Origin of the sequence: Salinimicrobium sp. WS361, from assembly GCF_050750585.1 — a bacterium.
Classification (GTDB): Bacteria; Bacteroidota; Bacteroidia; order Flavobacteriales; family Flavobacteriaceae; genus Salinimicrobium.
Window position 1 is genome coordinate 1 of the sequence record NZ_JBOJLM010000012.1, and the last position, 57671, is coordinate 57671.

The 57671-nt window shown below is 41.0% G+C and carries 53 protein-coding genes and 6 tRNA genes (1 of these 59 running past the window's edge); 8 read left to right on the forward strand and 51 right to left on the reverse strand.

The genetic code is table 11. The features are described from left to right. Positions 1-12 precede the first annotated feature (12 nt). The 4 genes from ACQ93I_RS12345 to ACQ93I_RS12360 form a co-directional block, all read right to left on the reverse strand. Positions 13-2280: an aconitate hydratase gene (locus tag ACQ93I_RS12345; protein ID WP_431698774.1), complete on the reverse strand. Its 2268-nt coding sequence runs from the start codon at positions 2278-2280 to the stop codon at positions 13-15. 449 nt (positions 2281-2729) lie between these two features. Then, positions 2730-3683 (reverse strand): AAA family ATPase, encoded by a 954-nt coding sequence (locus ACQ93I_RS12350; RefSeq protein ID WP_431698841.1) that lies wholly within the window; start codon positions 3681-3683, stop codon positions 2730-2732. Positions 3684-3701: 18 nt separating this feature from the next. Continuing rightward, on the reverse strand, positions 3702-5150 hold the full coding sequence (locus ACQ93I_RS12355; protein WP_431698775.1) for a peptidylprolyl isomerase: 1449 nt from the start codon (positions 5148-5150) through the stop codon (positions 3702-3704). Further along, positions 5113-5973 carry a peptidyl-prolyl cis-trans isomerase gene (locus tag ACQ93I_RS12360; RefSeq protein WP_431698776.1) on the reverse strand — a complete coding sequence of 287 codons (861 nt, stop codon included), beginning with the start codon at positions 5971-5973 and terminating at the stop codon, positions 5113-5115. Before ACQ93I_RS12360 ends, ACQ93I_RS12355 begins: the two co-directional genes overlap by 38 nt. Positions 5974-6117: 144 nt before the next feature. Here ACQ93I_RS12360 and ACQ93I_RS12365 point away from each other — a divergent pair, with 144 nt between their 5' ends. Together ACQ93I_RS12365 and ACQ93I_RS12370 are read left to right on the forward strand one after the other, a co-directional pair. Next, positions 6118-6363 (forward strand): hypothetical protein, encoded by a 246-nt coding sequence (locus ACQ93I_RS12365; protein ID WP_266069967.1) that lies wholly within the window; start codon positions 6118-6120, stop codon positions 6361-6363. 72 nt (positions 6364-6435) lie between these two features. Further along, a complete protein-coding gene (locus tag ACQ93I_RS12370) occupies positions 6436-6945 on the forward strand; it encodes an OmpH family outer membrane protein (RefSeq protein WP_431698777.1) in 510 nt (169 codons plus the stop codon). 179 nt (positions 6946-7124) lie between these two features. Here the strand turns inward: ACQ93I_RS12370 and guaB are convergent, their stop codons facing one another. The 5 genes from guaB to ACQ93I_RS12395 form a co-directional block, all read right to left on the reverse strand. Continuing rightward, entirely contained in the window at positions 7125-8597 is a 1473-nt protein-coding gene (guaB, locus tag ACQ93I_RS12375; protein WP_431698778.1) for an IMP dehydrogenase, read from the reverse strand. Between the two features lie 76 nt (positions 8598-8673). Continuing rightward, positions 8674-10560, reverse strand: a complete 1887-nt coding sequence (locus tag ACQ93I_RS12380) for a tetratricopeptide repeat-containing sensor histidine kinase (RefSeq protein WP_431698779.1) — start codon at positions 10558-10560, stop codon at positions 8674-8676. Positions 10561-10612: 52 nt separating this feature from the next. Continuing rightward, positions 10613-11476 carry a hydroxymethylglutaryl-CoA lyase gene (locus ACQ93I_RS12385; protein WP_431698780.1) on the reverse strand — a complete coding sequence of 288 codons (864 nt, stop codon included), beginning with the start codon at positions 11474-11476 and terminating at the stop codon, positions 10613-10615. A gap of 213 nt (positions 11477-11689) precedes the next feature. Continuing rightward, positions 11690-12307, reverse strand: a complete 618-nt coding sequence (locus tag ACQ93I_RS12390) for a LysE family translocator (protein WP_431698781.1) — start codon at positions 12305-12307, stop codon at positions 11690-11692. Next, positions 12307-13326, reverse strand: coding sequence for a quinone-dependent dihydroorotate dehydrogenase (locus ACQ93I_RS12395; RefSeq protein WP_431698782.1), 1020 nt, complete (start codon positions 13324-13326; stop codon positions 12307-12309). The genes ACQ93I_RS12390 and ACQ93I_RS12395 overlap by 1 nt, the downstream gene beginning before the upstream one ends. Positions 13327-13436: 110 nt before the next feature. Here ACQ93I_RS12395 and pepT point away from each other — a divergent pair, with 110 nt between their 5' ends. Continuing rightward, on the forward strand, positions 13437-14678 hold the full coding sequence (gene pepT, locus ACQ93I_RS12400) for a peptidase T (protein WP_431698783.1): 1242 nt from the start codon (positions 13437-13439) through the stop codon (positions 14676-14678). A 358-nt stretch (positions 14679-15036) separates the two neighbouring features. Here the strand turns inward: pepT and ACQ93I_RS12405 are convergent. The 4 genes from ACQ93I_RS12405 to idi all read right to left on the reverse strand — a co-directional run bounded on the left by ACQ93I_RS12405 (position 15037) and on the right by idi (position 16382). Beyond that, positions 15037-15110 (reverse strand) — tRNA-Thr (locus ACQ93I_RS12405). Between the two features lie 10 nt (positions 15111-15120). Further along, entirely contained in the window at positions 15121-15387 is a 267-nt protein-coding gene (locus tag ACQ93I_RS12410) for a hypothetical protein (RefSeq protein ID WP_431698784.1), read from the reverse strand. 69 nt (positions 15388-15456) lie between these two features. Beyond that, the gene (locus ACQ93I_RS12415; RefSeq protein ID WP_431698785.1) at positions 15457-15867 is read right to left on the reverse strand and encodes a 6-carboxytetrahydropterin synthase; all 411 of its coding nucleotides are present in this window, start codon (positions 15865-15867) and stop codon (positions 15457-15459) included. After that, entirely contained in the window at positions 15864-16382 is a 519-nt protein-coding gene (idi, locus tag ACQ93I_RS12420) for an isopentenyl-diphosphate Delta-isomerase (protein ID WP_431698786.1), read from the reverse strand. Before idi ends, ACQ93I_RS12415 begins: the two co-directional genes overlap by 4 nt. A gap of 140 nt (positions 16383-16522) precedes the next feature. Between idi and ACQ93I_RS12425 the strand changes: the two genes are divergently transcribed. Beyond that, the gene (locus ACQ93I_RS12425; RefSeq protein WP_431698787.1) at positions 16523-18109 is read left to right on the forward strand and encodes a peptide chain release factor 3; all 1587 of its coding nucleotides are present in this window, start codon (positions 16523-16525) and stop codon (positions 18107-18109) included. A gap of 87 nt (positions 18110-18196) precedes the next feature. On the opposite strand, the gene ACQ93I_RS12430 is transcribed toward ACQ93I_RS12425, so the two are convergent. The 31 genes from ACQ93I_RS12430 to ACQ93I_RS12580 form a co-directional block, all read right to left on the reverse strand. Then, entirely contained in the window at positions 18197-18577 is a 381-nt protein-coding gene (locus ACQ93I_RS12430) for a hypothetical protein (RefSeq protein WP_431698788.1), read from the reverse strand. A gap of 41 nt (positions 18578-18618) precedes the next feature. Beyond that, positions 18619-18978, reverse strand: coding sequence for a hypothetical protein (locus tag ACQ93I_RS12435; protein WP_431698789.1), 360 nt, complete (start codon positions 18976-18978; stop codon positions 18619-18621). 223 nt (positions 18979-19201) lie between these two features. After that, positions 19202-19747, reverse strand: coding sequence for a carboxypeptidase-like regulatory domain-containing protein (locus ACQ93I_RS12440; RefSeq protein WP_431698790.1), 546 nt, complete (start codon positions 19745-19747; stop codon positions 19202-19204). Further along, positions 19744-20070 carry a DUF962 domain-containing protein gene (locus ACQ93I_RS12445; RefSeq protein ID WP_266069949.1) on the reverse strand — a complete coding sequence of 109 codons (327 nt, stop codon included), beginning with the start codon at positions 20068-20070 and terminating at the stop codon, positions 19744-19746. The genes ACQ93I_RS12440 and ACQ93I_RS12445 overlap by 4 nt, the downstream gene beginning before the upstream one ends. Positions 20071-20158: 88 nt before the next feature. Next, entirely contained in the window at positions 20159-21067 is a 909-nt protein-coding gene (locus ACQ93I_RS12450; RefSeq protein ID WP_431698791.1) for a hypothetical protein, read from the reverse strand. A 517-nt stretch (positions 21068-21584) separates the two neighbouring features. Continuing rightward, positions 21585-21911, reverse strand: coding sequence for a DUF3467 domain-containing protein (locus ACQ93I_RS12455; protein WP_266069946.1), 327 nt, complete (start codon positions 21909-21911; stop codon positions 21585-21587). A gap of 115 nt (positions 21912-22026) precedes the next feature. Further along, positions 22027-26328, reverse strand: coding sequence for a DNA-directed RNA polymerase subunit beta' (gene rpoC / locus ACQ93I_RS12460; protein WP_266069944.1), 4302 nt, complete (start codon positions 26326-26328; stop codon positions 22027-22029). Positions 26329-26416: 88 nt separating this feature from the next. Then, positions 26417-30229 carry a DNA-directed RNA polymerase subunit beta gene (rpoB, locus tag ACQ93I_RS12465; protein WP_431698792.1) on the reverse strand — a complete coding sequence of 1271 codons (3813 nt, stop codon included), beginning with the start codon at positions 30227-30229 and terminating at the stop codon, positions 26417-26419. Positions 30230-30361: 132 nt separating this feature from the next. After that, positions 30362-30739, reverse strand: coding sequence for a 50S ribosomal protein L7/L12 (rplL, locus tag ACQ93I_RS12470; protein ID WP_431698793.1), 378 nt, complete (start codon positions 30737-30739; stop codon positions 30362-30364). Positions 30740-30797: 58 nt separating this feature from the next. Then, positions 30798-31319 (reverse strand): 50S ribosomal protein L10, encoded by a 522-nt coding sequence (gene rplJ, locus ACQ93I_RS12475; protein ID WP_266069941.1) that lies wholly within the window; start codon positions 31317-31319, stop codon positions 30798-30800. 12 nt (positions 31320-31331) lie between these two features. Next, a complete protein-coding gene (rplA, locus tag ACQ93I_RS12480; protein ID WP_266069940.1) occupies positions 31332-32030 on the reverse strand; it encodes a 50S ribosomal protein L1 in 699 nt (232 codons plus the stop codon). An 18-nt stretch (positions 32031-32048) separates the two neighbouring features. Then, positions 32049-32486 (reverse strand): 50S ribosomal protein L11, encoded by a 438-nt coding sequence (gene rplK, locus ACQ93I_RS12485; protein ID WP_266069938.1) that lies wholly within the window; start codon positions 32484-32486, stop codon positions 32049-32051. Between the two features lie 76 nt (positions 32487-32562). Continuing rightward, complete coding sequence (gene nusG, locus ACQ93I_RS12490) at positions 32563-33114, reverse strand: transcription termination/antitermination protein NusG (protein ID WP_029035716.1); 552 nt, start codon at positions 33112-33114, stop codon at positions 32563-32565. 11 nt (positions 33115-33125) lie between these two features. Continuing rightward, positions 33126-33323, reverse strand: a complete 198-nt coding sequence (secE, locus tag ACQ93I_RS12495) for a preprotein translocase subunit SecE (RefSeq protein ID WP_266069936.1) — start codon at positions 33321-33323, stop codon at positions 33126-33128. A gap of 139 nt (positions 33324-33462) precedes the next feature. Next, a tRNA-Trp gene (locus ACQ93I_RS12500) sits at positions 33463-33535 on the reverse strand. 57 nt (positions 33536-33592) lie between these two features. Further along, a complete protein-coding gene (gene tuf, locus ACQ93I_RS12505) occupies positions 33593-34780 on the reverse strand; it encodes an elongation factor Tu (protein ID WP_266069935.1) in 1188 nt (395 codons plus the stop codon). A 58-nt stretch (positions 34781-34838) separates the two neighbouring features. Continuing rightward, positions 34839-34910: transfer RNA gene (locus tag ACQ93I_RS12510), tRNA-Thr, on the reverse strand. Positions 34911-35173: 263 nt separating this feature from the next. Next, positions 35174-35249 (reverse strand) — tRNA-Gly (locus ACQ93I_RS12515). Between the two features lie 76 nt (positions 35250-35325). After that, a tRNA-Tyr gene (locus ACQ93I_RS12520) sits at positions 35326-35408 on the reverse strand. Between the two features lie 149 nt (positions 35409-35557). Then, positions 35558-35631: transfer RNA gene (locus tag ACQ93I_RS12525), tRNA-Thr, on the reverse strand. A 97-nt stretch (positions 35632-35728) separates the two neighbouring features. Next, on the reverse strand, positions 35729-36034 hold the full coding sequence (gene hpf, locus ACQ93I_RS12530) for a ribosome hibernation-promoting factor, HPF/YfiA family (protein WP_266069934.1): 306 nt from the start codon (positions 36032-36034) through the stop codon (positions 35729-35731). 29 nt (positions 36035-36063) lie between these two features. Further along, positions 36064-36969: a tyrosine-type recombinase/integrase gene (locus ACQ93I_RS12535; RefSeq protein ID WP_431698794.1), complete on the reverse strand. Its 906-nt coding sequence runs from the start codon at positions 36967-36969 to the stop codon at positions 36064-36066. 88 nt (positions 36970-37057) lie between these two features. Continuing rightward, positions 37058-37252: a 30S ribosomal protein S21 gene (gene rpsU, locus ACQ93I_RS12540; protein WP_266069931.1), complete on the reverse strand. Its 195-nt coding sequence runs from the start codon at positions 37250-37252 to the stop codon at positions 37058-37060. A gap of 269 nt (positions 37253-37521) precedes the next feature. Beyond that, on the reverse strand, positions 37522-38256 hold the full coding sequence (locus ACQ93I_RS12545) for an IS3 family transposase (RefSeq protein WP_431698795.1): 735 nt from the start codon (positions 38254-38256) through the stop codon (positions 37522-37524). Between the two features lie 104 nt (positions 38257-38360). Beyond that, positions 38361-38774, reverse strand: a complete 414-nt coding sequence (locus tag ACQ93I_RS12550; RefSeq protein ID WP_431698796.1) for a transposase — start codon at positions 38772-38774, stop codon at positions 38361-38363. Positions 38775-38859: 85 nt separating this feature from the next. Then, entirely contained in the window at positions 38860-40029 is a 1170-nt protein-coding gene (locus tag ACQ93I_RS12555) for an acyl-CoA dehydrogenase family protein (RefSeq protein ID WP_431698797.1), read from the reverse strand. A gap of 57 nt (positions 40030-40086) precedes the next feature. Continuing rightward, positions 40087-40965, reverse strand: a complete 879-nt coding sequence (locus tag ACQ93I_RS12560; RefSeq protein ID WP_431698798.1) for a ComEA family DNA-binding protein — start codon at positions 40963-40965, stop codon at positions 40087-40089. Between the two features lie 15 nt (positions 40966-40980). After that, positions 40981-43068: an amino acid carrier protein gene (locus tag ACQ93I_RS12565; protein WP_431698799.1), complete on the reverse strand. Its 2088-nt coding sequence runs from the start codon at positions 43066-43068 to the stop codon at positions 40981-40983. Between the two features lie 136 nt (positions 43069-43204). Next, the gene (locus ACQ93I_RS12570; RefSeq protein ID WP_266069923.1) at positions 43205-43435 is read right to left on the reverse strand and encodes a PspC domain-containing protein; all 231 of its coding nucleotides are present in this window, start codon (positions 43433-43435) and stop codon (positions 43205-43207) included. Positions 43436-43447: 12 nt separating this feature from the next. After that, positions 43448-44737: a DUF2851 family protein gene (locus ACQ93I_RS12575; RefSeq protein WP_431698800.1), complete on the reverse strand. Its 1290-nt coding sequence runs from the start codon at positions 44735-44737 to the stop codon at positions 43448-43450. Positions 44738-44815: 78 nt separating this feature from the next. Beyond that, entirely contained in the window at positions 44816-45514 is a 699-nt protein-coding gene (locus ACQ93I_RS12580; RefSeq protein ID WP_431698801.1) for a GDSL-type esterase/lipase family protein, read from the reverse strand. A gap of 197 nt (positions 45515-45711) precedes the next feature. Here ACQ93I_RS12580 and ACQ93I_RS12585 point away from each other — a divergent pair, with 197 nt between their 5' ends. Next, entirely contained in the window at positions 45712-45888 is a 177-nt protein-coding gene (locus ACQ93I_RS12585) for a hypothetical protein (protein ID WP_431698802.1), read from the forward strand. A 452-nt stretch (positions 45889-46340) separates the two neighbouring features. Here the strand turns inward: ACQ93I_RS12585 and ACQ93I_RS12590 are convergent, their stop codons facing one another. After that, entirely contained in the window at positions 46341-47321 is a 981-nt protein-coding gene (locus ACQ93I_RS12590) for a PLP-dependent cysteine synthase family protein (protein WP_431698803.1), read from the reverse strand. Between the two features lie 93 nt (positions 47322-47414). Continuing rightward, on the reverse strand, positions 47415-48650 hold the full coding sequence (locus ACQ93I_RS12595) for an ABC transporter permease (RefSeq protein ID WP_431698804.1): 1236 nt from the start codon (positions 48648-48650) through the stop codon (positions 47415-47417). A gap of 8 nt (positions 48651-48658) precedes the next feature. On the opposite strand from ACQ93I_RS12595, the gene ACQ93I_RS12600 reads away from it, so the two are divergent. Next, complete coding sequence (locus ACQ93I_RS12600) at positions 48659-49888, forward strand: exo-beta-N-acetylmuramidase NamZ family protein (RefSeq protein WP_431698805.1); 1230 nt, start codon at positions 48659-48661, stop codon at positions 49886-49888. Positions 49889-50559: 671 nt separating this feature from the next. On the opposite strand, the gene ACQ93I_RS12605 is transcribed toward ACQ93I_RS12600, so the two are convergent. After that, positions 50560-50931 (reverse strand): four helix bundle protein, encoded by a 372-nt coding sequence (locus ACQ93I_RS12605; RefSeq protein ID WP_431698806.1) that lies wholly within the window; start codon positions 50929-50931, stop codon positions 50560-50562. A 117-nt stretch (positions 50932-51048) separates the two neighbouring features. Further along, positions 51049-51540, reverse strand: a complete 492-nt coding sequence (locus ACQ93I_RS12610) for a YkgJ family cysteine cluster protein (protein WP_431698807.1) — start codon at positions 51538-51540, stop codon at positions 51049-51051. Positions 51541-51566: 26 nt separating this feature from the next. On the opposite strand from ACQ93I_RS12610, the gene ACQ93I_RS12615 reads away from it, so the two are divergent. After that, positions 51567-52298 carry a class I SAM-dependent methyltransferase gene (locus ACQ93I_RS12615; protein WP_431698808.1) on the forward strand — a complete coding sequence of 244 codons (732 nt, stop codon included), beginning with the start codon at positions 51567-51569 and terminating at the stop codon, positions 52296-52298. 1 nt (position 52299) lies between these two features. After that, the gene (locus ACQ93I_RS12620; protein ID WP_431698809.1) at positions 52300-53067 is read left to right on the forward strand and encodes a hypothetical protein; all 768 of its coding nucleotides are present in this window, start codon (positions 52300-52302) and stop codon (positions 53065-53067) included. A gap of 213 nt (positions 53068-53280) precedes the next feature. Here the strand turns inward: ACQ93I_RS12620 and ACQ93I_RS12625 are convergent, their stop codons facing one another. The 3 genes from ACQ93I_RS12625 to ACQ93I_RS12635 all read right to left on the reverse strand — a co-directional run. Further along, the gene (locus tag ACQ93I_RS12625) at positions 53281-54918 is read right to left on the reverse strand and encodes an amidohydrolase (RefSeq protein ID WP_431698810.1); all 1638 of its coding nucleotides are present in this window, start codon (positions 54916-54918) and stop codon (positions 53281-53283) included. 76 nt (positions 54919-54994) lie between these two features. Further along, a complete protein-coding gene (locus ACQ93I_RS12630; RefSeq protein WP_266069897.1) occupies positions 54995-56128 on the reverse strand; it encodes a hypothetical protein in 1134 nt (377 codons plus the stop codon). Positions 56129-56341: 213 nt separating this feature from the next. Further along, positions 56342-57671, reverse strand: partial view of a TonB-dependent receptor gene (locus ACQ93I_RS12635; protein ID WP_431698811.1) — the 3' portion only. 404 nt of this gene lie beyond the right edge of the window; 1330 of the gene's 1734 nt are visible here — the last part of the coding sequence; its start codon lies off the right edge, out of view; the stop codon is at positions 56342-56344.

Genomic DNA, 57671 nt, shown 5'->3' on the forward strand with positions numbered 1-57671 from the left:
TAAAAGCTTTTTCTAAGCAGCGTTCTGCTTCTTTATAAGGTTAAGAGCAGAACCTTCCTTGTACCACTCAATTTGAGGTAGGTTATAGGTGTGATTTGCCTTAATAGTATCCTTAGAGCCATCTGCATGCACAACTTCTATTGTAAGCTGCTTATCTGGCGCAAAACCTTCAAGATCGATAAAGTTGAAAGTGTCATCTTCCTGGATTAGATCGTAATCACTTTCATTAGCAAAAGTAATTCCTAACATACCCTGCTTTTTCAAATTGGTCTCGTGAATTCGGGCAAAAGATTTCACCAACACTACTTTAACACCAAGATGTCTTGGCTCCATAGCAGCATGTTCTCTGGAAGAACCTTCGCCATAATTGTGGTCTCCAACTACCACTGTAGGTATTCCCGCAGCTTTGTACTTTCGTTGGGTTGCAGGCACACCATCATATTCACCGGTAATCTGGTTCTTTACGAAGTTGGTTTTCATATTGAAGGCGTTCACAGCACCAATTAGACAGTTGTTTGATATATTGTCAAGGTGACCTCTAAAGCGCAACCATGGTCCCGCCATAGAGATATGGTCTGTAGTACATTTTCCGTGAGCTTTAATAAGAAGTTTTGCTCCCGTTAAATTTTTACCGTCCCAAGGCTGGAATGGATCAAGTAACTGTAACCTTTCAGAGTTAGGATTAACTTTAACCTCTACACTAGAACCATCTTCGGTAGGAGCAAGATATCCAGGATCTTCAACATCAAAGCCTTTTGGAGGCAATTCAAGACCTGTTGGCTCATCAAGTTTCACATATTTCCCATCTTCATTAAGAAGCGTATCTCTGGAAGGATCAAAATCCAATCTTCCTGAAATTGCAATTGCAGCCACCATTTCAGGCGATCCTACAAATGCGTGGGTATTAGGGTTACCATCTGCCCTTTTTGAGAAGTTTCGGTTAAACGAATGTACAATAGTATTTTTCTCTTCACCTTTACGGTCACTTCTATCCCACTGTCCAATACATGGCCCACAGGCATTAGTAAAAATAGTGGCATCAAGATCTTCAAAAATTTGTAACAAACCATCTCTTTCGGCAGTAAAACGAATCTGTTCAGATCCAGGGTTAATACCAAAATCAGATTTAGCTTTTATTTTTTTATCTACTGCTTGTTTGGCAATAGAAGCAGCCCGTGTAAGATCTTCATAAGAAGAGTTGGTACATGAACCTATCAAGCCCCAGTCTACATTAATTGGCCAGTCATGTTCTTTGGCTTTTTCAGCCATTTCTGAAATTGGCGTAGCAAGATCTGGTGTGAAAGGTCCATTTAAATGAGGCTTAAGTTCAGAAAGATTGATTTCAATCACTTCATCAAAATACTGCTCGGGGCTAGCGTAAACTTCAGGATCACCGGTAAGGTGTTCTTTCACTTCATTGGCAGCATCTGCAACATCGGCACGATTTGTTGCACGAAGGTACCTCGCCATAGATTCATCATAGCCAAAGGTAGAAGTGGTTGCTCCAACCTCAGCTCCCATGTTACAAATAGTTCCTTTTCCGGTAGCCGACATTGATTCGGCACCTTCTCCAAAATACTCGATGATCGCTCCAGTACCACCTTTAACGGTAAGTATTCCAGCTACTTTTAAGATCACATCTTTTGATGAAGTCCATCCAGAAAGCTTACCTGTTAGCTTAACTCCAATTAGCTTTGGAAATTTTAGCTCCCATGCCATTCCTGCCATCACATCTACAGCATCTGCACCACCAACACCTATAGCAACCATTCCAAGACCACCGGCATTAACCGTATGGGAATCGGTACCAATCATCATTCCTCCAGGGAAAGCGTAATTCTCCAGTACTACCTGGTGAATAATTCCCGCTCCCGGTTTCCAGAATCCAATCCCATATTTATTCGAAACAGATTCAAGAAAGTCAAAAACCTCATCACTTGATTTTTTTGCGCTAGGTAAATCAAACTGAGCTCCAAGTTTTGCCTGGATCAGGTGATCACAATGTACTGTAGTAGGAACGGCTACGTTCTTCTTCCCAGCCTGCATAAATTGCAGCAAAGCCATTTGAGCAGTTGCATCCTGGCAGGCAATCCTGTCTGGCGCAAACTCTACATAATCTTTACCTCGTGTAAATTTTTGAGTCGGTTTTTCATTCCACAAGTGGGAATAAAGGATCTTTTCTGAAAGGGTTAAAGGTTTACCAACAGCCTCACGTGCGGCATTAACGCGCTCGCCCATCTGGCTGTAAACCTTCTTGATCATATCAATATCGTATGCCATATCTTGAATTTATTAATATTCTGAAGTGTTGCAAAATTACAAATTCCTGCCCGATTTAAAAAATTATAACCAAACCTGAAAATTACCTGAAGATAATTTATCAGTTCATGAAAAAACTATATATAAAAATAAGCTAATGCTATAAAATTAGCATAAAAACAAGAATATGGTAAATATGAAGCTTTATTTTATCCTTTCTGAAAAATAAGTAGCCTCCAGCCTGTAAATTTTTCAGCTAAAACAAGTGCACAACAACACTATTCAATAACAAGAGAGACAGTCTTTTGAAGCTGTGTCTGGATAGTATAAATGGAAGATTATTAATAATTCAGCAAACAGTGCTCCTGAAGATAACAGGGAGGAGAACCAATTAACTAAAATAATTTGTGCACTATATTTCGGAAGTAAACATAATGCACACTAAGAAGTTTTATCAGCCTTAAAAAATCTTAGAGCAGACTCTTGATAATATGTTCTTCCGAAATTCCTTCGGCTTCGGCTTTGTAATTTTTAATCACCCTATGTCTAAGAATTCCAAAGGCCACTGCCTGCACATCTTCAATATCGGGTGAAAATTTCCCTCTTACCGCTGCATTAGCTTTGGCTCCTAAAATGAGATTTTGAGAAGCTCTTGGTCCGGCGCCCCAGTCTACATACTCCTTTACAAGAGGAGTAGCTCTATCTCCTGCGGGTCGGGTTTTCCCCACAAGGTCTACCGCATACTCCACGACATTATCGGCCACAGGTATGCGTCGAATCAGGTGCTGAAAATCGACAATTTCACGAGCGGTAAATAGAGGATTTATTTCTTTTACCTCATCTGATGTCGTATTCTTCACTACCTCGATTTCCTCTTCAAAGGAGGGATATTCCAGTTTGATGGCAAACATAAACCTATCAAGCTGCGCCTCGGGTAGTGGATAGGTACCCTCCTGCTCAATAGGATTTTGGGTTGCGAGCACAAAATAGGGCAAGTCTAATTTATAGTGTTGACCGGCCACGGTTACCGACCGCTCCTGCATGGCTTCCAGTAAAGCTGCCTGGGTTTTAGGCGGAGTTCTGTTGATCTCGTCAGCAAGAATGATATTACCAAAAACAGGGCCTTTTATAAATTTAAAATGCCGGTTCTCATCTAATATCTCCGAGCCCAGAATATCACTCGGCATAAGATCTGGAGTAAACTGAATTCTTTTAAAATTAAGCCCAAGGGCCTGGGCTATGGTATCAACCATCAGGGTCTTGGCAAGACCCGGAACTCCAATAAGCAGGGAATGACCTCCCGAAAAAACAGATAAAAGGATCTGGTCTATTACTTGTTGCTGACCAACAATTCTTTTGGCGATTTCCTGCCTCAATTGCTGATGCCGTTTAACCAGATTTTCTACCGCTTCTACATCTGTCATGCCTGCCAAAAATATCGTTTATTTCTTAAGCCAGTTGCTGGAATATTCGCAATCTCTATACTCCCCATTTACCTTAACATAGGTCTCCTTGATCTTCTCTGCCTGCCATTTTTCAATAGCTTCAAGCTGCTTATCCCTAAGAGCAAGTTCTTTGATCTTGTTAAAGTCCTGGGCGTAGTCTGCCTTATGTTCTTTATACCTGTTAGTAACAGTAATTAATTTATAAAAAGGTCTTCCGGTATTGTCCTGATCTGTGATAATGTTCGAAACCTCTCCCTTCTCAAGATTGACAACCTGCTCATATAGCAACGGATCGATTTTAGTAAGTTCAAATCTTGTATCTCCAGTTGTGGGGTTCAATAATTTCCCTCCGCTTTCACGAGTTTCTTTTTCATCTGAAACTTCTTTGGCAGCATCGGCAAATGAAATTTCATCATTACTGATCCTTTCTCTTACATTTTCTATTTCGTCAAAAGCTTTTTGCTTGGTTTCTTCGGTAACATCAGGAATTAAAAGGATGTGACGCACATCTACCTGCTGCCCACGAATTTTGTCAACCATAAGAATGTGATAACCAAATTCAGTCTTAAAGGGTTTGCTCACCTCCCCTTCCTGAAGGGAAAATGCAGCATCTTTAAATTCTTTTACAAAAGGATCCTGACGGGTAAGCGTAATTTTTCCTCCCGAAGATCTCGAACCTGGATCCTGAGAATACAAAACCGCTTTTGTAGCAAAGCTGGCTCCATTCTCCAGTACATCTGCACGCATTTCATTCAATCGTGCTATATTTTCATCTTTTTCTTCCTGCGGAATTTCCGGTTTTACTACGATCTGTGCAATTTCCACCTCATCCCCAAATACAGGACGCTCGTCTTCAGGAATCTCTGTAAAGAATGCCCTCACCTCTTCAGGAGTGATCTCTACGGCATCAACAATTTTCCGCTGCATTTCAGAAGCAAGCCTGTTCTGCTTGTTAATTTCAAAAAGTTCAGCTCTAAAGTCAGCTTCACTATCCTTTTTATAGAACTCGAGTACTTTTTCAAGAGAACCTACCTGTTGGGTCATATAAGCTAACTGCTGATCAATATTGGCATTGATCTCGGCATCAGAAACTATGATACTGTCCTGTATGGCGTGGTGAGCGTAAAGCTTGTTCTCCATTAACCTTCCTGCAAGGTTACAGTTGGTCACATCTTGAGTAGAAACGCCCTGGCTTTGAAGCTCAAGGTACATCTTATCAATATCACTTTCAAGCACCACAAAATCACCAATTACTGCTGCTACACCATCTACCTTAAAACGGCCACTCCTGTCCTGTATTTTTTGCTGTATTTCCGTTTCAATACCAATTGCGGTACTGTCGGTAACTACTACTTCCTGCGCATGAACATTGCTCCCGCCCATGATAAAGGATAATAGGCCCAGTGATTTAATTATAGATCTCAAATTCGTCATTTTTAATAGCATCTTGTGTAATGTCTTTTTCTAATTTTTTAATGAGATCCAGCTTTCTTTTATTAAGCAGGATCTGCTTTATGCCCGGCAAGGAATACTCCAGGGGCGCCTGTTCATTGCGCAACTTAACATCCTCAACAGAGACCAAATATACTCCTAATGAGTCTTCAAGCTGCATAAAATTTTTGTTTTTTAAGAATTCAGGATTGTCCTGAGGCGTTAAAGGCCGAATTTTATCGTAAACCTGTTTTGTTTTAACCCAAACAGAATCATTGAGCGAATATGAATTGAACTGAATGGCCATATCCAGCAATGCCTGCCTGTCTTCCTGGTTAAACCTGATAAACCGTTTTTTAATAGTTTCAAAGTCCTTGTTGTTCTTGGTAATATTGATATACCTCACCTTCACAAGGTTCTCATTAAGAAAAAAATTCTCTCCATTTTCTTCGTAATAAGCTTCGGCTGCCTCTCTTGAAATACTGGTATCGAGTTCGCGGGCCACAATAGCATCTGTATAGGCTTTAGCATAAAGTTCGTTCTTGTAGTTCTGCACCAGGCGATCAAACTCTGCCTGCTGTTCACTACTCAAATTAACCCGTGCCCTGTCAAGCAGTAATTTTTGAGTAGCCCAGCGGGTAATGAAGTTATTTACCAAAAGCGTACTGTCTTCAGGAGAAGTGTTGGCCGAAATCAAAGTGGCGACATCATCCCTGTATAGATATGCATCATTTACGCGTGCAATGACCTCTTTCTCTTCAGGTTCATTAAGCAAGTTGCAGCTTCCGGTTAAAAAGCCCAAAAAAAGTAAGAAGAAAAGTCCTTTTTTGACAGTCAAATTAATCTTAAATATTATGAGTTTGCAAAAATACGAATTCCAAACAGTATACCAACCTACAGATAAAACGAAAGAATTTCACAAAAATTTTACTTTTGGCGTGGCTTTCGCTATGCTAAAGTCAAAGAAGCCAAATTTCATCACATGTCTAAAGAACGCAAACTAAAACTTATCTGGGATTTTCGTGGTCCTGATTCCGAAATTACCGCAAAACATCACGCTCATCACTTACAGGAATTCTTTAATAACAACGCTTTATCAATAAATATTTTAGGTAGCGAAAAATTATCTGAAACCCATGCCATTGCTTTTTTGGTAGTGACTAACGATGAAATGCCCGCGGTTCGTGACGCTCTAAAACCTCATCGCGGACAGCTTTATGAAGATTAATAAAAAAATATTTTCTTAAAATCTTCATAAATGCCTCTGCTCCTTTATATTTGCGAAAATCAAAACAAAATCATGAAAAAATATCTTTTAGTTTTAAGCTTTACCTTCCTTAGCCTTACAGCCTTTGCACAGTCAAAAATAGGAACCATAGATGCCGATTATATCCTGAACCAATTGCCTGAAATGACCCAGGTCAATGAAGGACTCAAAACCTATAATGAAGACCTTCAAAAAGAACTTGAATCAAACGTCACTAAATACGAAATACTGGTAAAGGACTACCAGGCAAACAGCTCCACTTTTTCTGAAGAAGACAAAAAAACAAAGGAATCAGAGATTATGGGTCTTGAAAATGACATTAAAGGTTTTCGTCAAAAAGCCAGCCTAATGATGCAGATGAAGAGAAATGAACTTACCAAGGCACTTTATGAGAAGATCAATGCCGCCATGCTACAGGTGATCCAGGAAGAGAATTACACCCAGATCTTCCATGCCGGCGGAAATAGCCTGGCCTATTCTGCTGAAGAATTTGATATAACCGTGAAAGTTCTTGATAAATTAGGAATTGTAGTGAAAGAATAAATTCAGTAGTCAGTGGTTCAGCAGTCAGAAGTGCAGGCTAATGACTGAAGGTCAACCACTGCAATCATTGACATAGCTAAAAAAAAGGAGGGTCTCAAAAATGGCATTTTTGAGACCCTCCTTTTTTTTTTGGGCTTTGCCACTATCTAACTCTTAACTACAAACTCCTGAACTATGAACTATCTGCTGTAGTTAGGTGATTCTTTTGTGATGGTCACATTATGAGGATGGCTTTCATTTATTCCTGAAGCTGTTATCTTCACAAACTTCGCCGATTCCTGCAAAGTAGCAACATCTTTTGCGCCGCAATAACCCATTCCGGCACGCAGGCCTCCTATAAACTGGTGGATACTTTCATATAGATCCCCTTTATAAGGAACGCGTCCTACAATACCTTCCGGCACCAGTTTTTTAATATCATCTTCCACATCCTGAAAATATCGATCTTTAGAGCCTTGTTTCATAGCTTCTACAGATCCCATTCCGCGGTAAGACTTGAATTTTCTTCCTTCGTAGATAATTGTTTCTCCCGGCGATTCTTTTGTACCTGCCAAAAGTGAGCCCAGCATCACGCAATCGGCTCCGGCAGCAATAGCTTTTGGAATATCTCCTGTATAGCGAATTCCTCCATCGGCAATTACAGGAACGCCGCTGCCTTTAATGGCTGCTGCAACTTCCAGTACGGCCGAGAATTGTGGAAAACCTACCCCGGCAACCACTCTTGTAGTACATATTGATCCTGGACCAATTCCTACTTTTACTGCATCGGCACCGGCTTCTACAAGATATTTTGCAGCCTCGGCAGTAGCAATATTTCCAACCACTACTTCCAGATCAGGAAATCTTCTTTTCACCTCCTTAAGTACTGTCACCACTCCTTTAGTGTGCCCATGGGCCGTGTCTATAACAATAGCATCCACTCCTGCTTTCACCAAAGCTTCGGCTCTTTCAACTGCATCACCGGTAACGCCAATGGCAGCGGCTACGCGCAGCCTTCCGTAGGAATCTTTATTTGCAATAGGTTTTTGAGTAAGCTTTGTAATATCCCTGAATGTAATAAGTCCAACAAGTTTATCTTCAGAATTTACAACGGGCAGTTTTTCAATCTTGTTCTGCTGCAGTATCACTTCAGCATCTTCAAGGGAAGTGCCTTCGGCTACAGTAACCAGATTCTCGGAAGTCATCACTTCCGAAATTGGCCTGTTATTATTTTTTTCAAAGCGCAAATCGCGATTTGTCACTATTCCAAGCAGTTTTCCATCCTCATCAACAATGGGAATACCGCCAATACTATGCTCACGCATATTTTCTTTAGCGTCTTTCACCTTTGCTGTAATTGGGAGGGTGATAGGATCAATGATCATCCCACTTTCTGCCCGCTTCACTTTTCGCACCTTGAGCGCCTGTTCTTCGGCGGTCATGTTTTTGTGCAAAACACCAATTCCTCCTTCACGTGCAATGGCAATAGCCATACGTGATTCGGTCACAGTATCCATAGCTGCGGAAACAATAGGCACATTGAGGCCAATGTTGCGGGTAAACTTAGATTGAATATTAACTTCGCGGGGAAGGATTTCTGAAAAGGCAGGGACTAAGAGTACGTCATCGTAGGTGAGTCCTTCGCCCAAGATCCTGGAGGTGTGTGCGATCATGGCAATTAAGATTTAATTGCGTGCAAATATACATTCTTTTCACCAGAAGAGAGCATTATATTTGATTAATTCATTTTCAGGCTTTCCGGAAAGCTACAATGAACTCTGCTCCCTTACCGGGATGATTTTTGATATCCAGTGTAGCTTCATTAATTCCAAGAAAATGCTTGACCAGCATAAGGCCAATTCCGGTACCTGTTTCCATACTCGTACCAATTTCTGAGATCATACGGTTATTAAATTTTTTGATCTCATTAATTTTCTCCTGTGATATTCCCTCTCCCCCGTCAAGTATGCTCATAAGCACAGTTTCTTCCTGCTCTTCAAAGCTGATGTTTATTTCTTTTCCCTCGCGGGTAAACTTTATGGCGTTTGACAATAAGTTGTGCAGAATTACACAAATATGACCGCGATCTACCATTACAGGGGGCAGGTCTTCAACTTGCTGCTGAATGAATTTGATGTTTTTACGTTTGGCAATGAGATAATAGGCCTTTATAATTTTTGCCGCCTTTTGCGGAAGGTCAACTTTTTCTATGTTCACTTTACTACCCTCCAGCTGTGAGTTGGCCCAATGCAGAAGGTTTTGCAACATTGAAGAAGTACCTGAAACCTGCACCAGCATTTCATCTAATAGAGATGCCTGCTCTTCTGGTGTAAAATCACCCGACTTAATAAGCCCCAGCAATTGCTCGAGAGAAGCCAATGGAGAACGCAGATCATGGGAAAGGATTGAAAAAAGCCGGTTTTTCGCCTCGTTCATTTCTGAAAGATCTTCATTTTGCTTAGAGATAAGACGATTTTGTTCAGAAATGGTCTGATTCTTATTCTGAAGTTGCGTAGTAAATTGCTCTTTTTGCCGAATGTTCTTTCTATATAAAATTGCCAGCACCAGCAACAATGAAACCGCAAGCACCAAAATCGCAAGAAAGATCCTGTTGGTAAAAAGCTGCTTCTCTACCGCTTCCTTTTCTGACTGCAGCTTTAGATTCTCTCCTTCTTTGCTCTCCAATTGCAGTAAATTTATGGCCCGCAGTTTATTTTGATTGTAGAGCGAATCACGGTATTGTTGATTTAATGACAAATACTCAAAGGCCTCAGCAGTCTTCCCCTGGCTTTGGTAAACACTTGATAAGATCCCGGTATTCCTTTCCAGGTCCCAAATAGATTGAAGGTCCCTGGCAAAAACAAGTGCTTTTTGACCCATCTCTTCTGCCAGCTCATACTTTTCCTGTGCAGCGTAAACCTGGGCCAGTCCTGCATAAGTAAAAGATTTTTCCCAGTTATTAGGTTCGGTTTGATGGTTGAGTACCTTAAAATAAAATTCTATGGCCTTGTCGTAATTCCCACGGAAAAACTTGATTTGGGCAATTCGGTTTAATGCGAGGTGTTCTACATCTACACGTCCTGCCTTTCGTGAAAGTTCCAGTGCCATTTGAAGGTTACCCAGCGCTTTTTCATATTCCTTTACTTCAATTTGTGAGATGGCAATATTGAGATAGGCAGGATTTGCTCTGGCAGGATCACCCGATTTATTATAAGCATCAATGGCCTCATTAAAAAGATTGATTGCTGCTCTATTCCTGTCAATTCCCTGCTGAATTAACCCCTGCCCCACCAGGCTTTTTGCCACGGAGAGTTGATTTCCGGTTGCCTGATAGATCTCTAAGGCCTCCAGATAATACTGAAGAGAAAGGTCGTAGCTCCCTTTTACATAATAGGCATAGCCATAAGCATAGGCCACATCTGCCCTATCTTCAGGGTCATTGGATGCTGTAGCCAGAGCATCTGCTTTCTCAAGGATTTTTAACGCTGTTGAAAAATCATTGTTAAGCATAGAAAACCCTTTGTCTACATAAAATGCAACAGAATCCTGTTCCTGTTGCCACTCAACATAAACTGAAGAATAAGCACTCGGAAAAAATAAAAGGGCAACAAAAAAACAGATATAATTACGCTTCAAAAATGGCATTTTAGAGTGCAATTATAGATATAAATTTTGAAACACCACTCTTCTAATGATAAGTTGAAAATATTTTTGTTGCTTCATTATGAGATGATTCAAAGCTCATCATCTTAACATTGGTATCATCTTTTTTAGAAGTGAAGTAAGACAGTAATTTTTCTGTAGGCATGTTTCCTGTAAGCTCGTCTTTTGCCATTGGGCAGCCACCAAATCCCTGTATCGCACCATCAAATCTTTTGCAACCCGATTTATAAGCCGCATCTACCTTCTCAAACCATTTTGCCGGGGTGGTATGAAGGTGTGCTCCAAATTCTATTTTTGGATACTTCGGAATTAAATTTGAATACAGATAAGTGATAATATCGGGAGTAGAACTACCAATAGTGTCTGAGAGCGAGAGGATCTTTACACCCATTCCGGAGAGTTTTTCTGTCCACTCCCCCACAATCTCGACATCCCACGGATCTCCGTAAGGGTTTCCAAATCCCATAGACAGGTATGCCACCACTTCTTTACCCGAAGCATCGGCGATATTGAGGATCTCATGCAGGGTTTCGACAGATTCGGCTATGGTCTTATGGGTATTTCGCATCTGGAAGTTTTCAGAAATCGAAAAAGGATAGCCTAAATAGTCTATTTCAGGATGTTGAGAAGCATCCTGGGCACCCCGTGTATTCGCAACGATGGCCAGCAGCTTACTTTGTGTTCTCGAAAGATCGAGTTTAGATAAAACTTCGGCAGTATCGGCCATTTGAGGAATCGCTTTTGGAGAAACAAAACTTCCGAAGTCAATAGTGTCGAATCCGCAGCGCAACAAAGACTGAATGTACTGAACTTTCTTTTCTGTAGGAATGAAATTTTTAATTCCCTGCATAGCGTCTCGCGGACATTCAATAATTTTTAATTTCCCCATGAGTCAAATATAGAATTTAGTATTGAGATATGAGAATTGAGATTCTGAAGTAGGAAGTAGAAGTTTTTCGCCCTAAACTTGTTCCAGGTCTTATTTTGATGTTTACCCCGGCACCGATTACAAATCTGCGCCATCTTATTACAAAGAAGCTAAGGGTTTACTGCTAAAGGCTAATAGCTTCTTATCAGCACTAACTACTTAATAATCTTTACTCTATACTAATACAAACACACCAATCCCAACAAAAACCACCACCTGCACCCATTTAAAAATTTGGCCTGAAGCAGGGTGCTTTTGAAGATAGACAGAAATTTTTCCTGCCAAAATCGCGACGGCAGCGAAGATGAGGAAAGCCTGAAACATGAATAGAAACCCGAGAACATAGAACTGGTAAACAGTATTGCCTTGTGGATCCCAAAGGAATCCCGGGAAAAAGGCGAGGAAAAAAATGGCAACTTTCGGATTTAAAACATTCATTAAAAATCCCCTTTTGAAGAGGGAAGTAAATTCCTTCTTTTGTTTGGCAGCTGGAGCTTTAACGTTTATTGTCGAATCGCTTTTGTAGACCTTCCAGGCCAGGTAGAACAAATATGCCGCTCCCAAAAGCCTGATCATTAAAAATAAATTTTCGGACTGCTTTATTATTGCTGAAATCCCAAAAGCAACCAGGCTGGTGTGAATGATAATTCCGCTTATCAGGCCTAGGGCAGTAACAATCCCGTGTTTTTTCCCATTGGTCATTCCCTGGACCAATACATAAATAATATCCGGACCGGGAGAAAGGGTGAGCAGCACGGCAGCTGCAAGAAAAGCTATGAGTTCACCCGCCACTAGGAACGTGCTAGAATTGCCTGGTTGATCTTCTTCACTAACTGCGGCCCCTCATAGATAAAGCCGGTATAAAGCTGCACCAAAGCGGCCCCTGCCTCAAGTTTTTCAATAGCATCTTCGGGAGACATGATGCCTCCTACTCCAATAATTGGAAATGCTTTATTGCTTTTTTCTGAAAGAAAGCGAATAACCTCTGTTGCACGTTTTGTTAGGGGCTTTCCACTTAGCCCGCCGGTTTCATCTTTGTCTGATGAAGTGAGGTCTTCGCGGGAAATGGTGGTGTTGGTGGCTATAACTCCTGCAATTCCGGTTTCTTTTATAATATCTATGATATCGAGGAGCTGGGAATCGGTAAGATCGGGTGCTATTTTAAGCAGGATTGGTTTCTGCACCGGGCGCTTTAAATTTTCCTGTTGCAGGGTGTTGAGTAACTTAGTTAGCGGTTCCTTATCCTGCAGCTCCCTTAAATTTGGAGTGTTTGGTGAACTTACATTGATCACGAAATAATCTACCTGCTCAAAAAGGGCATAAAAGCAGATCAAATAATCATCAACAGCTTTTTCATTGGCCGTGACTTTATTTTTACCAATATTTCCGCCAATAAGAACTCCACTATTTTTTTTCAGTCTTTCTACCGCTTCTGTCACCCCTCCATTATTAAAGCCCATCCTGTTGATAATGGCTTTGTCTTCTTTTAGCCTGAAAAGCCTTTTTTTCTCATTTCCCGGTTGAGGTTTTGGCGTTAAGGTTCCTATTTCAATAAATCCGAAGCCAAAATTAGAAAGTTCTTTATACAGCTTTGCATCTTTATCAAACCCGGCGGCCAAACCTACAGGATTAGGAAATTTAATTCCGAAGACTTCCCGCTCCAGCTTTTTATCTTCAACTACAAATTGTTTTCGAACAAGTTTTTGGCTTACGGGAAGAAGAAACAATTTCCGAAGAGCAGAAAAGGTGAAATAATGCACCTTCTCCGGATCAATATTGAAAAGCAGGGGCCGGATTATCTTTTGATACATGAAGTGGGTTTTGCACAAAATTAACACAAAGCTGCATAAAAAAGTATGAAAATAGAAAAGGTTTTGAACCTACTTTTTATATCGCTACTTTTGGGAAAACTACCTTAAAAATGACTAATAAGCAGCAAATCATTGACCGCTTTTTAAGCTATGTCAAGATAGATACTCAAAGTGACGAAACAAGTGAATCAACTCCCAGCACAGAGAAACAGTGGGATTTAGCCAATAAATTAAAGGCCGAATTAGAGACCATGGGCATGCAGGAGGTGAGCATAGATGAACATGCCTATGTAATGGCAACTTTACCTTCAAATGTAGAACATGATGTACCGGTAATAGGTTTTGTAGCTCATTTTGATACCACGCCCGACTTTTCGGGAACCAATGTTAATCCGCAGATCATCGAAAATTATGACGGAAAAAATATTATACTGAACAAGGAAAAAAACATCGTTCTATCACCCGAATATTTTGATGACCTCTTACAATACGAAGGACAAACCATCATTACTACCGATGGTACCACCCTACTGGGCGCCGATGACAAAGCCGGAATTACAGAGATCATGGAAGCCATGAAGTATCTTATTGAACATCCTGAAATTCCACATGGGAAGATCCGGGTTTGTTTTACGCCCGATGAAGAAATTGGTCGCGGTGCACACAAATTTGATGTGGAGAAATTTGGGGCAGAATGGGCGTATACTATGGACGGTAGCCAGGTTGGTGAACTGGAATACGAAAATTTCAATGCAGCCGGTGCCGTTGTGAAGGTAAGCGGAAAAAGCGTGCACCCGGGTTATGCCAAGGATAAAATGATAAACAGCATGTATATTGCTATGGATTTTATTAACTCCCTGCCACGCCTTGAGACTCCTGAACATACTGAAGACAGACAGGGCTTTTTTCACCTCAACGCAATTGAAGGCGATGTGGAAGAAACCACGCTTCATTACATTATTCGCGACCATGACCGGGAGCATTTTGAAGCCCGTAAGGAAATGATCAAAGATCTTGCGGCAGAGATATGCAGCCAATATGAAAGAGATTGTGTGACTGTAGAAGTAAAAGACCAGTACTACAACATGAGAGAGAAAGTAGAACCGGTGATGCATATTGTTGATATTGCCGAGGCTGCAATGAAAAAAGCAGATGTCACGCCAATCATCAAACCAATTCGTGGTGGTACCGATGGAGCTCAACTTAGCTTTAAAGGCCTTCCCTGCCCTAATATCTTTGCCGGTGGCCATAATTTCCACGGAAAATATGAATATGTGCCGGTAGAAAGTATGCAGAAAGCGGTGGAAGTAATTGTACAAATAGCCGAACTTACAGCTGAAAAGTATAAGTAAAAGTCGGGATAAATTACAAATCCGCGCTAGCCGTAATAAGACCTCACAGGTTTCAAAAACCTGTGAGGTCTTCATTTAAAACCTGGTGAGTAATTGCAGCTCATTAATATACTACCCAATGGCAGTACTTGAAGAAAGTATTAAATTGGATGCACCCGGCCTATACAGTGAATGGCAAAGAAAGCAGTTTCAAAAGCTACATTTCACAATCACTCTTATAAATCACCTCCCAAAAAGTCAACTTAATGCAGCTTTTCTATCCTCACAAATAAAAAACTTCTTTCGCGCAGGAGTTTATCGTCCCTCACATAATTTCATAAAAAAACCTCTCAAAAAATTGAGAGGTTTTTTTATCAAGAGCCGATGGAGGGACTCGAACCCACGACCTGCTGATTACAAATCAGCTGCTCTAGCCAGCTGAGCTACATCGGCGAATGCTTTACTATAAAGCGTTTATCTTTTCGACAAGGACTTTGGCTTTAACCTCAAATTCCTTCTCTATTCCTCTAAAATGTTGTTTTTTATTTTCAACATCTTTTTGGTTCATCTTTCCTATCAATTCGTCAAAATCTGATATTGCCTCATCGACAACTTTTTCAGATTTAGAAGGATCTTCATCAGGGTGGGTAATCTGGTGCAGATAAGCCGCCTCAATGATGTCTCCAAAGACGTAATTCATATCTCTCTTTAATGTTCTTCTATTCGCCATCTTTCGCGTAATTTTTCAGGTGCGAATTTACACTATTTCTCAATTCAAAAAACAGTTTTTTACAAAAAATTATTCTCCTTTGTAAGTAACGTAATTCCTGGGGGTTTCATATAAGGTCACTTCAAGGTCAAGATGTGGCTTCAGCTCTAATCGCAGCTTATGCCATATCACAATAGCAATATTTTCGGCAGTGGGATTTAAGTCTTTGAATTCGGGAACTTCGACGTTGAGGTTCTTATGATCAAAAGGCACTTCGATCTTCTCATAGATCAATTCTTTCAAATTCTTGAGATCCATAACAAAACCTGTTCCCTGATTGATCTCTCCCGTAACAGCCACCACCAATTCATAATTGTGACCGTGATAGTGCGGATTGCTGCACTTACCAAAGACACGGCGGTTCTTCTCATCATCCCAGTCTTTTCTATGCAGCCTGTGCGCCGCATTAAAATGCGCCTTCCTGTTTACCGTTACTCTCATTGCTGGATGTGCTTGTAGTATTTATCAAAAATAATTTTAAACCAGGCCGTATAAATTTCGGGGTTGTCTTTCATATCCTTCTTCAAATCTTCAAGGGACACCCATTTGTAGGCATGTGCTTCTTCAGGATTTAAATTTGGTTCCTCGTTATAATACCCCACGAGAATATGATCAAATTCATGTTCGGTAAGACCATTGTCAAAAGGGGCTTTGTAAATAAAAGAAACAGTGTCTTTTAATTCTGTCGAAAACCCCATCTCTTCCTGTAAACGCCGCTTTCCTGCTTCAATATTACTTTCTCCTTCTCTCTGGTGGCTGCAACAGGTATTGGTCCAAAGGCCGGGAGAATGATATTTACCCAATGCCCGCTGCTGTATCATGAGCTCGTTCTTGTTATTAAAGACAAAGACCGAAAATGCCCTATGCAGCAAAGCTTTTTCATGAGCTTCCATCTTTGGCATGAGCCCAATTTGCTCATCTTTTTCATTCACCAGGATCACTTGTTCTTCTTTCATTGCAAAATTTGAGCTTCAAATGTACAAAATCAGTCGGGAAATCCATTTTTTTCAGACTTCAGAAAAGAAGTAAAACGAGTGAAGGCGTATAGCATTAATTTCACGATCAAATAATTATCTTTGCAGCCTTAAATACAAGTATGAAGTTTTCAGAAGAGATCAAGAGAAGAAGGACCTTTGGGATCATTTCCCACCCCGATGCCGGTAAAACCACATTAACCGAAAAGCTACTGCTATTTGGTGGAGCCATTCAGGAGGCGGGAGCGGTAAAATCGAACAAAATTAAAAAAGGGGCAACCAGTGACTTCATGGAAATTGAGCGGCAAAGAGGGATCTCGGTAGCCACTTCTGTACTTGCTTTTGAATATGAGGGAACCAAGATCAACATTCTAGACACCCCGGGACACAAGGATTTTGCTGAAGATACTTTTCGCACCCTTACTGCCGTAGACAGCGTAATTGTTGTTATTGACGTTGCAAAAGGGGTTGAGGAACAAACTGAAAAACTGGTGGAGGTTTGCCGTATGCGCAACATTCCTATGATCGTGTTCATCAATAAACTTGACCGGGAAGGAAAAGATGCTTTTGAACTGCTCGATGAGATTGAGCAAAAACTTAACCTTACCGTTACTCCACTTAGTTTCCCGATTGGGATGGGTTATGATTTTAAAGGAATTTACAACATCTGGGAACAGAACGTAAACCTGTTTACGGGCGACCCAAGAAGGGATATTGAAGAAACCGTGGAGATTTCGGACCTGGAATCTAACGAACTTGATAAACTTATTGGCGAAAAAGCTGCCGGTACTTTAAGAGAAGAACTTGAACTGGTGCACGGGGTTTATCCCGAATTTGATAAAGAGGCCTATTTAGCCGGAAACCTGCAACCTGTATTTTTCGGTTCTGCCCTAAATAACTTCGGAGTGCGGGAGTTGCTGGATTGTTTCATCACTATCGCGCCTCCTCCAAGGCCGAAAGACAGCGATATCCGGAAAGTGAATCCTTCCGAAGATCATTTTACGGGCTTTGTATTTAAGATCCACGCCAACATGGATCCAAAACACCGGGACAGGCTGGCTTTTATTAAGATCGTTTCAGGAAAGTTTGAGAGAAATACTCCTTACCTGCACGTAAGGCACAATAAAAAGCTGAAATTCTCAAGCCCCAATGCCTTTTTTGCTGAAAGAAAAGAGATCGTAGATGTTTCGTATCCCGGAGATATTGTGGGTCTTCACGACACTGGTAACTTTAAAATTGGAGATACCTTAACTGAAGGGGAAGAACTGCGATATAAAGGAATTCCAAGCTTTTCGCCAGAACATTTCCGCTATATCAATAATGCCGATCCTATGAAATCAAAACAGCTGGAAAAAGGAATTGACCAGCTTATGGATGAAGGTGTGGCACAGTTATTCACGCTCGAACTCAACGGCCGTAAGGTTATTGGAACTGTTGGGGCACTGCAGTTTGAGGTGATTCAATACCGCCTTGAACACGAATACGGCGCCAAGTGTACCTACGAAAACCTAAACGTTCACAAGGCCTGCTGGGTAGAACCAAACGATCCGAAAAGTGAAGAATTTAAGGATTTTAAGAGAGTAAAATCTAAATTCCTGGCTATTGATAAGAGGGGCCAACTGGTGTTCCTGGCAGATTCTGCTTTCTCACTACAAATGGCGCAGCAAAAATATCCTAATATAAAATTCCACTTTACTTCGGAATTTTAAGGTAGTATTGAGAATTGAGTCTAAAAAAACCTTCCAAAAATGATATTTTTGGAAGGTTTTTATTTTTTTACAGTCTCTCAATAAGAATTACAATCGCTCCTTCACAAATTGAGGTGCTTTTGACTGAAAGAGTTCTACAAGTTCAAGACGTTTGGTTTCAGACAAAAGCCGGTAGTAATTCCCATCTTCGGCGCAGTAATGCACAAAATCCCGAATTCTGTTTTCCGGAATGGAAAGATCTTCAAAAAAGGAAGTTGGAAGGGCTGCTACTCCCACATCTACCGCTTGACCACGATCTTCATTGGCTGCAGCTTTTTGAAGCATTGCAGTTTTGCCATTCAAGCGATTTATTATTCCGTCGAGACTTACGTTGAGATTGCCGGGAGGATTATATTTTGAAGTGGTGCTCACGTTTGAGGCTGTTTTCAACTTTCGTTCAATTGAGGTGGGCCTCGGCGTATCGCTCATAGGAAAACCAAAATCGGCCTGGGTGAGTGTCGGGATGTTTTTTAGATCTGTGGTAAGATTGCCGCTAAGGTAATATCGCTGATGTTCACTTCGGAAAGCTCATCAACTTTCTCCACGAGAAGTACTGTCAAAAATGGCTTTTTTAACACCTTCCGGGTCACTATAATCTCCCGGGATTCGTATTGGACCGAAGAAAACAGAAGCGTATCATTGACACTGACTTCTACTTCAAATAAACCTTCAGAACTATTCGTTGTTCCCTGTTTTGAAGTTAAATTGATAATATTGATGGAAGAAGCTTCGGCATCAGGTGTCAGGATCTGGCCCTTCAACAGAGATCTTTCCTGACTAAAAGAGGAAAAATAGACGATAAAGAAAATCAGGAAGCAGAAAAATCTCATTTTTACTCTTCTGAAGTTATTTGTTCTTCCTGCAGTTTTTCTGCTTTAAAATCGGGTGCCTTTCTTTCATAAAACTGCACCAGTTCCAGACGCATATCTTCACGCAAGTAAGAGACAAAGTCGGGATCTTTTGCGCAGAAATAAACATAATCCCGTATTTGATCTTCAGCAATACCAAGATCTACAAAAAAAGACGCAGGCAGGGCGGTTTCGCCGGCGTCAACTATTTGAGAAAGATCTTCCCAGGCTGCGGCTTTTTCAGCATTTTGATCTTGCCATTTAATGTATTCAGAAGCCCATCAAGACCTGAGGTAGCTGTCATTAATTTCCTTTCAACCGAGGTGGGGGGCAAAACATCAGACATTGGGAAACCGATATCGGCCTGGGTAAGCGTGGGAATATTTTGAAGGTCGTTTGCGAGATTGCCACTAAGACTAATATTACTGATGTTAACTTCCCCGAGCTCATCAATTTTTTCATCAAGAAGAACAGTCAAAAATGCCCTTTTTGATACCTCTTCTGTCACAACAATTTCTATAGGTTCATACTGGACCGAAGAAAAGAGGAGCGTATCATTAAGGCTGACTTCAATTTCAAACCGACCATCGGCCTTATTTGTTGTTCCAAACTCTGAAGTAAGGTTGATGATATTGATAGAGGAGATCTCCCCCTCTTGTGTCAGGATCTTTCCCTTCAGCAGGGATTTTTCCTGTCCATATCCATAGAAAGCCAGGCACAGCAGCATGATAGTAAGATAAATTCTTCTCATGCCTGATCTTTTCGGGAGTCGAAATGCTTTCTTCCGAAGAGAATGTCGAAAAATAATTTAAAGTCTGATATAAGGCTCCAAAAAGGGTATTTGAAGGTCGCAGGTTTGTTCTTTTCAAAAAAGGCATGGCCTACCCAGGCAAAGCCGTAACCTACAAGAGGAAGAAAGATCCATTCCCACCCCCAGCCATTAATAATGGCCAAAAAAAGCATTACAAAAACAAGGAAAGTTCCCGTAAAATGCAGAATTCTGCTGGTTTTATTTTGATGCTCGGTAAGATAGAAGCGATAGAAGTCGCTATAATTTGTAATTTTTTCGGCCATATTTGTATTTTTCTTCAAACTACAAATTATATAACTTTAAAAGTCATCACTTTATTGCCTGCTTCACCTCCCCTCCAATTATTATTGGTTACAACTGGCGCTTTGAACCTCTCCCCAATCCACCCAAACCAAGCGTGAGGTAGTGCATATTTCCCGAATATCCATCCCTGAACTGAGGAGCAGAAAAGCCATATCTTAACCTTACAAACCAGTAGCTGTGTTTTGAGTCATTTAGTCTAAAGAGCCCTGTGCCCCAGTTAAGTTTAAAGTCCGCATTAATTCCTGCGGTATAGGTTGTGGTAAAATCGTGGCCGGCGTCTTCAATTTCCGGTTGTTTTTCAATATCATATTCTGTAGGACTTATAGATGTAGAGGCTATACCTGCAAAAGGGGAAACTTTGAGACGGTTATTATCGATAACAGCATATCCAAAAGAGGTTTCGGGAAGTAACACCCTCACTTGCGAATTTTCTTTCCAGATCTTGGTATCGGAAGGCAGCTCTTTTTTGGTAAAACTGAAACCGATATAATTCCGAAGATATAAAGTTATTTTACTGTACTCAATATCAAAACCTACTCCCATTGGGATGCTATTTTGATAGTCTTCTGAAAGATTACCAGTAAATAATCCATAACCGGAAAAGAATTCAAAACCAAAACCCCATTTAGAAGGAATAAAAACATAGCGGATGTTTTCCCGAACATAATTCTCATAGGCGCTATCAGGATGGTTGGCAAGAAACTCATCGGCTAATGAATTGATCCGTTTTTGTTCCTGTAAGACCTCTTCGGAATCTGTTAAAAGATATTCAAGATACAACAGTAAAAAATCCTGATCTACAGTTTTTAGATCTGCCGCTCTCAACCTGTTTTTTACATGGTCTACAGAATTCAAAGTACTTTCACGAAGTTTGGCAAACAACCTGTCATAAGTGGGGGGAATTTGCCGGGACATTTTTTCCCAATCTTCATCATCAAAGCTTGTAATACTGTGCAAAAGCTCCTCATAGTCTGTTGTCCAATAAAGTAATAACCAGTACTCACTGGGATATAGCGCAAGATAATCGTCATTTTGAACTTCGTTTACAAGATAATCTCCTTACCTCGCTCACTTTTTGAAGGTCCCGTTCCATAAATTTGTCAAGCAACAAACTTCTTCCGCGAGAAATGATTTGAGATGTAGTGTTTGAGTAATCGAGAATTTCCTGTTGCAGGCTATCCTGCTGGGCTTGCATTGCAGAAAAAACAAGGAAGAACAATGAGAAAAATACAGAAGTACGCATCGGGATTATATTAAAAATTCCAAATGTGAAGATAATGTTAAAAAATACTATTTTAGTAGACCTGATAACAAATAAACCAGTCTTAAAATAAAAAGTTTTTCCTTATATTATTTTGAATCAAAGATGCTTAAAAGATTATTTACTAAATACATTAATTAAAAAAACCGAAGCTTTCACTTCGGTTTTTTTGGAGTTCAAAGATGACATTTTTGACACCTAATCTTAAATTGATTAAGCCTGCCCTGTAGGCCCGAAATTTAATGGAATATTGGGTTGATCGTATTCCTTAATTTCCCCATGTGCTTTTTCGAACCTGTTCACATTGTCAGCCAAAGCTTTGAGTAGCCGTTTTGCGTGTTGGGGTGTTAAGATTATCCGGGATTTTACTTTACTCTTGGGAGTACCGGGCATGATGCTTACAAAATCGACTACAAATTCTGAAACCGAATGATTTATAATGGCAAGGTTTGAGTAGATACCTTCGGCTACTTTCTCATCAAGTTCTATATTGATTTGCCCTTTTTTAGACTTTTTTGGATTGTTATTTTCGTCGCTCATCAGTTGTTTTTTTTATTACCTATAAAAGTAAGGAAAATAAAAAGACCTCACAGGTTTTAAAAACCTGTGAGGTCTACTCTTTAAGTAAAAAAGGCCGCTTTCGCGGCCTTTTTTCTTAGTTATAATTTACTTCCTGCTTTTTTTCAAGCATTTCGTCAAATTCTTCTTTAGAACCAACAATGATGTTTTCGTACTCACGAAGACCTGTACCAGCAGGGATTCTGTGACCAACGATAACATTTTCTTTTAGTCCTTCAAGTAGATCAACCTTTCCACTTACAGCTGCTTCATTCAACACCTTCGTAGTTTCCTGGAAGGATGCTGCAGAAATAAATGATTTGGTTTGAAGAGACGCACGGGTGATTCCCTGTAGTACAGGAGTTGCAGTTGCAGCAACTACATCTCTTGCAGTAACAAGATTCTTGTCTTCTCTTCTAAGAATTGAATTCTCATCTCTAAGGTCTCTTGGCGAAATAAGCTGTCCAGGCTTCAGATTCTCTGAATCTCCCGCATCTTCCACCACTTTCATTCCAAAGATCTCATCGTTTTCTTCGGTGAAATCATCCTTGTGCACCAATTGGTTTTCAAGGAAGATAGTATCTCCCGGATCTACGATTCTTACCTTACGCATCATTTGTCTCACAACTACCTCAAAGTGCTTATCGTTGATCTTCACCCCTTGTAGTCGGTAAACTTCCTGAACTTCATTCACAAGATACTGTTGTACAGCGCTTGGTCCTTTAATTGAAAGGATATCTTCAGGAGTAACAGAACCATCAGATAATGGCATTCCGGCACGAACATAATCGTTCTCCTGAACAAGGATCTGGTTAGAAAGCTTTACAAGATACTTTTTAACTTCTCCAAGTTTAGATTCGATAATGATCTCACGGTTACCACGTTTGATCTTTCCGAAGGAAACAACCCCGTCAATCTCACTTACCACAGCAGGGTTAGATGGGTTACGTGCTTCGAAAAGCTCGGTTACCCTTGGAAGACCTCCTGTAATATCTCCAGACTTTGAAGATTTACGTGGAATTTTCACAAGAATCTTACCTACACCAATTTTCTCATCGTTGTCTACCATAAGGTGTGCTCCCACCGGAAGGTTGTAAGAACGAATTACTTCGTCTTTCTTACCAAGGATTTGAAGCGTTGGGATAAGCTTTTTATTACGGCTTTCAGAAATTACTTTTTCCTGGAATCCGGTTTGCTCATCTATCTCTACCTGATAAGTTACCCCTTGCTCGATATTCTCATACTTGATCTTACCGGCAAATTCTGAAATGATCACCCCGTTATAAGGATCCCACTGGCAAACTACATCGTCTTTAGAAACTTTGTCTCCGTTCTTAATGAATATCTGTGATCCATAAGGAATGTTGCTTGTACTAAGCACGATTCCAGATTTCTCATCTTTCAGTTTCAATTCTGAAGTTCTGGAAATTACGATCTCGGCCACACTACCATCAGGAGCTTCTCCTGTTACAGTCTTAAGGTCTTCGATCTCTGCAATTCCGGGGAACTTCGCGATCAATTTATTTTCTTCAGAAATGTTCCCTGCAATACCACCCACGTGGAAGGTACGAAGGGTAAGCTGTGTACCAGGTTCTCCAATAGACTGGGCAGCTACAACTCCAACCGCTTCTCCTTTTTGTACCGTTTTATTGGTAGCAAGGTTACGGCCGTAACATTTCACACAAATTCCTTTTTTAGCCTCACAGGTAAGAGCAGATCTCACTTCTACGCTTTCAATTGGCGCATCGGTGATCTTCTTAACGATATCTTCATCGATCTCAACACCCGAAGCTACAAGCAATTCGTTAGTTAAAGGATTGTATACATCGTGAAGCGCTGTTCTACCAAGAATACGCTCTCCAAGTGATTCTACAATCTCTTCATTCTTCTTCAATGGAGCTACATCTACACCTCTTAAAGTACCACAATCTTCTTCGTTAATGATCACATCCTGAGATACGTCAACCAAACGACGGGTAAGGTAACCAGCATCGGCAGTTTTAAGGGCCGTATCGGCAAGACCTTTACGGGCACCGTGAGTAGAGATAAAGTATTCAAGAATCGAAAGACCTTCCTTAAAGTTAGAAAGAATTGGGTTCTCAATAATTTCACCACCACCTGAAGTAGACTTCTTAGGTTTGGCCATCAATCCACGCATACCGGTTAACTGACGGATCTGTTCTTTAGATCCCCTCGCACCAGAGTCAAGCATCATAAACACAGAGTTAAATCCTTGCTGGTCTTCACGAATACGCTTCATGGCTAATTCCGTTAAGCCAGCGTTTGTAGAAGTCCAGATATCAATAACCTGGTTATAACGTTCGTTGTTGGTGATAAGACCCATGTTATAGTTGGCAATAATACCTTCTACCTGTTGGTTTGCATCATCAATCATGCTCTGCTTTTCTGCAGGGATAATAATATCCCCAAGACTAAATGAAAGTCCGCCGCGATATGCATATCCATAACCCATCTCCTTAATAGCATCAAGGAATTCAGCAGTTTCGGGAACACTTGTAACTTTAAGGATGTTTCCAATAATATCACGAAGTGACTTTTTAGTAAGTACTTCATTGATATACCCGGCTTTCTCGGGTACTGCCTGGTTAAATAACACTCTTCCAACAGTAGATTCAATGATTTGGTAGACTAGTTCACCGGCCTCATTGAAATCTTTTGTTCTTATCTTAATAATGGCATTAAGTTCAACCATTTTCTGGTTGTAAGCAATAACCACCTCTTCGGGAGAGTAAAAAGTAAGCCCTTCCCCTTTCACCGGTCTTTCTTCGGTAGATTTCCTTGACTTAGTCATGTAATATAGACCAAGTACCATATCCTGAGAAGGAACAGTTACAGGAGAACCGTTAGCCGGGTTCAAAATATTGTGAGAACCTAACATTAACAGCTGCGCCTCAAGGATAGCCTCTGGCCCTAGCGGAAGGTGAACAGCCATTTGATCCCCATCAAAGTCGGCGTTGAATGCAGTACACGCTAATGGGTGTAACTGTATTGCCTTACCTTCAATAAGTTTAGGCTGGAATGCCTGGATACCAAGTCTGTGAAGGGTTGGGGCCCGGTTAAGCAACACAGGGTGCCCTTTCAACACGTTCTCAAGAATATCCCAAACAACAGGTTCTTTTTTATCTATAATTTTCTTGGCAGATTTTACTGTCTTAACAATACCTCTTTCAATCAATTTTCTGATCACAAAAGGCTTGTAAAGCTCGGCTGCCATGTCTTTTGGAAGACCACATTCGTAAAACTTCAATTCAGGTCCAACAACAATTACCGAACGTGCTGAATAATCCACACGCTTACCAAGCAGGTTTTGACGGAAACGTCCTTGCTTACCTTTAAGTGAGTCAGAAAGGGATTTCAACGGCCTGTTGGAATCAGTTTTTACTGCTGAAGATTTTCTGGTGTTGTCGAACAACGAATCTACAGATTCCTGAAGCATACGCTTTTCGTTACGCAAGATCACTTCAGGAGCTTTGATCTCCATCAATCTCTTCAAACGGTTGTTACGTATGATCACACGACGGTAAAGGTCGTTCAAATCTGAAGTTGCGAAACGTCCTCCATCAAGCGGCACCAATGGACGCAATTCTGGCGGAATGATTGGGATTACTTTCATAATCATCCATTCCGGACGGTTTTCGCGGTTTTTATTTGCATCACGAAGTGCTTCAACAACCTGAAGTCTTTTAAGGGCTTCAGTTTTACGTTGTTTTGAAGTTTCGTTATTCGCTTTATGTCTTAATTCATAAGAAAGAGAATCGAGATCAATGCGTTGCAGGATGTCAATAAGACATTCGGCACCCATTTTAGCGATAAATTTATTTGGATCATTTTCATCCAGGTAAAGATTTTCTTGCGGAAGGGTATCAAGGATATTGAGGTACTCTTCTTCTGTTAGAAAATCCATCTTCTTCAACGGCGATCCATCTTCATTCTTGGCAATACCCGGCTGAATTACCACGTATCTCTCGTAGTAAATGATCATGTCCAGTTTTTTGGACGGAAGACCAAGCAGATAACCAATTTTGTTAGGTAAAGAACGGAAGTACCAGATGTGTGCAACAGGAACCACAAGGTTGATATGCCCCACGCGATCTCTACGCACTTTCTTTTCGGTCACCTCTACACCACATCTATCACACACGATCCCTTTATAACGGATTCTTTTGTATTTTCCGCAGGCACATTCGTAATCCTTTACAGGACCAAAGATACGCTCACAGAAAAGACCATCCCTCTCGGGTTTGTGCGTACGATAATTGATAGTTTCAGGCTTTAGGACCTCCCCGCGTGATTCGGCAAGAATCGACTCTGGAGAAGCTAAACCTATAGAGATCTTGTTAAACCTCTGTACTGTATTCTTATCATTATTTCTAGCCATAATACTTTTTATGTAGTAATCAGTATTCAGTAAACAGTATTCAGTAAAATCATACTGGACACTGTTTACTGCCCACTGGTGACTTTTTTTATTCTTCTAATCTAATATCTAATCCCAGACCTTTCAATTCGTGCATAAGTACGTTGAAAGATTCAGGTAGTCCCGGTTCTGGCATTGGCTCACCTTTTACAATGGCTTCATAAGTTTTGGCTCTTCCTATTACATCATCAGACTTCACAGTTAAGATTTCACGAAGGGTTGCCGAAGCACCATATGCCTCTAGCGCCCAAACTTCCATCTCTCCAAAACGCTGTCCACCAAACTGAGCTTTACCTCCAAGCGGCTGTTGCGTGATCAATGAGTAAGGCCCAATAGAACGTGCATGCATCTTATCATCAATCATGTGACCCAACTTAAGCATGTAGATCACACCAACAGTTGCAGGCTGGTCAAAACGATCTCCAGTACCACCATCATAAAGATAGGTGTGACCGAATCTTGGAATTCCCGCTTCATCTGTCAATTCATTGATCTGATCAATAGTCGCACCATCAAAGATTGGAGTAGCATATTTTCTACCCAATTTTTGTCCGGCCCATCCAAGTACAGTCTCATAGATTTGCCCAATGTTCATACGTGAAGGTACCCCAAGTGGGTTCAATACGATATCAACAGGTGTACCATCTTCAAGGAAAGGCATATCTTCCTGGCGAACTATACGAGCAACAATACCTTTGTTACCGTGACGTCCTGCCATTTTATCCCCTACTTTAAGCTTACGTTTCTTAGCGATGTAAACTTTAGCAAGTTTGATAATACCAGAAGGAAGTTCATCCCCTACAGAAATAGTGAATTTCTCTCTTCTTAAGTTACCCTGAATATCATTTTCCTTAATACGGTAGTTGTGAAGAAGATCGGCCACCAAAGCATTAAGGTGATCATCTGTAGTCCACGTACCTTGTGTAAGGTGAGCATAATCATCAACTGCGTTAAGCATTTTTTGAGTGTACTTCTTACCTTTTGGAAGGATCTCTTCTCCAAGGTCGTTCATTACACCCTGGGCAGTTTTACCTCCAATGATAGCGAATAACTTATCTACAAGTTCACTCTTTAAAATGGCAAATTTCGCTTCATATTTTTTCTCAAGTGCCGCAACATCTTCTTTATCCTGGGCTCTTTTACGCTTGTCTTTAATAGCGCGGGCAAACAATTTCTTGTCGATTACCACACCTCTCAATGAAGGCGAAGCTTTAAGAGAAGCATCTTTTACATCACCGGCTTTATCACCAAAGATTGCTCTAAGAAGCTTTTCTTCGGGGGTTGGATCGCTTTCTCCTTTTGGAGTGATCTTACCAATAAGAATATCTCCCGGCTTCACTTCGGCTCCAATCCTGATCATTCCATTCTCATCAAGGTCTTTTGTAGCCTCTTCAGAAACGTTTGGAATGTCATTAGTCAATTCTTCATTACCAAGTTTGGTATCTCTAACTTCAAGAGAATACTCATCGATGTGAATAGAAGTAAAGATGTCATCTCTAACAACTTTTTCTGAAATCACAATCGCATCCTCAAAGTTGTACCCTTTCCATGGCATGAAGGCAACTTTCATGTTACGCCCAAGAGCAAGTTCCCCTGCTTCGGTAGCGTAACCCTGACAAAGTACCTGTCCTTTATTCACTCTGTCTCCTACTCTTACAATAGGTTTCAGGTTAATAGAAGTACCCTGGTTGGTCTTTCTAAATTTAACCAGCTCATAAGTTTTAGAATCTGAGTCAAAGCTTACCATGCGCTCTTCTTCAGTTCTATCATACTTAATGATGATCTTTTGTGCATCTACGTACTCTACAGTTCCTTCTCCTTCAGCATTGATCAATACACGAGAATCTGTAGCTACCTGTCTTTCAAGACCTGTACCAACAATAGGAGAATCAACTCTTAAAAGAGGTACTGCCTGGCGCATCATGTTAGATCCCATCAAGGCACGGTTCGCATCATCATGTTCCAAAAATGGAATTAGCGATGCAGAGATAGAAGCGATTTGGTTTGGAGCAACGTCCATGTAGTGAACCTGGGTTGGCTCTACAACAGGGAAGTCACCTTCTTCACGTGCAATAACTCTATCGGCTTCAATAGTACCATCATCACTCATTGCAATGTTCGCCTGGGCGATCATCTTGTCTTCCTCTTCTTCGGCACTTAGATACCTTGGCTCATCGGCAACATTCACTTTACCGTTGATTACTTCACGGTAAGGAGTTTCAAGGAATCCCATTGAATTCACTTTAGCATAAGCTGAAAGTGAGGAGATAAGACCAATGTTTGGTCCCTCTGGTGTTTCAATAGGACAAAGTCTTCCGTAGTGCGTATAGTGAACGTCACGTACCTCGAACCCTGCTCTTTCTCTTGATAAACCACCAGGCCCAAGAGCCGAAAGACGACGCTTATGCGTGATCTCTGCAAGCGGGTTGGTCTGGTCCATGAACTGAGACAGCTGGTTGGTACCAAAGAATGAGTTGATCACAGAAGACAGGGTCTTCGCGTTGATCAAGTCAATTGGGGTAAACACCTCGTTATCACGTACGTTCATTCTTTCACGAATGGTACGTGCCATACGGGCAAGACCTACACCAAACTGCTGAGACAGCTGCTCTCCTACTGTTCTTACCCTACGGTTAGAAAGGTGATCAATATCATCAACTTCTGCCTTTGAATTGATAAGCTCAATAAGATATTTTACGATGGTAATAATATCTTCACGGGTAAGCACCTGCTTATCCATAGCGATATCAAGACCAAGTTTTTTGTTCATTCTGTAACGACCTACTTCCCCAAGGTTGTAACGCTGGTCTGAGAAGAACAATTTGTCAATAATTCCACGTGCAGTTTCCTCATCTGGCGGTTCTGCATTACGGAGTTGACGGTATATGTGCTCAACCGCTTCCTTTTCGGAGTTGGTTGGGTCTTTTTGTAATGTATTGTGGATAATAGCGTAATCTCCGGTTTGGTTATCCTCCTTGTGAAGCAGGATAGTTTTTGATCCGGTCTCTAATATCTCTTCAATATGGTCTTTATCAAGAACAGTATCACGATCTAATACAATCTCGTTACGCTCAATTGAAACAACCTCTCCAGTATCTTCATCAACAAAATCTTCATACCAGGTGTTCAATACACGTGCAGCCAGTTTACGGCCCAGGACTTTTTTAAGTCCGGTTTTAGAAACTTTAACCTCTTCAGCAAGGTCAAATATTTCAAGAATATCTTTATCGCGCTCAAATCCAATGGCACGGAAAAGTGTAGTTACAGGTAATTTTTTCTTCCTATCGATATAGGCGTACATTACGCTATTGATATCGGTAGCGAATTCAATCCAGGATCCTTTAAAAGGAATTACACGGGCAGAATAAAGTTTTGTCCCGTTTGCATGGAAGGATTGTCCAAAGAATACTCCGGGAGACCGGTGCAACTGAGAAACGACTACGCGCTCAGCTCCATTGATACAAAAGGTCCCGCTTGGGGTCATGTAAGGAATCGTCCCAAGGTACACATCCTGAACAATAGTTTCAAAGTCCTCATGTTCCGGGTCTGTACAATAAAGCTTTAACCGTGCTTTAAGCGGTACACTATAGGTCAATCCACGCTCGATACACTCCTGAAGGGAGTATCTTGGCGGGTCCACAAAATAGTCTAAAAATTCTAGTACGAATTGGTTACGGGTGTCCGTAATGGGAAAGTTCTCCATGAAGGTATTGTATAAACCTTCATTTCCTCTTTCTTCTGATTTCGTTTCTAATTGAAAGAAGTCCTGGAATGACTTAATTTGGATATCCAAAAAGTCGGGATAAGCAGGCCTGTTCTTAACAGAAGAGAAACTCAATCTTTCAGTTTGCGTTGCTAACATCAATGGACGGAATTATGTTATTATAATAAAATGGGCGCGAAATAAACAAGAAATATTTATATACGCAAAATGGTTTAGACCTCAGAGAACCTAATCTCCGGGTCTAAACCTATATGTGTCTGTGGGTTTAGCTTATTTAAGCTCAACCTCAGCTCCTGCTTCTTCTAACTGTGCTTTTAATGCTTCAGCTTCGTCTTTAGAAACTCCCTCTTTTACTGGTTTTGGAGCACCATCTACCAATTCTTTAGCATCTTTCAAGCCAAGACCGGTAAGTTCTTTTACTAATTTCACTACGGCTAGTTTAGATCCACCCGGAGCTTTAAGGATTACGTCAAACTCAGACTGCTCTTCAGCGGCTTCTTCACCACCAGAAGCAGCACCACCAGCAACAGCAACAGCCGCAGCAGCAGGCTCGATACCGTATTCCTCTTTCAAAATATCAGCTAATTCATTAACTTCTTTAACTGTTAAGTTAACTAATTGTTCTGCAAAATCTTTTAAATCTGCCATTTTCTATCGTTTTTAAAATGTAATGTAATTTATATTTGTTAAAAAGTGCGTACTATGCTTACTCTTCTTTTTCAGACAGAGTCTTAAGAATTCCTGCGATCTTACCACCACCAGATTTAAGTGCCGAAATAACATTTTTGGCAGGTGATTGTAACAATCCAACGATATCTCCAATAACTTCTTCTTTAGATTTGATGTTAACCAGGGTATCCAGTTTATCATCTCCAATGAATATAGCCTCTTCAATAAACGCGCCTTTTAGTAAAGGACGGTCAGATTTTTTTCTGAATTCTTTAATTACTTTAGCTGGTGCATTTCCAGTTTCAGAAAACATGATGGAAGTATTCCCTTTCAAAATAGAAGGAAGTTCTCCAAAGTCTTTACCTGAACTTTCCATGGCCTTAGCCAAAAGTGTGTTCTTAACTACCGCAAGCTTTACGTTCGCTTTAAAACAAGCTCTACGCAAGTTTGATGTATTCAATGCATTTAAGCCTGAAATATCTGCTAGGTAAATAGTGGTATTATCAGCTAACTGGGCAGTTAAATCTTCAATTACTCTTGATTTTTCTTCTCTTGTCATAATCCAATAATATTATTGCTCAGTGAACCTTTTAGTATCAATTTCAACACTAGGGCTCATTGTGCTTGACATGTGGATACTTTTAATATACACACCTTTAGCAGCCGTAGGTTTCAATTTAACCAGGGTAGTTAATAATTCTCTTGCGTTACCTGCTATTTTCTCAGCTTCGAATGAAGCTTTTCCAATACCGGCATGAACAATACCAGTCTTATCTACTTTGAAATCGATCTTACCGGCTTTCACATCAGATACCGCCTTGGCAACATCCATAGTTACAGTTCCGGTTTTTGGGTTTGGCATTAAGCCTCTTGGCCCAAGGATACGTCCTAAAGGTCCTAGTTTACCCATAACGCTAGGCATAGTGATGATTACATCAACATCTGTCCAGCCACCTTTGATCTTATCAAGGTATTCATCCAAACCAACATAATCTGCGCCAGCTTCTTTAGCTTCTGCTTCCTTATCGGGAGTTACAAGAGCTAATACTTTAACGTCTTTACCTGTACCGTGTGGTAAAGTAACTACGCCACGCACCATTTGATTAGCCTTACGTGGATCTACGTTCAAACGAACAGCGATATCCACAGAAGGATCAAAATTCACATTGGTTATATCTTTTATTAAAGCCGAAGCCTCTGCCACCGAATAAGTCTTACCTTTTTCAATCTTAGATTGTGCTTCCTTTTGCTTTTTAGTCAATCTTGCCATTTCTAATTTCTTTTTGGATTAAAAAGGTGCCTGTCCTTTTACAGTAATTCCCATAGATCTTGCTGTTCCAGCTACCATCTTCATTGCAGATTCTAAAGTAAATGCATTTAGATCCTGCATTTTATCTTCAGCAATGGTTCTTACCTGATCCCAAGAAACACTAGCTATTTTCTTACGGTTTGGCTCACCAGAACCCTTCTTAGCTTTCGCAGCTTCCAAAATTTGCACTGCAGCCGGGGGAGTTTTAATTACAAAGTCAAAAGACTTATCTTTGTACACTGTAATAACAACAGGCAATACTTTTCCCTGTTTATCCTGGGTTCTTCCGTTAAATTGCTTACAGAACTCCATGATATTAACTCCGGCAGCACCTAAAGCTGGTCCAACTGGTGGTGATGGGTTAGCAGCACCTCCGCGAACTTGTAACTTAACAACCTTACTTACTTCTTTTGCCATTTTATTAATTTTAAGATGATAGTTTTGTTAGTGGAAGCATACTAAAACTATCCAAAAATATATAGTGTAACAGTTATTATACTTTTTCTACCTGCATGTAACTCAGTTCAAGCGGAGTTTTTCTTCCAAAAATCTTCACCATCACTTCAAGCTTACGCTTTTCTTCATTGATCTTTTCAACCGTACCATTAAAACCGTTAAAAGGACCATCAATTACTTTGATAGTCTCACCAATAGTAAAAGGAATCGCAACATTGTCTGCCTTTACAGAGAGCTCATCCACTTTACCTAACATTCGGTTAACTTCAGATTTTCTTAGCGGCACAGGATCTCCTCCTTTTGTCTCCCCTAAAAACCCGATAACACCATTGATTGATTTAATAATGTGAGGAATCTCTCCCCCAATATTAGCAAGGATCATTACGTAACCAGGGAAGTAAACACGTTCCTTATTCACCTTTTTGCCATTCCTTATTTGAATAACCTTTTCGGTTGGAACAAGAACTTCTTCAATAAAATCTTCAAGGCCTTCATGAGCGATCTCCCGCTCTATATATTCCTTAACCTTATTTTCCTGTCCGCTTACGGCACGAACTACATACCATTTTTTATCTTTCACCTCTGCCATTGCAATATTATTTATGATTTAATCCACTCAAAATATTGCTCTATAACACCGCTAAAAACAGTATCTACACCCCAGATCAACAATGCAAACACTATTGAAAACACAACCACAACCACAGTCAACTTTTGAGCTTCTGCCCATGCTGGCCAGGTCACGTGATTCTTTAATTCATTATAGGACTCCGAAATGTAATTTGATATTCCTGCCATGGTATTAATTTTTTCACCTTAATAAGTCATTAAGCACCGGCTCCCGTTATATCACCCCTTGTAGTGGAAAGAATTCTCGGTGGCCATGTGATTGATCACTATTATTAAAAAAAGAGGTTTATATCGACCACTCTTTATGCACGGGTTGAGAGACTCGAACTCCCGACACCTGGTTTTGGAGACCAGTGCTCTACCAACTGAGCTAAACCCGTAAATATAAGTCAAGATATTCACCGGAGTGAATACCTTGACTTTTATACTTAACTATATTAGTCTAAAATTTCAGTAACCTGACCAGCACCTACTGTTCTACCACCTTCACGGATAGCGAAACGTAGACCAACATTCATTGCGATTGGCTGGATAAGATCTACAGTAATTGTAAGGTTATCACCTGGCATTACCATTTCAACTCCTTCAGGAAGGTTAATTGTTCCTGTTACGTCAGTTGTACGTACGTAGAACTGTGGACGGTAGTTGTTGTGGAATGGAGTGTGACGTCCACCTTCTTCTTTCTTAAGGATATAAACCTCAGCTTTGAATTTAGCGTGTGGAGTTACAGATCCTGGCTTGGTAATTACCATACCTCTTGAAATCTGAGTCTTTTCAATACCTCTTAGAAGGATACCAACGTTGTCACCAGCTTCACCTCTATCAAGGATCTTACGGAACATCTCAACCCCAGTAATTGTAGAAGTAAGTTTTCCAGCTCCCATACCAATAATCTCTACAGGATCACCAGTGTTAGCAACACCAGTTTCGATACGACCTGTAGCAACAGTACCACGACCAGTAATAGAGAATACATCTTCGATAGGCAATAGGAATGGCTTATCAACATCACGCTCTGGCAATTCGATCCAGTTATCAACAGCCTCCATCAATTGAAGTACAGTGTCAACCCACTGCTGCTCACCCTGAAGTGCTCCAAGAGCAGATCCAGAAATTACAGGACCATTATCTCCATCATATTCGTAGAAAGAAAGAAGATCTCTTACTTCCATCTCAACTAACTCAAGTAGCTCCTCATCATCAACAAGGTCAACTTTATTAAGGAACACAACGATTCTTGGAATACCTACCTGGCGCCCTAGAAGGATGTGCTCACGAGTTTGTGGCATAGGACCATCTGTAGCCGCAACCACAAGGATAGCACCGTCCATTTGAGCAGCACCAGTTACCATGTTCTTTACGTAATCGGCGTGACCAGGACAGTCAACGTGAGCGTAGTGACGCTTTTCAGTTGAATATTCAACGTGTGAAGAGTTAATTGTAATACCTCTTTCTTTTTCTTCCGGTGCGTTATCAATTTGATCAAAAGATCTAGCTTCTGAATAACCGGCATCAGCCATTACCTTAGTAATCGCTGCTGTTAAAGTTGTTTTTCCGTGATCTACGTGTCCAATAGTACCTATGTTTAGGTGCGGCTTGGACCGATCGTAAGTTTCCTTTGCCATAATTAATACTTATTTAATCTTAGTTATATATTAGTGTTCAATTTTACACAAACCTCAGAGCCAACGACGGGAATTGAACCCGTGACCTCTTCCTTACCAAGGAAACGCTCTACCCCTGAGCTACGTCGGCAAAAAAGCCTCCACCAAGCTTTTCTGGGGAGACGACTATAGGATTCAAAAATCCAGGCCCTACTTCTGGTTAACAGAAAAACACGCTAATAGCGTGAGAACCTCCGTTAAAAGAAGAACCTTTCTTCTTTGGTTCCCGGGAAATAGAACCGAAGTTCAACACCCGAAGAATTTATAATGAGTCACTTTCACTTTGCAGCTCTAAGCTCCTCTTTTCTTCCAAAATCAAGACCCTTATACAAGCATCTTAAACCAGGAAAGATTTGGAGCGGGAGACCGGGTTCGAACCGGCGACATTCAGCTTGGAAGGCTGACGCTCTACCAACTGAGCTACTCCCGCAATTTTCGAACTCCAGGCCTCAAGCACCAAATCCCAACTTGGTGTTTGGAATTTGTTATCTGGAATTCAATTTTTGTGGGGAGAGCAGGATTCGAACCTGCGAAGTTAAAAAACAACAGATTTACAGTCTGTCCTCGTTGGCCGCTTGAGTATCTCCCCAATTTATTCTTTCAGTATTTCACAGAACCATCGCTTTGGAATGGCTTATTTTTAGAAGCCGCAAATTAATAGAAAATTAATTTAGTAACCAAAGCTTTTTTTTCAAAATTTCAAGAACTTTAAAAATCAAATAAAATTTGACTTTTTAGAGCCGATGGAGGGACTCGAACCCACGACCTGCTGATTACAAATCAGCTGCTCTAGCCAGCTGAGCTACATCGGCAAAACTTTTTCTTTTTCACAAAAAAAGTCCGCTATTTCTAACGGACTGCAAATGTATAAATTAATATTTGTTCTCAAAACATTTGATGAAAAATATTTTAAGCCACCTGCACATTAAATTTGCGCTTACGCTTTTGAAGCTGCCTCTCAAGTGAACTAACACATTCATCTACACCTACTTCAAATCTCCTGCCCCTTTTTTTACAAATTATTTCATCACCCGGAATACTTAGTAAAATTTCTGAAATTTTATTTTCCTTATCACTCGCTTTCTCCACTTTGAGGTACACATCGGCATAAATTACATTGTCGAAATGATTTTCAAGTTTGTCAAGCTTTTGCTGAATAAGGTTAACCAGTTTTTGATCGGCGTGGAAGTTCACGGATTGCACATTGACTTTCATAAAAATTGAAGTTTTTAATTAGACAAATTCTATAACCCCTTCTTGTTGTTCCTTGGATGCGCATTGCGGTAGACCTTATTAAGCTCGGCCATGCTGTTGTGAGTGTACACCTGGGTAGCAGCAAGGCTGGAATGCCCCAAAAGTTCTTTAACAGCATTTAAATGAGCACCCTGGTTCAATAAGTGAGTGGCAAAGGAGTGTCGCAGGATATGCGGACTCTTCTTTAGCTTACTCGAGATACCTCTAAAGTAATTATTTATTGTACGGTAAACAAGCGAATCATAGGTTTTAACGCCTGCTGCTGTCAAAAATAAAAAGTCTTCTGAAACAGTATTTTTGACACCTTTTCTCTCATTGAAATAAACCTTTAAGGTACTCACAACACCAGGTAAAAGCGGCACAAACCTTTCTTTATTCCCCTTACCTTTTACCTTTAGCAGGCCCGTTGTCATATCTAGATCCTGCAACCTGATATTTATGAGCTCACTTCGTCTTATCCCGGTTGAATAGAAAAGTTCAACCATCAGTTTATTTCGAACTTCTTCAAAACCTTCAGCCTGCACCTGCCCCAGGGCCTTCTCCATTTCTCCTTCCGAAAATGGCACCTGTAGGTTGCGTGAAGTTTTTAAAGCCCGGTGTTTTGCTAAAGGAGAAATTTCCAGTTGCTTTGACTTCTGAAGAAAACGGTAAAAAGCTTTTAAAGAAGATACCTTACGATTAATACTATTATTGGACATGCCTTGCTCAACCAGCTGCACAATCCAGCTACGCACCTGGGAGTAATTCACCTGCTTGAGATCCTCCTGCCCGTAAGTTTCAGCGATAAAACCGGCAAAAGAAAGAAGATCGGCCCGGTATGCCGTGACCGTGTGAACCGAATTCTTTTTTTCCAGTTCCAGGTAATCAAAAAATGAAGTGTAAATATTTTGAGGCATAAAAAAACTGTTGACAAACAAAGTTATAAAACTTTATCTATCAACAGTTAATATTATATACCTAAGAACTCAGACTTAGGAATTGATACTAGATCTCTTCCTGATCTCTTAGATGCTGAATGTAAGCAGCTTTTTGGACTTGAGCCCTACGTTCTACCGACGGTTTTGTAAATGCCTGACGATCTCTCAACTGACGCATTGTTCCTGTGCGATCAAATTTACGCTTGAAACGCTTCAGCGCTCTATCAATATTCTCTCCGTCTTTAACTGGTATAATTAACATAGTGTCACCTCCTTTCTTTAAAAATTATTTTCGAGCTGCAAAGATAATCGTTAATTGCAAACTCGCAATTTTAATTTGTTTTATTTCATAAAAAAAATCCAAGCACCAAATTCCAATTTGAGGTTTAAAGAATCAGTTCCAGGCGGGCAGTAGGATCAGATGTAAGATAACCTGGAGCTTCAACTGGAAAACTTCCAACCCTCAACTCGTAACTCGTAACCCTCAACTCGTAATGAACTTCCCTGATTAGTGTTCACCGGTTTTAGATATTAATTTTCATTATCAAAAATAGTAATTATTGGTCGGTCTTCTTTTTTAAGGCTTGACCAATAATTTATGAACTCTTCGGGATTTCTTTTCCCTAAATGGGCGTGTGATCTTTTGTTGTTATAGTTATTTACTGCCTTGTTGACCTGGTTCTTTAGTTGGCTAAAAGTTTGAGGCTTCCAATGATCCAGGTATTCCTCTTTTATCGTTCTATTGATTCTTTCTGCATATGCATTGTCCTGGGCACTTAAAGCCATACTTATTGTAGTTGTATTAAACTTTAAAAGGTCAGTATATGATTTATAAGTGTATTGGCTTCCTCTGTCTGAGTGATGGATTTTTGGAGCTTCATTGTCTTTTAAAGCCATCCTCAGAGCCTTAAGATTTGCTGTTCCTCTCATGTGATCAGAGACTTCATAACCAACTATTTTCTTAGTGTAAACATCTATAATAAAGACTGCGTAATAAAATTTATCTCCTACTCTGTAATAAGTGATGTCGCTTTGCCACACCACCGAAGGTGCATTGATCTCTATGCCTTTAATTTTATTTGGGTAGTAGATCTTACCGGCAATGGTAGTGCGTCTGTAATTCTTCTTCTTTTTAAGACGATAACCTAACTGCATAAAAGTCTCTACAAAACGATCTCTTCCAATAAAATCAGGCTTTAAGGTATGATACATTTTCTCTACCCCACAACCAGGATGATCTCTACGAATATCATCGGCTTCAGACATTAATTTCACCAAACTATGGTCAAACAGCGTCTGTCTTCGCGCATATTAATGTACAGCTTGTTTGCTGATCCCGACACTTTCGTAAAGCTGGTTCATAGAAAAACTTATTTGTTTTTTATTTTCCCTGAACCAGGTGATTGTGGGGTGCTGTAGTTTTTTTTAATGTCGATATCCAGCTCTGTCTTAGCCAGTTCGATCATTTTTTCAAAATACTCTACCTGGATCTGTTTACGACCTAAAGCCGCTTCAAGTTCCTTGATCCGGGACTCCATTTCTTGCACCTTTTTTTCGCTACTGTCTTTCATTTCTACGACTCTAAAACCCTTCTCGTTAAAGGTAGAAAATTTATATATCCAGTTGTAAATTGAGTTGTTACTTACACCATGTAGCTTCTCAAGCTGGGGAACACTGTACTCTCCACTTTCAAAGTCTGCTACAATTTGCTTTTTAAACTCTAAGGAATAATGTCTGTGCTTCTTTATCGAGCGAATATTTGCTTTGTTGATTTTAGTGGTCAACCTATATCAGGGACGTACATAACTCGTAACTCACAACTCACAACTCACAACTCGAAACCTTGAACCTTAAACTTTAAACCTTGAACTACTGGGCCACCGGTTTGTATTCCTTCCCGTCAATCACCATTTTAGCGATGATCTCGCGAAGAATTTCTGAAGTCCCGCCTCCAATAGGCCCCAGGCGGCTATCCCTCAACAACCGCGCTAATGGATAATCTTCCATGTAGCCATATCCCCCCAAAAACTGAAGGCACTTGTAAATAACCTCATCGGCTATTTTTGTAGAAAGCAGCTTAGACATACTGGCTTCTTTCACCACATAAACCCCGCGATGCATCCTTTCGGCAATAGAATAATTAAATTCTTTTGCCATCTCCACCTCGCTTGCCATATCGGCATAACTGTGACGCAGAGCCTGGAACTTATCAATGGTTCTTCCAAAAGCTTCCCTCTCTTTCATATACTTCAAAGTATAATCTAAGGCAAACTCTGCACGGGCATGGGCGTTGATTCCCATAATTAGCCTTTCAAAAGCAAAGTGCTGCATGATGTAAGGAAAGCCTTTCCCCTCCTCCCCCATAAGGTTTGAAGCTGGTACTTCTACATTATCAAAAGCAATCTCGGCAGTATCTGATGCCCTCCAACCCAGTTTATTGAGTTTTGTGGCCGAAATACCGGTAGTTTCACGGTCTATCACAAAAATGCTCATGCCCTTCCCTTTTAGCTCGGGAGCAGTCTTTGCAGCTACAACAAGATAATCTGAATAGACTCCATTCGTAATAAAAGTCTTGGAGCCATTAATGACATATTTATCCCCTTTTTTAACCGCAGTAGTCCTCATTCCGGCAACATCACTCCCGCCAGAAGGCTCACTAATACAAAGACAGCCAATCTTTTCTCCACTAATACTGGGTGCCAGATATTTTTCTTTGATGCGGTGATCTCCCTCTTTGTCAAGGTGCGTCATTGCAAGATATGCATGCGCCCACATAGCCGCTGCAAATCCGCCACTATTGATCTTTTGTAACTCTTCAAGAAAAATCACAGTATAGAAAATATCGAGATTCAATCCTCCATATTCTTCGGAATAGTTGAGGCCGAAATATCCCATTTCTCCAAATTTCTCCCAGATAAAGCGCTCAATAGTCCCTGTCTCCTCCCATTTTTCGATATGCGGAACCACCTCTTTTTGAAGGAATTCCTGAAAGCTTTTGCGGAATAATTCGTGTTCTTCTGTAAAATATCTGCTGTTCATAAAGTTTATTTCTGAATGTTTTTTTAAACCTGAAAATTTTCTGGGAATGCGAAAAACTTAGTTTTTCTGGTCCATGCTCAAATATAGGGCAATTCTGCCTAATTTTTCCAGAGGAAAATTCGGAATCTGCCCAAGATCTTCCAGGCTCTTTATTTCTCCTGCCTCTTCCCGAAACTTCACAATGGCACGGGCCTGTTCGTAATTCAAATATGGGATGCTGGTGAGCTGCATAAGGTTTACCTTATTAATATCCAGCTGTTCTCCAGGCCATTGCTGCACCTCAAAGTGCAGCAGCAGCCTTTCCACAACTTCTGGAGAGAGGCCGTAGACATCATTAAGCTGCACCTCACCTCTAAAGCCGCCAAGTGATTTACGGTATTTCACAATCCTGGCAGAAAGTTTTTCCCCTATCCCATTAACCCGTTGCAGGTCTTCGGCCGTAGCGGTATTAATATCAGTTTTTGAAAGAGGTGTCAAAAATGCCTTTTTTGGCACCCTGTTTTCTTCGGAAGTATTTCTGCGGAAATTAGGAAACTGAAAAGAAGGCGCCAATATCTTCAGCAAAGAATCTGAAACTCCCGTGACCTCCTGAAATTCTTCAGCAGAATTGATCCATAGATCACGTTCCCTGAATTCATGAAGCCGGTCTATTTCAGCTACTGAAAGCCCCAGCAAGTAACCTTTATAATCTGAAATAAAGTTGGGATTAAAAGGCGCGACTGCCGCCTCTCCTCTTTCAGCAGCAACCTGCTTCAATGAATCAACCGTACGTTGCATTTCAGTGACAATTTTTTCTTCTTCAGGATCTGGAAGGTCTTCCGAAGAAAAAAGAATGAAAAAGTAGATCCCCTGCAGGGCAATGATGATAGCTACCAAAACAAAAATCCCATTCTGTTGACTTCTGGTGAAAACAAAATGGGATTTCCAGTTTTTCATTATGTAAATTTGGCCTTAAGAGGCTTTTTTCACCCGCTCTTTTTCAGGCTTATGAAAAAGCTCGCCGGCTTTCAATTTTCTTGAGTATTCTCTAAGATCTTTTCTCACCTCACCAGACATGATGTAAAGCCCGATGATGTTAGGGAAAGACATGGCAAGGATCATCATATCTGAAAAGTCAAGAACAGCACCAAGACTCACCGATGCTCCCACTACTACAAACACAAGAAAGAGTGCTTTATAGAGCAATTCCATATTCTTGCTTTTTCCGAAGAGAAAAGTCCAGGCTCTCATTCCGTAGTAAGACCAGGAGATCATTGTTGAGAAAGCGAACAGGAATACTGCGGCGGCAAGGACGTAAGGGAACCACGAGATCACACTACCAAAAGCGGTAGACGTTAATTCTACTCCTCCTACTCCTTCAACCTCGTGCATACCTGTAAAAATAAGCACAAGTGCTGTAAGGGTACACACTACAACTGTATCGATAAAAGGCTCAAGAAGCGCCACAAAACCTTCAGAAGGCGGATTGTTTGTCTTGGCGGCAGAATGCGCAATTGCGGCAGATCCTACCCCGGCTTCGTTAGAAAAAGCCGCTCTTTGGAAACCAACAATCAATACACCAATCACCCCACCTTTTAAGGCACTTGGGCTAAAGGCTCCATCCCAGATCGCAGCAAACGCCGGACCTATATTTTCAATATTTACACCAATTACAACCAAAGCTCCTACAATGTAGACCGCTGCCATAATTGGAACAATTTTCCCTGTTACTTTGGCAATACTGCTTATTCCACCTATAATCACAATTCCCACAAGAATTGCAACTACTACCCCGAAGATAAAGCCGTTACCAACAAGCGCAGGAAACTCACCCGCAAGAATTACAAACGATTGGTTGGCCTGGAACATGTTTCCACCTCCAAAGGAGGCTCCAATAGCAAGTATAGCAAAGAAAACCGCCAGGAATTTACCCAATCCGGCCATATTCCTCTTTTCAAGACCATACCTAAGATAATTCATAGGACCTCCAAAAACGCGCCCTTCAGAATTTATAAAGCGGTATTTTACCCCCAGAGTACACTCCACGAATTTGGATGACATACCCAGAAGACCAGCAAGGATCATCCAGAGAGTAGCTCCGGCTCCACCAAGGGAAATAGCAACAGCCACCCCGGCAATATTACCCAATCCTACCGTACCCGACACTGCAGTGGCGAGTGCCTGGAAGTGTGTTACCTGCCCGGGTGCATTTGGATCGTCATATTTCCCTTTAGCAAGATCAAGAGCATGTTTAAATCCTCTAATATTTATAAAGCCCATTCTTAATGTAAAAAACAATGCTCCTAAAACGAGCCATATTACAATGAATGGGATATCTTTTTTCTGTAAATCTCCATTAGGATGAAGTAATGGTACAGGCTGATCATATCTTATCGCAGCAAGATAATGTGCCCCCTGCTCAATAACATCTTCAACATTCTCTGAATTATAGATCATTCCTCCCTCCTTCACTAAATATTCGAGGTTACCTGTAGCATTTGCATAGGCAATACTTTCTTCTTCGCCATCCTGCAGCACAACAGCAATAGGCTCGCCTTCTTCAACACGCTCTCCTTCGGCTTTAAGCCATTCTTTCAGGAGAAATCGGCCATCGGCACGGGCTTCCCAATTTGGCGCTGCCACTCTTTTAATGTCGGCATAGACCACAGGATCGTAAATTCCTATAGCTGAGAAAGGATCCCAGAATAGCACGCTACCCATGCTTGCCACAATGGGAGCAAAGGTACCATTGAAATGTTCTGTAATGGCTTTCGCCCGTACTTTAATTGTTTTGGTAACACTGTTGTTGTTGGCATCGGTAACGGTCACAGTATAATCTACACCTTCAATAAGACCGCCTGCCCTCAAGGCATCTAAAGGCGTGTCCTGTTTGGACCATTTGTACTGATAAGGAGGCGTTCCCCCCTGCACCTGTAGTTCAGCAAAGCCGTCATTGATCAACTTTGACGGGTTTTCAACCTGGACATCAACATCGAGGTTTTGAGCATAAGTAGTTAAAAAGAATAAAGAGAATAATAATGAAAGTATCGACTTTCTCATAAAAGGATTTTAGAATAATACTAAATGGAATTTTCGGCGAAGCAAGATGCTAAAAATATTAACGTTTTCAAATTTTATCAAGTTAAAATGCAAAGAAAACGTTAACCTACAAGACTTAAGAGAAATTTAGGCCTCTCTAAAGATCAAAAACTGATGTGCGTTTTGAGTAGATCATGTCCTTGAACCTGAGGAGGAAAGCAAATGTGAGATAAACTGCAAAACCTATCCCAAAAGTGGCAAACGAAAGGTAGATAAAGAACAACCTTACGTTTTTAGCTCTCATCCCAAGTTTATCGGCGAAGCGCGAAGAAACATAAAACCCATGTCTCTCAAAAAAGTTCCTTATTTGGTTCACCCATCTCTGCATATCACAAATATATTAAAAATGTGGTTGCTGTTGCAAGATTTCCAGGCCTACTGCACAATGTAGACAGGCTTTCCTGTCACAGTACTCTTTTTTTAACTGCAGTAAGGCCTGTGATCTTAGTGCATCCTTCACGATAGATGGTCTTAGGGTTTTAAATTTTTTGACGATTTCATTTTCCTCTGCAGCTACGGCCTCAATAAGGGGAGCCACTATCTCGAAAGCATCTTTCCCCTCACTTTTAAGGTAGGCAAATTTTACAGGAACCACAGTATTCACGATGAGAAGGTCCAGGAACTTCTTTCCCGGTTTCTTTATTCTCGCAGTGTGCCTGCGAGAAAAGGTGTAGTGCGTATTCCAGAATTCATTTAAACGCACTTCGAAAAGTTCGTGAACCTGTTGCGTATTTTGACATTTTTGAAGCCTGGAAAAAAGCGCGGTATGTTCACAGTATACTGCTGCGAGCTGCACCAACCTAATTTCAGGGAAGTTATCGGGCCTTAGACGAAAATATTTAACAGGCAGAACTCCTTTTCTACACAAGGCAAACTTATGCTGCAAATAGAGATAGATCTCTTTTAACTTTAAAAAATAAGGTTCTTCATGATCTTTTTCCAGCAGCCCCGCCTGCCCTAGTAGCAATGCTTCCATTTCTAGAGCATTTGCTCTCACTTTTCTTACTACCGGAAAAGGAATAGATCCCGCGATACTCAGAAAAGCCTCCCCGTTTATATTGAGCCCAAAGTTTTTGGCCAACATTTGAAAAAGCACCGCCTCCCAATCTCCGGCAGTTTTTGAGAGCAGTTCTGAAATGAGGGACGATTTTTTCTCCAGTCTTTCTACATATAGCCGCTCCAGCCAATTGTCTATTACAAAATCATCAATAGCGGGCAGCTCCTTTTCGCAATTGATCCATTTCCCATGATCTTCTGCACACAACCTGTTGTAGCTATCAAGGCTTTCAGGCAAGACCAGAGACTGCAACTCCATGACCGGAAGTGGCGAATTGTCTCTTCGGAAGATATCAACGTCATGAATCCAGACAATATGAAGAATCACATTATCATAAGCAGAATCGGTCTCATGCCCATGCATATACCAATCTGAAGAGCGAATATGGATTTCAACATTTCCTGCCCATTCCTGATCGTTTATCCGGAGCCTTGAGTACAGGAAATCGGGACCTGAAAGCTCATTGTGCAGACCTGGTGAGATGACGCTAACCACAGCGCCATCTACAGTTTTCATCTCCTGTAGTTCGAACTTCTGAAACTGCCATAAATAGTGTAGATAATCTTCCCGCATCAAATAAAAGTATACAATATTCACATACCTTATTGATACACAATTAAATAAAATGACAGATTCGCCTTACAACTAATGTTAATTTTCGATAAGCAACTTTTGCTTTACCTCCGGATAAAATTTCTCTACCCAACGGCGGTACATTTCCCCACTGGGATGAAGATTATCATCGGCAATTAATTCAGGTTGTTCTATTGCTTCACGGGAAATGGGCGTAATATCATAAAATTCTACATTAAATTCTGAAGCTACTTCCTTAAAAACTTCATTGAATTCATCTATTTCAAGTCCAATTTTCTCAGCATTTTCGGCACCAAATGGCGTCACTCCATAATCGGGAATGCTCACTGCAAAAACCCCTGCTGCTCCATTACCCGAATGTGCTATAGCTTCTTTAAAAACCTCCTTCAGGTCTTCCCGATAAGTTTCTATAGATTTTCCCTGGTACTGATTATTCACCCCAATGAGCACCGAAACAAGATCATATTTTTCATTGTTTAGCTGCTCATCTATAGCCTTTAAAAGATCCTGAGTGGTCCATCCGGTAGTGGCAATGATCCTGGGATCTTTAATTTCAAACCCATCGGCTCTTAATTTTTCTACAAGCTGCACAGGCCATCTCATTTCGGGAGCCACACTTTCCCCTATAGTATAAGAATCTCCCAAAGCCAGGTATCGCAATGGTTGTTGTTCTACTACTGTAATATTTTCTGAAGAATTCTCTTTACATCCCGCAAACAGCATCAGCATTAAGCAGATTATGAATATTTGTTTCATCAATTTAAGTTTTAAGTCACCAAAATATACTATTCAACAGCAGCAGTACAAATCCTGCCGGGAACTTTTTTAGAAATGATCAGTAAAAATGGCATTTTTGAGAGGGCAATTTTCAGGAAATTCTTAATTCACGGTTAAACAGGTTGCTGCTCGATTAATTTTCGGCTAAATATTTTATCTTACTCAAAACCTTGCCCATGAAACCCACACCACCTCCACCGGGAGAGCAAAACCCGGATAATAAAGCCGGGAAACCTCCAAAGAAGGAAAATAAATTCATGTCTCTGCTCAAAAAAGTAGGATTTAATATTTGGCTGGCTGTAATGGTTATTGGAGGCGCACTGGCTTTTGTTACAGCTCTGTTCCTGGTATGAAAAATATCTATCTGCTTTTCAGTATTTGCCTCGCAGCCTTTCTTCTGAATATAGCTTTAATAAAGCTAGCAGTTGATTTACCCGAATTTTTCACTTCTCACCTCAATGATCTTTTATGCATGCCCATAGTTTTAAGTATATGCCTGTTTATTATTAGAAGCTTCAGCAGAAACAAGGGCATCAGGATTTCCCTTTTTTCAGCTTGCTCTCTCGCGGTACTTTATTCTGTTTATTTTGAGCTTTATCTTCCTGAACACTCTACAAGATATACCTCAGATGTAATAGATGTGATTTTGTACTTTTCAGGTGCATTTGCTTTTTGGTTGGTTCAGGGAATGGAAGCAGGCAGGAAATCTTCAGCAATAAAAAAAGCTGCCTAAAATAAGAAATTAAGACAGCTCTTCAATATTTAAAACGATAAGTCCTGAATTCTGACTCCAGGCTCCTGGTTCTTAATCAATATATCCCATTTTTCGCATCCATTCATCATTGAACATTTTACCTACATAGCGGCTGCCGTGATCGTGAAATAAAATTACCACCACATCATCTTTCTTAAAATGTTCTTTTAGCTGAAGAAGCCCTTTTATAGCGGCTCCCGCACTATTCCCAAGAAACATCCCCTCTTCTTTAGCCAGCCTTTGGGTATAAACTGCTGCATATTTATCGGTCACCTTTGTAAAACCGTCAATAATGTCAAAATCTACATTCTTCGGAAGGATATCTTCCCCAATTCCCTCTGTAACGTAAGGATAAATCTCCTTCTCATCAAATTCGCCGGTTTCATGGTATTTTTTAAACACCGAACCATAGGTATCGACTCCCCAAACCTTCACATTTGGATTTTGCTCTTTCAGGTATTTTCCCACTCCCGAAATAGTTCCGCCGGTACCCACACCTACTACAAAATGTGTCACTTTTCCGTCGGTTTGTTTCCAAATTTCGGGCCCTGTACTCTCGTAGTGGGCTTTGGTATTGGAGAGGTTGTCGTACTGGTTCACATACCAGGAATTCGGGGTTTCTTCAGAAAGACGTTTTGAAGTGGAGTAGTAAGATTGAGGATCGTCGGGCGCTACATCGGTTGGGCAAACTACAACCTCACTGCCTACGGCTCGTAAAATGTCAATTTTCTCCTTAGACTGTTTGTCGGCCATTACACAGATCATCCGGTAGCCCTTCACTATAGCGGCAAGAGCAAGCCCCATCCCCGTATTTCCCGAAGTCCCTTCAATAATGGTTCCCCCCGGCTTAAGAAGTCCGGCAGCTTCGGCATCTTCAATCATTTTCACCGCCATACGGTCCTTTACCGAATTTCCGGGGTTGAAAGTTTCATATTTTGCCAGTACCAGGGCGTCTATACCTTCTGTAAGCTTATTGATCTTAACAAGAGGCGTATTTCCAATGGTACCTAGTATATTTTCAGCGTATTCCATATCTCAAATTTTCGGCTGCAAAGGTAAGAAAAAAAGCAGCTTTAGAAAGATTGCAAAAGGGATGCCGAAAATGGCATTTTTGACACCTCTTACTTAATCGAACTTCATGGCCTTTACCGGGGAGATCCTGGTAATGATAAAAGAAGGAATAAGCAGCATTAGCATACACAAAAAGAGGGTGCCCAAATTAACAGCTACAATGTACTCCCATCCAATGTACACGGGTGCTTCGGTCACATAGTAAGTTTCGGGGTTAAGCGGAATAAGCTTGAGGTACTTTTGTGCAAATAACAGCCCCAGACCTATTAAATTTCCCCAGAAAAGACCCAGCAGGATTAAATATCCGGCGTTATATAAAAAGATCTTTCTTACACTCCAGTCGCTGCTGCCAAGGGCTTTTAAAATGCCAATCATTTGTGTTCGCTCCAGGATAAGCACCAAAAGAGCGGTGATCATATTGATGCCTGCCACCAGGATCATGATCCCAATAATAAGCGCGACGTTAAAATCGAAAAGCGACAACCATTCAAAAAGTGAATAATACTGCTGCTTAATGGTGCGGGTGTCGAGAAATGATCCGGTATTCTCATAGATCTCCTGCCCTTTCTCTTCCAACTGACCAAAATCTTCAAGAAAAACCTCGAAATTGCCGACTTCATTTTTTTCCCAGCGGTTAATTCGCTGCACATGCCGAATATCGCCCAGCATATAGAGCTCATCAAACTCCTGGAACCCGGAATTATAAATTCCCGTGATCTCAAAAGCCCTGATTAACGGCGTCCTGCTGGTTTCATCCCTTAAAAAGTAAGTTACTGCCTTGTCTCCCACTTCCAAACCCAATCGGTTTGCAGTGTAACGGGAAATAAGCACTTCATTATTCAGGCCGTCGCTAACATTGGGCATCTTTCCTGCTACCAGGAAGTCTTCAAAATATTCCCAGTTAAAATCGGGCCCAACTCCTTTCACAATGATACCCTCAAAGTCGGTTTCAGTCCTGATTACTCCGCCCAGGTAGGCCGTGGCCTGGATGTGATCAATTCCATCTACACTGGTGAATTCTGGATAAAAATCCTGGTCGGTCGAGATAGGCGTTAAAGAAACCTGTGAATTGTTGTTGTCATAGCTCGAAATGGTGATATGACCGGTAAAAGCCGACATCTTTTCTCTTATCTTCTGCTGCAGTCCAAGGCTTGTAGCAAAAGCTACCAGCATCATTATCACACCAATAGCAATTGCAACAATTGCTATTTTTATTATAGGTGCCGATATGCTATTTTTGTGCTGCTTCGCACTAATAAGGCGCCTGGCGATAAACAATTCCAAATTCAAGAGTAGCTATGAGTTTTAGATTTTTCAAAAGTACATTTTTATTCCTAGTTATTACCGCCACCGCCTGCGGAAACAATTCAGGAAATCCTTCAGTTAATTCTGCTGAAGCCAAAAACGAGTCCCCTGCCGAAATTTCAAAAGAGCTGAAGCTGGGTGCTGAAAGAACAGCCTATTATTTGCCATTTTTGGAAGGTAAGAAAGTTGGGCTGGTAGGAAACCAGACAAGTATTATTCCTACGGAAGCAGGAAATGTACATCTTGTAGACACTCTTTTGGCCCTCGACGTGAATTTGGTTAAAGTTTTTGCCCCAGAGCATGGATTCCGGGGTACAGCCGATGCAGGCGAAGTGGTTGAAGACGGAAAAGACCCAAATACCGGCCTGCCGGTAATTTCCCTTTATGGAGATAACAAAAAACCCTCAGCACAACAGCTGGAAGGCCTTGACGTTCTGATTTTTGACCTTCAGGATGTGGGAGTGCGCTTCTACACCTATATTTCTACCCTGCATTACGTCATGGAAGCCGCTGCCGAAAATGACATTACAGTGATCATTTTTGACCGACCAAATCCAAACGGTCATTACCTGGACGGGCCGGTGCTTGACCCGCAGTACAAAAGTTTTGTAGGGATGCATCCCATCCCGGTGGTACACGGAATGACCATTGGAGAATACGCAAAAATGACTAATGGCGAGGACTGGTTGAAGAACGGCGTGCAAACCGATCTAAAAGTGATTGAAATGGAAAATTATGTTCACAGCATGCCCTACGATCTTCCTGTAAAACCTTCTCCAAACCTTCCTAATGCAAAGTCAATTAACCTGTACCCCAGCATTTGTTTTTTTGAAGGAACCAACGTTAATGCAGGTCGCGGCACAAGTAAACAGTTCCAGGTATTTGGCTCCCCTTACCTTTCACAGGACGTATTTCCATTCACTTATGTTCCCGAGCCTAATGAAGGTGCCAAATCTCCAAAACACCTAAACAAGACCTGCTACGGAAGAGATCTCTCAAATGCAGCGCACCTGGATTATCTCAACCTTGAATGGCTTATAGAAGCATATAATCACAGCTCTCAAAAAGAGGAATTTTTCAACGCATTTTTCACAAAGCTCGCCGGAACCAAAGAACTGCAGAAGCAAATTGAAAACGGAATGACCGCAGAAGCAATACGCGAAACCTGGAAACCTGGTTTAGAAGAGTTTAAAACAGTAAGGGAGAAGTATTTGTTGTATTAGTTGCGAGGTGCGGGTTTGATATGTTGCGGGTTGAATTATCAAAGTTGCAGGTTGCACGGTTGCAGGTTTTATTCAAGTTAAAACGTTTCCTGCCAGAAATAAATATGTTGCGGGTTGTGGGTTGAATTACTAAAGTTGCAGGTTGCACGGTTGCAGGTTTTATTGAAGTTGAAATCTTTGCTTTCGGAAGTAAATATGTTGCCAGTTTCGGGTTGCGGGTTGAAATTACCAAACTTGCAGGTTGCATGGTTGCAGGTTTGATAGAAGTTGAAAGTTTTCCTGCCGGGAATAAATATGTTGCGGGTTGCGGGTTGCGTGATGCGGGTTCAAATTACAAAAGTTGCAGGTTGCACGGTTGCAGGTTTTATTCAAGTTAAAACGTTTCCTGCCAGAAATAAATATGTTGCGGGTTTCGGGTTGAAATTACAAAAGTTGCAGGTTGCCAATTGCAGGTTTTATTGAGGTTGAAATCTTTGCTGCCGGAAGTAAATATGTTGCGGGTTGCGAGGTGCGGGTTGTATTACAAAATTTGCAGGTTGCCGGTTGCATGTTTTATGCAGATTGAAACGTTTCCTGCCGGAAGTAATTATGTTGCGGGTTGCGGGTTGCGGGATTCGTGGTTCAGATTTATATCGCAGAATTACCTAATTAGAAACTTTTAATCTTTGTTTTTAGGTTTTCCAGGATTTCTCAACATATTTTATAAAGGAATTTATTTTGCGACCCAGGTCGTTATAATCATTCTTCAGGTAATGTTGATCTTCCATTATTTCCGGATAAAGATGAAGGATTTTCTCCAAATGATTTATAGTTTCATCATTACTTGCATGTGAATAAACCAGAAACTTTAGAAAATCTCCTTTGTACCTTCTCCTTCCGTAACCTTCAACAATATTTGTATTTACTGAATCTGCTGACCTTCTAATTTGACTTCCCAATTCATAAAGCTCGTATTTAGGTAACTTCAAACTTAATGTGTGAACCTTGTAGAATAAAACTAATGAGATGCGAAATATCTCCAGCTCTTTATATGAATTTGCCATAATTCTTCTTTTAATTGAAAATTAAAAGATAAGTATTTTTGTAGGTACCTCTTGAAGTAACTCGTAACCCGCAACGTGCAACAAGACAACTTGCAACAACAAGACCTGCAACTAAGCCTAAGGTAGTCTCTTCTTCATCTCCTCCACAATCCTGAAAGCTGCCGGACAAATAGCGACATTTTTAATGGTGAGGTTTGAGATTTTGTGAAAGTCTTTCCGGTTGGTGTGAGGGAATTCACTGCAGGCCTTGGGCCGTACGTCGTAGATCAGGCAATAATTGTCGGGAGCCAGAAAAGCACAGGGCACTTCCTGAAGCACGTAATCATTATCTTCATCTATGCGCAGGTACTCGTCAATGAACTGCTGTGGTTTTTGGCGCAGGTGCTTTGAGATGCGCTCAATGTCTTTATTGGTAAAAAGAGGTCCGGTAGTTTTACAGCAGTTAGCACAGGTAAGACAATCGGTGCGGCTAAATTCTTCTTCGTGCAACTCCTGCATTTGCAGGTCAAGATGCCGCGGCGGCTTCTTTTTAAGACGCGAAAAAAATTTCTTATTCTCTGTATGTTTATCTTTGGCCTTTTGCGGAAGCCCATTTAATTCATCCTGCATGCCGCAAAGATAAACAGAACCAACACGTGAACAAGCCAAAAAATAATCCCGATATCTTCGGAAAAGCAATTACCGACTTCTTCGAAAAAGCTGATGAAACCGATATTGTTGTGCATTCGCCCGACTTTGATGATGATGTGATTCCGGTGCCCTACCTCTTCAGAAGTTATAAAGAAATGCCGCCACTTGAACAGCAAGCCCTCAAGTTGTGCCGGGGAAAGGTGCTGGATGTAGGCTGCGGTGCGGGTAGCCATCCCCTTTACCTTCAGCAGGAGCGCAATCTTGTAGTTACAGCTATAGATACTTCAGCCGGAGCTATAAAAGTGTGTCGCAAACGCGGAATTTCGGATGCCAGAAATATTGCTTTTGAAGATCTTTCCGAAGAAAAATTCGACACAATTTTACTGCTGATGAATGGAACAGGTATCGTAGGAAAAATGAAGTTCCTGGATGCCTTTTTTGAGCAGCTAAAGAATCTTCTTGCTGAAAACGGCCAGGTCTTAATTGATTCTTCAGACCTTATTTACCTTTTTGATACCGATGAAGATGGGGGCGTGTGGGTAGATACAACAAATGGTTACTATGGCGAACTCACATACCGACTGAGCTATAAGGCTGAAATGTCAAATAGTTTTGACTGGTTGTACCTTGATTTTGAATCATTATCTTTAGCAGCTGACAAGCACCGCTTTAACTGTGAAAAAATATATGAAGGCGAACATTATGATTACCTGGCAAGGCTTACAGTAAAAAAGTAAAATGAAGAAAAATTTCCATGCCGCCTGCATCTTGTTGTTATTCGTTTTAACGGGTTGCAGCACAGATGATGCCGACAAGAAACCTTCGGTGTACAGCAATAATCTTGTTTTGGGCGCTTCGGCACGGGATTTTTTAAGCGATGAGACCTTTACCCACATTGAACTAGACGTGGTTTACGTGATAGGCCATAAGCCCGAAGACCAGGTGTTGCAAAGCCTTACAAACTTTCTTGAACACTATACCCACAAGCCGGGCGGCATAAGCCTCAAAACCCGCGCGATTGTAAGTCCGCAAATGGGCTCCTATTCTATCAAAGAAATTAAAACGGTTGAAAAACAGCACCGAAGCGTTTTTTCTGAAGATGATAAATTAGGAGTATTTATCTTTTTTGCCGACAACAAAAGTGAGGATAGTAAAGCCAACTTCCGCATTCTAGGAAAAGCTTACCTCAATACCTCACTGGTTATTTTTGACAATCAGGAATTGAGTGATATGGCAGGCAGCGCCTCCCAAAGCGAGATTCAAACAGTGACCCTGCATCACGAATTTGGGCACCTCTTTGGCCTGGTGAACAACGGAAGTCCCGCACAGAGTGAACATGAAGATCCCGATAAAGGCTCCCGGGCGCACTGCAGCGTTGACGGATGTTTAATGGCAGCGGCTATCGAGTTTAGCTCCTCGCCGCTCAGTTTTCTTGAAAATGATCAAAATATCCTAGACTTTGACGAGCAGTGCAAGCTCGACCTAAAGGCCAATGGAGGAAAGTAACTGCTGGATTCAGGATTCAAGATCATTGTTGTTTTAGAGAAAGATCCAGGCTATTTCACTTCGAATAAAACTTCGGGTAGCATCAGATAAACATTTACTTAGTTCGTTATAACTCACAAAAAACCCCTCAAAAATGTGCTTTTAAGGGGTCCTTTTTCTACTACTTTGTACTTCTAAAGTCGTATTTTTAAAATCGCATTTCTCTAAAGTCTTCTAATTTCCATAAACTTTTTTTCCGTCAAGATAAGTAGCACTGGCTTTCATATCGGGGATTTGTTCTTCAGAAACCTTCATGATATCCCTGTCTAAAATGACAAAATCGGCATACTTTCCAGGTTCTATCGATCCCTTTTCATCTTCTTCAAAATTGCTGTAAGCTGCCCAAATTGTCATTCCGCGTAAGGCTTCTTCCCTGGAAAGTACCTGCTCGGGCATATAACCTCCTTCAGGATAATTTTTTGTATCCTTACGTGCCACCGCCGCATAGAAGGTGAGGAATGGGCTCACCTGCTCTACAGGAAAATCTGTACCCAAAGCGATTATGCCGGCTTCTTCGAGCAGTTTTTTATAGGCATAAGCACCTTTTTCCCGCTCTTCGCCCAGCCTTTCTCCAGCCCAGTACATATCGCTTGTAGCGTGGGTAGGTTGCACTGACGGAATTATATTTTTACTGAAATATTTAAAATCTTCGGGGGCAATTATTTGTGAATGTTCAACCTTCCAACGGCGATCTCCTGCGTCTGAAAGCAGAGAATCATAAGTCTTTAGCACCACAACATTGGCCGAATCTCCAATGGCATGGGTATTCATTTGGTAAGGCGAATTTGCAATTCTACCGGCTGTCTTCTTAAAATCGGCCACCGAAGAAAGTAAAGCGCCGTAATGGTTATGCTTATCGGAATAAGGCTCTTTTAATGCAGCTCCCCTTGACCCCAGGGCACCGTCGGCATAAAATTTCACCGAACGTACATTTAATCTGGGCGTTTTTAGAGGCTCCCTGTCAAGAAAGTAATCCAGGTTCTCTTTTGTATTGCTTATCATTGCGTAGATGCGCACTTCCAACTCCCCAGCCTGCTGAAGGCTATCGATCAATTCTATTGTAGCACGATCTAATCCTGCATCATTAACGGTAGTTAAACCATACTGAAAAACCTCTTTTTGAGCATCCAGTAAAGCTGCGGTTTGATCTTTAACGCTGGCTTCAGGAACTGCGTTCTCTACCAATGCCATGGGATTGTCTATAAGGATCCCGGTAAGTTTGCCGTTCTTCTTTTCGATTTCTCCACCTTCTGCAGGAGTGTTTGCTGTAATATTAGCTGCATTGAGCGCCGCCTGATTGGCGAGTAAGGCATGACCGTCAATTCGTGTGATGGCAACCGGAGTATCTGGAAAAAGAACATCAAGCGTATCTTTTATGGGAAACTCTTTTATCTCCCAGTCATTTTGATCCCACCCAAGGCCTACTATAAAATCGGATTTTTTTTCTTCCTGAAATGCTGTTATTCGTGCAACTACTTCTTCAAAGCTGGTAGTGCCGGTAAGATCTACAGCCTGCATGGAACTGCCGAGTCCGTAGAAATGTGCGTGCGCATCAATTAATCCGGGAAGAATAGTCTTTCCCTGGGCATCCAATACTTCAGGGGCATTGTATTTCTCCTGTAATTCAGCTGAAGTACCAACAGCAAGAAACTTTCCGTCTTTGACTACGAATGCTTCCGCAGTAGAAAACTGATCGTCTACAGTATATATATTGGCATTGATTACCAGGAGATCGGCTTCTTGTTTCCCGTTGTCATTACATCCGAAGAACATTCCGAAGCATAGAATTAGAAATAGTGCTTTTTTGATCATGTGAAGAGATTTAGGGTAAAAATAGAAAATGCGCTCCAAACAGAAGCGCATTTATAAAGTTTTGGGCACATGAAGTTTAGAACCAGCCCACAATTGCCTCACCTATGGCCTTACGAATATCGGCATTTGCTGCAGCAGCAAGGGCAATAGAAACAAATAAACCTATCATGGCGTAAGCGAAATCTCTAAAGATCATCTTACCGGCCTTCTTGCGGTGTTTCTTACCTTTTTTGGTACGGGCAAAACTCACGGCGATCTCTCTACCGCCAATGACTCCAAGGAAAACCCAGGTTGTAGACATGGGTACCGTACTAATAAATAATTTATAGATAAGCAAAATCACATAAGTTGCATCGATTAGGGTTGCTGCCCTAACATCCGAAATCCTCGCTTTTTCACTTACTACTTTCTGAATTTTGTCTCCCCGCAGGTAGAAAAGAAGTCCAAGACCTGTAAAGATGGTCAATGCAAAGATGATGAATTGAAAGAGGTCGAGTTGTCTTGGCAGGAAGACGGCGATATTGGCACCATCCTGCATCACCCAAACCCCCCACAATGTACCGCTCACTACCCACTGCACTATATTCCAGCTCTGGTTGAATTTACGGCTCTTAAAATATTTTTTGATGGTATTGTACGACAGGTACCAAACCAGGAATGACAGGATGAACGCCATGATGTACCCGGTCCAGGATTTCCATACTACGGAAGTGATCCCCGACGTATCGGCGCTAAACACACTTAAAATAAGGAAAGTGGTAGAAACCGGCATTCTTAAACGGGTAAGGATAAGAAGTACCAGGGGTGCAATTATTTGGAAAAAGCTGAAGTTCTCTGGGTGCGGATATTTAGTAGTGCCATCGGGGTTGAGGAGGCGTTGATAGGTCACATCACCGTCAAAATAGATCCAGCTAAAGGTGACCACCGCAAGGAAAATACTCCCGATGAAGATCCACATCACCCACCATTTCCTGTTCTTGTTACTTTCGATAAAGGTACCCAGCGACTGAATACTGTCATTGGCTACGGTAGCGTAGGCAGCGAAAAAGAACCCGAGCCACATCCCGGCCTGACCGTAACCGGTGAGGATACCCGCCAGAACAAGTCCTACAATTACTATGGCAAGAAATGTCTTTTCCTGTACCATAAAATCGAGCACGTTCAAGTACGGCCGATTCCTCTTTATCCTCTTAAATTTAGTTTTTGCCATTTGATTATTATAGGGTTTTCAAAAATTGCTAAAAAATGCGAATAAAACTGTCTTTTTTACATTTTTTTTGCGCTGCAAAATTATACACTTCCATAAAACCTCTTTTTATTCCAATGTTATCTAATTGTTAAGATTGCCTAAAATTACTGGGGTCCTTTCCATAAAAAAAGCCGGTAAGAACCGGCTTTTTTTATATGGTGTATTTTCTGTTTGTTATCTTCCGAAGTCAAACTTATAAGTAGCTCCTGCCATAACCTGCATTCCCAGCACAGGATAGTCTACCCATCTTTCATAGTTATCTCCCAGCAGGTTTTGCCCCCGGGCAAATATTGAAAGCCTGTCGTTAAACCTGTACCCCAGATTAAGGTTAAGGTCAAAATAAGAATCCAGGCTCACTATTTCTGTTCTTACGGAATTGAGTACATCACTGGTTTGGTATATCTCAAAATCCTTACGCTCGCCCACAAAAAAAACATTTGCACCTGCAAACCATTTTTCTGTGATCTGGTAATCTCCAATCAAATTGGCTCTAAAAGTTGGAAGGTTCCATGCTTCTTCCTCATCACTGGTGTCGTAAACGAAAAACTCCCCATTAACACGCAGGTTAAAGTCACTGTTCACATCAAAATCAAGTTCTCCAAAAAGGGAGATGGTATTGACCTGATCATAAACAACTCCAAAAGAATTACCATAAGCATATTCGGGTTTAGTTCCCGGCTCAGTCATTTCATTGGGATTTGATCTAAAGAGAGGCTTGTAATCTTCGGCCATGTACTTTAAGCGCGTGTTGTAGCCTATATTTGTTGACAATTTTCCTTTAGCACCCACATAAGCATTGTACTGTTGATCTGTAGGGGCTATATCAACTGCAGGTGAAAGAAAAGGATTCTCTTTAGTAAACTCGTAATAAGAATTTTGTCGCAACTCCCCTTCCAGGCCGGCATAGGCAATAAAATAATCGCCTGCGGCACGGTAGCTGGCAGTCACCTGAGGGTAAACGTAAATCCCGCTGTCGCTGTTCTCTGAATCATAGCTATAATAAATCGCCGCTCCGAGGTTAAGGGTAAGGTCATCGCGCAGAATAAGAAGGCTCGAAGCTACCCCCAGGTTCATATAGCTGTAAGTAAGATCTTCACCGTCATCAAAATAAGGAGCAAAAGATCCGTTTAGATAATCGAAAATCAGATTGGTGTGAAACAATTCGCCACCAATAGGAATCTCAAGAGTAGGTTTAAAAGTAAGGCGGTGCTCGGTAGATTCAAAATCATCCCCAAAATACCTGTACTTAGCCTCTGCCCTGTCAAAAAAGGACTTTTCCCAATTAATTTCTCCGCCTGCGTACACACTGTAATAATTGTGCTGTGGCTCAAGATTATTTATAACCTCCTGGCTCACTTCATCGCTTCGAACTCCATACCAGTTAAACAACCTGTGCTCTACACCAAAATCTGTATTCCAAATAAGGTTCCTTTTTCGGGAAGAGTAATTAAGATTGAGTTCGGTATCGTAGTAATGATCATCAAGTTCTACACCGTCAATGCCT

What these genes read in the sequence shown, in the direction of transcription:
- ACQ93I_RS12535 (WP_431698794.1), bottom strand. Translation starts at nt 36,969, where the DNA reads ATGCCTCAAAATATTTACACTTCATTTTTTGATTACCTGGAACTGGAA.
- ACQ93I_RS12565 (WP_431698799.1), bottom strand. Translation starts at nt 43,068, where the DNA reads ATGAGAAAGTCGATACTTTCATTATTATTCTCTTTATTCTTTTTAACT.
- ACQ93I_RS12605 (WP_431698806.1), bottom strand. Translation starts at nt 50,931, where the DNA reads ATGGCAAATTCATATAAAGAGCTGGAGATATTTCGCATCTCATTAGTT.
- rplL (WP_431698793.1), bottom strand. Translation starts at nt 30,739, where the DNA reads ATGGCAGATTTAAAAGATTTTGCAGAACAATTAGTTAACTTAACAGTT.
- ACQ93I_RS12555 (WP_431698797.1), bottom strand. Translation starts at nt 40,029, where the DNA reads ATGAACAGCAGATATTTTACAGAAGAACACGAATTATTCCGCAAAAGC.
- ACQ93I_RS12445 (WP_266069949.1), bottom strand. Translation starts at nt 20,070, where the DNA reads ATGGCCGAAAAAATTACAAATTATAGCGACTTCTATCGCTTCTATCTT.
- ACQ93I_RS12410 (WP_431698784.1), bottom strand. Translation starts at nt 15,387, where the DNA reads ATGGCGAATAGAAGAACATTAAAGAGAGATATGAATTACGTCTTTGGA.
- rpsU (WP_266069931.1), bottom strand. Translation starts at nt 37,252, where the DNA reads ATGTTAATTATACCAGTTAAAGACGGAGAGAATATTGATAGAGCGCTG.
- ACQ93I_RS12575 (WP_431698800.1), bottom strand. Translation starts at nt 44,737, where the DNA reads ATGCGGGAAGATTATCTACACTATTTATGGCAGTTTCAGAAGTTCGAA.
- idi (WP_431698786.1), bottom strand. Translation starts at nt 16,382, where the DNA reads ATGAAAGAAGAACAAGTGATCCTGGTGAATGAAAAAGATGAGCAAATT.
- ACQ93I_RS12455 (WP_266069946.1), bottom strand. Translation starts at nt 21,911, where the DNA reads ATGAGCGACGAAAATAACAATCCAAAAAAGTCTAAAAAAGGGCAAATC.
- ACQ93I_RS12625 (WP_431698810.1), bottom strand. Translation starts at nt 54,918, where the DNA reads ATGATCAAAAAAGCACTATTTCTAATTCTATGCTTCGGAATGTTCTTC.
- rpoC (WP_266069944.1), bottom strand. Translation starts at nt 26,328, where the DNA reads ATGGCTAGAAATAATGATAAGAATACAGTACAGAGGTTTAACAAGATC.
- ACQ93I_RS12600 (WP_431698805.1), top strand. Translation starts at nt 48,659, where the DNA reads ATGAGTTTTAGATTTTTCAAAAGTACATTTTTATTCCTAGTTATTACC.
- ACQ93I_RS12620 (WP_431698809.1), top strand. Translation starts at nt 52,300, where the DNA reads ATGAAGAAAAATTTCCATGCCGCCTGCATCTTGTTGTTATTCGTTTTA.
- ACQ93I_RS12415 (WP_431698785.1), bottom strand. Translation starts at nt 15,867, where the DNA reads ATGAGAGTAACGGTAAACAGGAAGGCGCATTTTAATGCGGCGCACAGG.
- rplA (WP_266069940.1), bottom strand. Translation starts at nt 32,030, where the DNA reads ATGGCAAGATTGACTAAAAAGCAAAAGGAAGCACAATCTAAGATTGAA.
- ACQ93I_RS12580 (WP_431698801.1), bottom strand. Translation starts at nt 45,514, where the DNA reads ATGAAACAAATATTCATAATCTGCTTAATGCTGATGCTGTTTGCGGGA.
- ACQ93I_RS12385 (WP_431698780.1), bottom strand. Translation starts at nt 11,476, where the DNA reads ATGGGGAAATTAAAAATTATTGAATGTCCGCGAGACGCTATGCAGGGA.
- hpf (WP_266069934.1), bottom strand. Translation starts at nt 36,034, where the DNA reads ATGAAAGTCAATGTGCAATCCGTGAACTTCCACGCCGATCAAAAACTG.
- ACQ93I_RS12585 (WP_431698802.1), top strand. Translation starts at nt 45,712, where the DNA reads ATGAAACCCACACCACCTCCACCGGGAGAGCAAAACCCGGATAATAAA.
- ACQ93I_RS12350 (WP_431698841.1), bottom strand. Translation starts at nt 3,683, where the DNA reads ATGACAGATGTAGAAGCGGTAGAAAATCTGGTTAAACGGCATCAGCAA.
- secE (WP_266069936.1), bottom strand. Translation starts at nt 33,323, where the DNA reads ATGGCAGGAATATCAAATTACATTTCGGAGTCCTATAATGAATTAAAG.
- ACQ93I_RS12590 (WP_431698803.1), bottom strand. Translation starts at nt 47,321, where the DNA reads ATGGAATACGCTGAAAATATACTAGGTACCATTGGAAATACGCCTCTT.
- ACQ93I_RS12355 (WP_431698775.1), bottom strand. Translation starts at nt 5,150, where the DNA reads ATGCTATTAAAAATGACGAATTTGAGATCTATAATTAAATCACTGGGC.
- ACQ93I_RS12365 (WP_266069967.1), top strand. Translation starts at nt 6,118, where the DNA reads ATGTCTAAAGAACGCAAACTAAAACTTATCTGGGATTTTCGTGGTCCT.
- ACQ93I_RS12430 (WP_431698788.1), bottom strand. Translation starts at nt 18,577, where the DNA reads ATGAGCGATACGCCGAGGCCCACCTCAATTGAACGAAAGTTGAAAACA.
- ACQ93I_RS12440 (WP_431698790.1), bottom strand. Translation starts at nt 19,747, where the DNA reads ATGAGAAGAATTTATCTTACTATCATGCTGCTGTGCCTGGCTTTCTAT.
- ACQ93I_RS12610 (WP_431698807.1), bottom strand. Translation starts at nt 51,540, where the DNA reads ATGCAGGATGAATTAAATGGGCTTCCGCAAAAGGCCAAAGATAAACAT.
- ACQ93I_RS12370 (WP_431698777.1), top strand. Translation starts at nt 6,436, where the DNA reads ATGAAAAAATATCTTTTAGTTTTAAGCTTTACCTTCCTTAGCCTTACA.
- rplJ (WP_266069941.1), bottom strand. Translation starts at nt 31,319, where the DNA reads ATGACAAGAGAAGAAAAATCAAGAGTAATTGAAGATTTAACTGCCCAG.
- rpoB (WP_431698792.1), bottom strand. Translation starts at nt 30,229, where the DNA reads ATGTTAGCAACGCAAACTGAAAGATTGAGTTTCTCTTCTGTTAAGAAC.
- pepT (WP_431698783.1), top strand. Translation starts at nt 13,437, where the DNA reads ATGACTAATAAGCAGCAAATCATTGACCGCTTTTTAAGCTATGTCAAG.
- ACQ93I_RS12435 (WP_431698789.1), bottom strand. Translation starts at nt 18,978, where the DNA reads ATGAGATTTTTCTGCTTCCTGATTTTCTTTATCGTCTATTTTTCCTCT.
- guaB (WP_431698778.1), bottom strand. Translation starts at nt 8,597, where the DNA reads ATGATCGCACACACCTCCAGGATCTTGGGCGAAGGACTCACCTACGAT.
- rplK (WP_266069938.1), bottom strand. Translation starts at nt 32,486, where the DNA reads ATGGCAAAAGAAGTAAGTAAGGTTGTTAAGTTACAAGTTCGCGGAGGT.
- ACQ93I_RS12545 (WP_431698795.1), bottom strand. Translation starts at nt 38,256, where the DNA reads ATGTCTGAAGCCGATGATATTCGTAGAGATCATCCTGGTTGTGGGGTA.
- ACQ93I_RS12345 (WP_431698774.1), bottom strand. Translation starts at nt 2,280, where the DNA reads ATGGCATACGATATTGATATGATCAAGAAGGTTTACAGCCAGATGGGC.
- nusG (WP_029035716.1), bottom strand. Translation starts at nt 33,114, where the DNA reads ATGGCAGAGGTGAAAGATAAAAAATGGTATGTAGTTCGTGCCGTAAGC.
- ACQ93I_RS12570 (WP_266069923.1), bottom strand. Translation starts at nt 43,435, where the DNA reads ATGCAGAGATGGGTGAACCAAATAAGGAACTTTTTTGAGAGACATGGG.
- ACQ93I_RS12630 (WP_266069897.1), bottom strand. Translation starts at nt 56,128, where the DNA reads ATGGCAAAAACTAAATTTAAGAGGATAAAGAGGAATCGGCCGTACTTG.
- ACQ93I_RS12395 (WP_431698782.1), bottom strand. Translation starts at nt 13,326, where the DNA reads ATGTATCAAAAGATAATCCGGCCCCTGCTTTTCAATATTGATCCGGAG.
- tuf (WP_266069935.1), bottom strand. Translation starts at nt 34,780, where the DNA reads ATGGCAAAGGAAACTTACGATCGGTCCAAGCCGCACCTAAACATAGGT.
- ACQ93I_RS12425 (WP_431698787.1), top strand. Translation starts at nt 16,523, where the DNA reads ATGAAGTTTTCAGAAGAGATCAAGAGAAGAAGGACCTTTGGGATCATT.
- ACQ93I_RS12560 (WP_431698798.1), bottom strand. Translation starts at nt 40,965, where the DNA reads ATGAAAAACTGGAAATCCCATTTTGTTTTCACCAGAAGTCAACAGAAT.